We start from the raw sequence: 55,045 nt of genomic DNA on the forward strand, positions 1-55,045 counted from the left end.
ACGCGCCAGGAAGCGGCGCGCGACGAGCGGGCCCACCGCTGGGCCGGCGCCATGCTGCAAGCGTTCTTTGGCGTGGGCGGCACGGATGCGGGCGCCAACCGCGCCACGGATACGCAGCGTGATAATTTCCTTGCTGCAAATATGTTCCTGAAGGGCACGCCGTTCAGTGATTTCCCCGAGTTTTCCGACAAGAGCATCGAACTGAAGCGCTCCAGCGGCGATTTCATCGATTTCCGCGTCGTCGACGAATTGCTGGAAGACCGCCACGGCCACTTGCTGGCCGGCGTGGAAAACCGCGTCAACACCCGCATCAACGATATCCGCACGGGCTTCGACCGCAGCGAATGGCCGGCCCAGGTGCGCGACGCCATGAAGCACCTGGAACGCGACGCCGTGCGCGACCAGGATTCCACGGCCGACACGACGGAAGACCGCATCAGCAAGCGCCGCCGCGAAGTGCTGGAAGACGTCAAGAAAGTCGTGCGCGACCAGTTGTATGGTTATCTTGATAATAAAGAATTCGGCGGCCTGGAATACGTGCTGTCGCTGGTGGAACAGATCAAGGACCGCATCGAGGCGCCGGGCAGCGGCCTGACGGCGCAGATCGGCGCGAATGCCGAGCGCTACCGCGAAATCAAGGAAGCCGTGCGCTCGCGCGAATACGAGCGCCTGCTGAACAACCTGGAGCAGACGCGCAGCACCTTCGGCTTCCTCAGCAATGGCGAAAAGCAGGCGGGCGTGGTGATGGACCATTTGCGCACGGAAATGGCGAATGCGCTGAAATTCCATCTGCGGGCCAAGGCGGCGGACGAGTCCGTCATCCTGCTGGGCGAGCTGTCGCGCTGGCTGGGCAACCGGATCGGCGTCGATGCGCAAGGCCGCGCGCAGTGGAATGGCCTGGTGGGCGAGCTGCAAACGGGCCGCGAAGGCGTGCTGGCCATGCTGGCGGAACTCAAAACGGCCAATACCATCCTGCAAAAGGACCTGGACAAGGAACACGCGACCCTGATCGTCATTCCCGTCACGGAAAAAGACATTGCGCTGCCCTCGGCGGCCACCTTGCGCCAGTGGGCCGATGAAGCGTTCAAGGACATGGGCGGCTCGAAAGCCCTGTTCCCCATGTTGGCCGAACCGGCGCAACGGGGCTTGATCCTGGCCAAGGTCACGCGCATGGCGGAGAACATGATCGCCACGGCGGGCCTGGCGGAAGGGGCGACGAGCACGCCCGACCCGCTGTTCGAGGCATTGGAACAGATGGACGTGTCCGAACGCCTGGACCGCTTCCGCAAGCTGCTGGCCTGCTCCATGCCGTGGATCGACGCCAACATGGCGGGCGACTTCACGGTCGTGTCGGACCAGTTCAAGTGCGTGATCGGCGTGGCCAACGCGGCCGCCTTCAAGGCGAAGTTCGGCGCCGAGCTCGAATCGTGCGTGCCGACCCAGGTGGGCATCACGGTGAGCCAGCTGGAAATCGTCGAGACGGGCATCCGCGGGCGCGCCGTCTGCTATTGCGAACTGGCCGGCGTGCCGATGACGGTGCTGCGGGGCCTGGAAGGCTGGCGCACCAGTTACCGCAAGGAAGGCGACAACGACAAGGCGCCGACCCACACGCATATTGATCCAACGCAATTTACGCACCCGATCGCGCCGAATACCGATGAAATGAAACGTCTGGCCGAGGATTTCGGCGAGTTCCTGCAAGCGATCATGCTGGGCGTGCTGACGCGCCACACGGGCAGAGTCGTGCCGCCGGGCCAGTACCAGTTTGCCGTCGAACCGGGCGACCTGCGCCGCATCGGCAACGAACGGGCCATCCGCCAGAACGGCATGCCCGCCTCGTACGAGAAAAATATCGCCCTGCGCATCGAGGAAAAATTGACGGCGCTTGACGCCGTGCAGACGGCGGCGCTGGCGGCGCTGGCAAAATACTATGAACGCACGGTGTATGCGCCCAAGCTGGTGGCGCAGGCCGATGGCTCGCAGCTGCCGTACGTCGGCTTTGGCAGCGCCATTTCCGCCGAAGTGGGCGCACGCCTGCGCGAGTCGGCGCGCCGCAAGGGCATGGCCAGCGATGAGCTCGACCGCACGGTGCAAGCCCTGCTGGGCCGCCTGAAGGAATGGGCGAACGTCATCGGCGACTCCGACAGCGACGCCTACGACTGGGAAGTGCGCGAGCCGGAAGCGGACGGCCAGCCCCGGTTGAAATATGCGATCAAGGGGGAAATGCTGGAAGCGGGACGCCTGGAGCAATTGCTGCGCCCGGCCAGCGCGCCGGCCGCTGGCGTGGCGCCGGCCTTCGGCATGGCGCCGCCACCGCTGGGCGGCATGCCGCCGCCCCTGGTGGAATACCAGTATTTCCTGGGCATAAACGGCCAGCAGCAGGGACCGTTCACGGCCCAGCAGATCGTGCAGTACGTGCAGGCGGGGCAGGTCGTACCCGGCACCACCAAGGTGTGGCGCGCCGGTTTGCCGGCCTGGGCCGAACTGGCCCAGTTCCCCGAGCTGGCACCCTTGTTCCTCAGCGCGCCGCCACCGTTGATGCCGCCGCCCTTGGGTTGAGTGCTGGAGTGCTGGAATGACGTTGGAATGAAGGATTAGTTTTGGATATCTGCAACAAATGCAAGACGGGCCTGTGGACCGTTGTCAGCCATTGCCCGTACTGCGGGCAGGCGCAGGCAGGCGCGGCCCGTCCCGCTGCGGCCGTGCCGCCGCTGCCTGTGCCCGCGCCAGTGCCAGTGCCTGTGCAAGTGTCACCGCCAGTGGCGCCCAAGCCGCCGCCCCAGCCGGTGACACCGGCGCCTGCGCCGAAAGCGCAGCCGAAACCGCCTCCGGTGCAGGTTCCCACGCCGGCAGCGGCGCAACCGCAGGCCGTGCCGAAGCCCGTGCCGGTGCCGCCATCGGCGCCTGCACCGGCAGTCCCGCCGCCGCCGCGCAAGTGGCTGCGCTGGCTGGGCGCCGCCGCCGTGCTGGCGCTCGTCATCGTCTATATGAATGGCAAGCCGGGCGGCAAGAGTGAATCGGCGTGCAACGACGCCATCGACAGCGGCTTGAAACTGGTGGCGAACGGCAGCTTGGACGGCGCCCGCCAGAAGCTGGCGACGGCGAAGAATGTGTGCACTGGCAAGTCCAGTGCCAAGGCCGACGATTTGCAGGCGGCGATCGGCAAGGCGGGCGCCGCATCTGGCAGTTGCCAGCGCGGCGTGCGCGGCATCGAACGCGCTATTGACGGCCATCAATTGCAAAGCGCCGCCAGGGGCATTGCCGGGCTCGATATCGATTGCGCCGGCGCTGCCAGCGTGGATTCCTTGCGCAAGCAGCTGGCGCGCCTGCAGGCGGCAGCCGCGTCCGTGCTGGTCGGCGTGCGCCAGGCGCTCGATGGCAAGGATGCCACGGCAGCGCGCAATGGCATCGCCAGGCTGGAGGCGCTCGACCGCGAAGCGGTGGAATTGCCGCAGTTGAAGGCCGACGTGCAGGCGCTGTCGGTAGCCGAAGCGCCCGCGCCTGTCTCTGTACCGGCCCCCGCACCGGCAGCACTGGAACCGGCGCCCGCGCGCGCGGTCGAACGTCCAGCGGCGGCCGAACGCCGTCCTCTGGAAACGTCGCCCGTCGATAGCGGCGCGGCCATGCGCAACGAGATGGCGCAATCATTCCTGCGCGATGCCGAACGTTCATTGCTGGAAGGTAAGTTCGATGCGGCCAAGACGTATCTGGAAAGTGCGCGCCGCGTCGATCCGGGCAATGCGCGCATCGACAATCTGTCGCGCCGCATCCGCGAGCGCGAACGGCAAGTGCTGCAGACGGAAACAACAATCAATTAGTCATCTGGGAGTCACCATGCTGAATCACACCACCTTGCGCGCGACCGCCGCACTGACCATCGCGGCCATGCTGGCCGGCTGCGCCACGGCGCCGATGAACCCGAACGGCGTGCGCCAGGACAATACCTATCCGCAAGGCGGCGCCCAGGCGGCCACGGATGAGGACCCGTGCAGCGTGGGCACGTCGGCGGCGGCCGGCGCAGCCGTTGGGGCACTGCTGGGAGCGTTGGCGGGCGGCAAGAATGGCGCGCTGAAGGGCGCGGCCATCGGCGGCGGCCTGGCGGCGGCCGGTTGCCTGGCCATCAATGTCAATTCGCGCCAGACCAAGACGGCGGCGCAGGCGGACCGCGACTACATCCGCTCGCGCGGCGCCTTGCCGCGCGAGCCGCAAGTGGTGTCGTACACGCCGCAGCTGAGCGCGTCGACCGTCAAGCGCGGCCAGCCGTTCAAGGTCAATTCGGTGGTGGAGCTGGTCAACGGCAGCGCGCAAAGCGTCAACGACGTGCGCGAAGAACTGGTGGTGCTCGACCCGCAAGGCCAGCCATTCAAGTCCGGCTCGAAGGCCCTGGCCAGCAACAACAAATCGGGCGGGCGCTTTGAAAACTCGTTCGAGCTGACCTTGCCGGCCGGCGTGTCGCAAGGCGTGTACGGCGTCAAGACGAATTTATATGTCAACGGTAAGCTGGCCGCCACGCGCGACTTGCGCACGCAGCTGGTGATGCTGGATGACAATAGCGGCGCGGCGCGGCGCGGCTGGCGCTGCGCTGATCGCCGTATGCAAATGCGTAGGTCGGATTAGCGGAGTAAAGCCCCGCGTAATCCGACAACACCACTAACGCCAACAATGTTGTCGGATTACGGCCCCTTGGGCCTAATCCGACCTACGCGCCGCCCTGGTAGCCGTGCTGGCGCCAGGCCTCGTAGACAACGACGGCCACCGTATTCGATAAATTCAAACTGCGGTTGTCGGGGCGCATGGGCAGGCGGATGCGTTGCTCGGCAGGAAAACCGTCGCGCAGGGCGGGATCGAGGCCTTTTGTTTCCGAGCCGAACACGAACACGTCGCCCGGCAGGAAGGCCACGTCGCCGAACGGGCGCGAGCCGCGCGTGGTCATGGCGAACATGCGGGCCGGGTCGGGCTGGGTGTCGGCCAGGAACGCTGCCCAATTCTTGTGCACCTTCATCTTGGCGTAATCGTGGTAATCGAGGCCGGCGCGCTTCATCTTGGCATCGTCGAGCGGAAAGCCCAGCGGTTCGACCAGGTGCAGCTGCGCGCCCGTGTTCGCGCACAGGCGGATGACGTTGCCCGTATTGGGCGGGATTTCAGGTTCTACCAAAACAACGTGAAACAAAATGCTCTCCTTGGTCTATCTCTAATATATACAGCGAATTTAACGCGGCGGCGTGCGCGCCACCACCAGGATGCTGACCCTGGCCGCCCCCGCGCGCTTGCAGGCAGCCGCCAGGGCATTGACGGTATGGCCGCTGCTCATCACGTCGTCGACGATGCCGACATGGCATCCTGGCAATAACGCCGCATGGTCCGGCGCGATGGCGAACGCGTGCGCCAGGTTGGCTTGCCGTTCCTGCGGCGCCACGCCGCTTTGCGCCCGCGTTTCGCGCTCCCGCAGCGCCAGGCGGGGCTGCAAAGACACGTCCAGCAGGCGCGCCAGCGGGCGCGCAATTTCCAGCGCCTGGTTGTATCCCCGCTCGGCCAGCCGGACCGGGCCCAGCGGCACAGGGCACAGCAGTTGCGGCGCATCCCACTCTTGTTGTTGCTGAATAGCAACATGCAGCAATTCGGCCAACAGGGGCGCCAGCGCCAGGCGCGCGCCGAATTTCAGCTGCAGCAGCAACTGGTCGACGGGCGCCGCATAGTCAAACGCCGTGACGGTGGCGTCATACGCGGGCCGCTGGCGCAAACAGCGCCCGCACAGCTGCGCCACCTCAATGTCAGCGAGCGGATTGGCGCACTGGCGGCAGCGGTGGCGCAGTTGCCCGCGTCCTTGCCCCAGGTACTGCGCGCGGCAAGGCGAACACAGCACTTCCGGGCCGCCGATGCCGCACAGCGCGCATTGCGCCGGCAGCACGGCGGCCCCCAGCCACAGCCGCAGCGCCTGCCAGGTGGCATCAATGCGTTGCCGGGTGGCGGTCCGCATCGCGATGGCGTCGTTCCATGTACACTGCCGACATTATCTCACCTCACCCGATTCAACATGCCAGTTCCCACCAGTCCGCCTAAAATGAGTGCGCCCATCGATGCGGTGCAAGTACGCGATTTCTTTTCCCGTCCCGCGCGCGTCGCGCCGTCGGACTTCCTGCGCCGCGAAGTGTCGGCACGCATGCACGAGCGCCTGGAGCTGGTGAAAATCACGCCGCATCGCGTGCTTGACGCCGGCTGCGGTCCGGGCGCGGACCTGGCGCAGTTGCAAAAGGATTATCCCGCAGCGCAGATTATCGGTCTCGATGCAGCGCAAGCAATGATGCAGGCGGCGCGTGCGCCCGCGTCGAAACTGGCCAGCCTGAATCAGTTCCTCAGCAAGTTGCTGCCGGCCAAGGCGGGCGTGGATTTGTTGTGCGGCGACCTGGGCGACCTGCCGCTGGCGCAGGGCAGCATCGACCTCGTGTGGTCGAATCTGGCGCTGCACTGGCATGCTCAGCCCGACCGCGTGTTTGCCGAATGGCGGCGCGCGTTGCGCCTCGATGGCTTGCTGATGTTTTCCTGCTTCGGCCCCGATACCTTCCGCGAAGTGCGCGACGCGTTTGCCGAGGCGGATTTATACCCGCACGCCTTGCCCTTTGTCGACATGCACGACTTTGGCGACATGCTGGTCGAGACGGGCTTTTCCACGCCCGTGCTGGACATGGAAATCATCACCGTCACCTACGACACGGCGGAAAAACTGCTGGCGGACGTGCGCGCCTTCGGCGGCAACCCGCTGACCACGCGCCGGCGCGGCCTGATGGGCAAGGCGGCCTGGCGGCGCATGCTCGATGCGCTGGAAAAGATGCGCCGTCCCGACGGCAAGCTGGGCCTGAGTTTCGAGGTGATCTATGGCCATGCCTTCCGTCCTGCGCCGCGCGTGACGCGCAATGGCGAAGCGATCATCCGCTTCGATCTGCCGCGCAAGCCTAAATAAAAGGGCAAAGAAACCGACACTTGGTCGCATTCGCGCGTGATGTGGCAGCTTGGCGTTGCAAAGCGCGCGGCGGCCGGGAGAAGGGCGCGCACAAAGCCGATTATTGCTTGATGGATTCAAGTTTACTTGATTATAATCGTTGATTGTTTGTCAGCTTGTTAAGTACAAAAAACAAGGGCTGCATACAAAATAAAAAAAACAAAGCGAGACTTATTCGAAGTTACTGCATTAGTATAGTAACCATCTTCCACACGAGGCCATTTCCAGGTGGGGAAGAAAAACAGGGTTCCAGCATGGTTGCGCGCCGCCGTTTTTGCTGCGGCAGCCAGCATGGAATTCGCTGGTGCTTGACGCACATGGCCATGTTTTGGCCGTGTTGCTTTCATGGAGGAGCGGCAGCGGTCCAGTACGGAGAAATCCGCAGCCGTTTAAAATATCATTATTTTTGGGTGGTTGGGGAAAACATGACACATGCAAAGCGACTTCAATCGTTGCTGCTCGGGCTGTCTTTGACAGCGTTTGGCATCGGGCGATGGGCCACGGCGGCACCGGCTGCCAGCACCTATCCCGGCACCGGCGGTCCCGTGCCGTTCGAAATGAATCTGCAACCGCCGGCGACACAGATCGCCCATGAAATCTACGATTTGCACACCCTGATGATGATCATCTGCCTGGTGATCTTCGTGGCCGTGTTCGGCGTCATGTTCTATTCCATCTTCAAGCACCGCAAGTCCCTGGGCCACAAGCCGGCCACTTTCCACGAAAGCACCACCGTCGAGATCGCCTGGACCGTCGTGCCTTTCCTGATCGTCATCGGCATGGCCCTGCCTGCCACGCGCACCGTGGTCGGCATGAAGGACACCTCGAACGCCGACATCACCATCAAGGCCACCGGCATGCAGTGGAAATGGGGCTATGACTACCTGAAAGGCGAGGGCGAAGGCATTTCCTTCCTCTCCAACCTGGCCACGCCGCGCGCGCAAGTGGGCGCGCCAGGTGCGCCGCCGACGGAAAAACGGGGCGAAAACTATCTGATCGAAGTCGATAACGAAGTCGTCGTGCCGGTCAACAAGAAGATCCGCGTGGTGCTGACGGCCAACGACGTCATCCACGCCTGGTCCGTGCCCGCCTTTGGCGTCAAGCAAGATGCGATTCCCGGCTTCGTGCGCGACACCTGGTTCAAGGCCGACCATATCGGTACCTTCCGCGGCAATTGCGCCGAGCTGTGCGGCAAGGAACACGCATTCATGCCCATCGTCGTCAAGGTCGTCTCCGCCGACGACTACAAGGCCTGGGTTGATGTAAAACAAAAGGAAATGGCCGCATTGGCTGATGATCCAAGCAAGGTGTGGACCATCGACGAATTGAAGGTCAAGGGCGAGAAAGTGTATACGGCCAACTGCGTGGTCTGCCACCAGGCGACCGGCAAGGGCGTACCGGGGGCATTTGCGCCGCTGGACGGCTCTGCGGTGGTGAACGGCCCGAAAGCCGATCAGATCCACGTCTTGCTGAACGGGCAAAAGAGCGGCAAGTATCCCGCTGAAATGCCGGCATGGAAACAGCTGTCCGACACGGAAATTGCCGCAGTGATCACTTACACGCGCAATTCCTGGTCGAACAAGGCCGCAGAGAACATCGTTCAACCAGCCGAAGTCGTGGCTGCACGCAAGTAATTAGGAGCCGCATATGAGTACTAGCACGAGCACCTTGGACCACGCCGGTCACGATCACGACCATGCCCACGACCACCCGACCGGCTACCGCCGCTGGCTGTTTGCCACCAACCACAAGGATATCGGTACCCTGTACCTGTGGTTTTCGTTCATCATGCTGCTGTCGGGCGGCGTGCTGGCCCTGATGATCCGTACGGAACTGTTTCATCCAGGCTTGCAATTTTTTCACCCGGAATTTTTTAATCAACTGACCACCATGCACGGCCTGGTGATGGTGTTTGGCGCCATCATGCCGGCCTTCGTCGGCTACGCCAACTGGATGATCCCGCTGCAAGTGGGCGCGTCCGACATGGCGTTTGCCCGCATGAACAATTTCTCGTTCTGGCTGCTGCCGCCGGCCGCGCTGCTGCTGGCCACGTCCTTCCTCGTGCCCGGTGGCGCCACGGCTGCCGGCTGGACCCTGTACGCGCCGCTGTCGACGCAAATGGGCCCCGGCATGGACATGGCGATTTTCGCCATGCACCTGATGGGCGCCTCCTCCATCATGGGTTCGATCAACATCATCGTCACCATCCTGAACATGCGCGCCCCTGGCATGACCTTGATGAAAATGCCGATGTTCTGCTGGACCTGGCTGATTACCGCGTATCTCTTGATCGCCGTCATGCCCGTGCTGGCTGGCGCGATTACCATGACCCTGACGGACCGCCATTTCGGCACGTCCTTCTTTAACGCGGCAGGCGGCGGCGACCCCGTCATGTACCAGCACATCTTCTGGTTCTTCGGCCATCCCGAGGTCTACATCATGATTCTGCCGGCCTTCGGCATCGTCTCGCAGATCCTGCCCGCGTTTGCCCGCAAGCCCTTGTTCGGTTATGCCTCGATGGTCTACGCTACCGCTTCCATCGCGATCCTGTCCTTCATCGTCTGGGCGCACCACATGTTTACTACCGGCATGCCGGTGACGAGCCAGCTGTTCTTCATGTACGCGACCATGCTGATCGCCGTGCCGACGGGCGTGAAAGTGTTCAACTGGATCGCCACGATGTGGAAGGGTTCCATGACGTTCGAAACGCCGATGCTGTTCTCGGTGGGCTTCATCTTCGTGTTTACCATGGGCGGCTTCACGGGCCTGATCCTGGCCGTCACGCCGATCGACATCCAGCTGCAGGATACCTATTATGTGGTGGCGCACTTCCACTACGTGCTGGTGGCCGGTTCGCTGTTCGCCCTGTTCGCCGGCTTCTACTACTGGTCGCCGAAATGGACGGGCCATATGTACAACGAGACGCGCGGCAAGATCCACTTCTGGCTGTCCCTGATCACGTTCAACGTGACCTTCTTCCCGATGCACTTCCTGGGCCTGGCCGGCATGCCGCGCCGCTACGCCGATTATCCGGCGCAGTTCACGGACTTCAATATGATCGCCTCGATCGGCGGCTTCGGTTTCGGCCTGATGCAGGTGTATTTCCTGTTCTTCGTGGTCTTGCCGACCATTCGCGGCGGCAAGGCTGCGCCGGCGAAACCATGGGAAGGCGCGGAAGGCCTGGAATGGACCGTGCCGAGCCCGGCGCCTTTCCACACGTTTGAAACGCCGCCGACAGTGAAATAAGGTATCCCGGGCCGGCGTGTTGCGCGGCCCGTCTTGAATAAAGTGCCTGTCATGACCGAACGTAAAAAACCGAACAACCTGCGTACCGGGCTGATCTTGGCCGCCCTGGCGGCCTTCTTCTTCCTGTCCGTGTTCGCCAAGCGGCTGTGGCTGACGTGACGACGCCCCACCAACAGGAAACACGCGGCCTGAACCGCAAGATGCTGGGCAAGCTGCTGGTCATTGCCGTGCTGATGTTCGGCTTTGGCTATGCCCTGATTCCCGTCTACAAGCAGATTTGCGAAGTGATGGGCATCAACGTGCTGACGCAAAAAGATGGCACGGTGGCCTACGACAACAATACGCAAGTCGATAAGACGCGCAGCATCACTGTCGAGTTCGACGGCAATGCGCAGGGCCCATGGCGCTTCCGCCCGACCGTGTCGAGCATGCAGGTGCATCCGGGCGAGCTGGTGACCGTCCTGTATGAAGTGGTCAACACGCAAAACCGCGTCGTCAATGCGCAAGCCATCCCCAGCTACGCGCCGCAGAGCGCCACGCCGCATTTCAAGAAGGTCGAGTGCTTCTGCTTCAAGCAGCAGACCTTGAAGCCCCACGAAGCCCGGCAGATGCCGGTGGTGTTCTTCCTCGATCCGGCCCTGCCGCAAGAGGTGAAGACCATCACCCTGTCGTACACGTTTTTCGAGATTGCCGGTCTGAGCCAGGCTCAGACGCCGGCCGTCCAATAGGAGAGTGCCATGGGCGAATCCAAGCAGCCTGAAAAAGCGTCGTTCCTGTATTCGCTGCGCGCCGTCGTGTGGTCGTTCACGGGACTGCGCCGCAAGAGCGATTTCGACACGGATTCGGCCAAGCTCAATCCCGTGCACATCGTCATCGCCGGCTTCCTGGTGGTGGCTTGCCTGATCGGCATCCTGATTTCAATTGTTAAATTCGTCGTTTTATAAATTATAAAAAACCACCCTACAAGTTTTTGAGGAGATGATGATGAGTTCCAACCACGCCGCCGTACCCTATTATTTCGTGCCCGGCCCGTCGCGCTGGCCCATGCTGGGCGGCGCCAGCCTGCTGCTGACCATGGTCGGCGCCTCGGCCTGGGTCAACGACGTCTCCTGGGGCCCGTACGTGAACTACCTGGGCATCGCCGGCATCCTGCTGGTGCTGTATTTCTGGTTCGGCGACGCCATCAGCGAATCGGAGCAGGGCCTGTACAGCGAGCGCATCGACCACTCCTTCCGCTGGAGCATGAGCTGGTTCATCTTTTCGGAAGTCATGTTCTTCGCCGCCTTCTTCGGCGCCCTGTTCTATGCGCGCAGCATTTCCATGCCATGGCTCGCCGACCTCGACCACAAGGTGATCTGGCCCGATTTCGCCGCCCACTGGGGCAACACGGGCCCGGCCGGCACGGTGCAGGAATTCACCACCATGACGCCGTTCTGGATTCCGACCATCAATACGGCCCTGCTGCTGACGTCGGGCGTCACCCTGACCATTTCCCACCACGCGCTGCGCGCCGGCCACCGCGCCATGACGGCCTTGTTCCTGTTCGCCACCATCGTGCTGGGCGCCATCTTCATGGGCTTCCAGGTCTACGAATACATCCACGCCTACAGCGAACTGAACTTGAAATTGACGTCCGGCATCTATGGCGCCACCTTCTTCATGCTGACGGGCTTCCACGGCTTCCACGTGACCCTGGGCGCCATCATGCTGTCCGTCATCCTGTACCGCGTGCTGAAAGGCCACTTCACGCCCGATCACCACTTCGGCTTCGAAGGCGCCGCCTGGTACTGGCACTTTGTCGACGTCGTCTGGCTGGGCCTGTACGTGGTCGTGTATTGGTTATAATGGCGGGGCAGGGCGCGCGTTGCTAAAGCGTGCGCCGGCACCATAAAAAAAAGCCGTACCGGGACATCCTGGGTACGGCTTTTTTCTTAGCGTGAAGAATTTGCCAATCAGGCAAGAAGAAGCTTAATGTATGCCCGTCGGCTGGATGTAACCCAGATGATGCGCCAGCAGGATCAGCAAAAACAGGGTGATCGACAGGCCCACGCGCAGGGCCAGCGCCTGCACGGTGCGGTTGCTCTTGCCCTTGTCGCGCATGAGGAAGAACAGGGCCGAGCCCAGGCTGCCCAGGATCAGGATGAAGGCGATGGCAACGAGGATTTTCATGGATGGTAGCGCCCGGCTTGAGGAGGTTTCATTGTAATGCGTATCCGCTTCCATTTTAGATGGATTCCATTTGTTGTAATGCTGCTACTGGTGGCCCTGGGGGTGTCGCTGGCGCAATGGCAGCAGCGCCGTGGCGATGAAAAAGTCGCCCGCGCCGCCAAACTCGAGGCGGGCAACCAGGCCGCGCCGCTGGCCTTGACGGCCGCGCCCCTGCTGCCGGACGATGCGCAAGCGATCGAATACCGCCGCGTTACCGTCACCGGCCATTTCGTGCCCGCCTGGACGCTCTACCTGGACAACCGCCCCTACAAGGGGCAGGCCGGTTTCCACGTGCTCACGCCATTTCAAATTGACGGTTCCCCCATGCACGTGCTGGTGGCGCAGGGCTGGTTGCCGCGCAACAATGCCGAGCGCACGCGCATTCCCGATTACGCCACGCCGGCCGGCACCGTCACCATTACGGGCATCGCGCGCCTGAACGCGGGCCATGTGATGGAACTGGGCACGGCGCCGGCCCTGGCGCCGCACGCCATCGTGCAAAATGCCGATATCGGCCAGCTGGCGCAGGCCAGCGGCCTGGCCTTGCAGCCATTTATCCTCGAACAAACAGTCGACCCAGCAGCGGCGCCAGCGGCCAGCCAGCTTCCCGTGCGCGACTGGCCGGCGCCTGACCTGGGCGCCGACAAGCACCGCGGCTATGCTTTCCAGTGGTACGCACTGGCACTGATGGCTTTTTTATTTTTTGTCTTTACAGGATTTCGACGTGCAAACAAACAGCCCTGAAGCAACGCAAGACAACAGCAACAAGCAGCTGCAAAATACGGGACGGTGGAAACTATTGGCCGTGGTGGCCGTGTGCGCGTTTCCCATCATCGCCTCGTATTTCACGTATTACATCATCAAGCCCACGGGCCGCAACAACTACGGCGCCCTGATCGACCCCCGCTTGCACCCGATACCGGAAGCGCAGCTGCAGGTGACGGAACTGGACGGCAAGGCGTCGCCGCTGGCCCAGTTCAAGGGCAAGTGGGTGCTGCTGCAGACGGGCCCGTCCGATTGCCAGGAAGCGTGCAAGAAGCAATTGTTTGACATGCAACAACTGCGTTTGATGCAAGGCAAGGAACGCGAACGCCTGGAACGGGTCTGGCTGGTGACGGATGCGCAGCCGCTCGACACCCTCGTGATGCGCGAATTCGACGGCACCAGCATGCTGCGCGTGAATAATGACGCCCTGAAGGCCTGGCTGCCCGTGGAGCCGGGCGGCAAGACCAGCGACCACTTGTATTTGATCGATCCGCTGGGCAACCTGATGATGCGCTTCCCGAAAGACGCGGACCCGAACAAGATCAAGAAAGACATCGCCAAGCTGCTCAAAGCTTCGGCGATCGGTTGAGGAGTCTGCATGCCGACGATGCATCTCTCCGCGCTGGCCCAGCTGGGCTTGACGGGTCTGCTGGTGGCGCTGCTGCCGCTGACCATGGTCTGGGTGTCCGCGGACGCCAATAAATACCGCAAGCTCGTGTGGATCGCCGTCTTTTTGACGGTCGACCTGATCATGTTCGGCGGTTTTACGCGCCTGTCCGATTCCGGCCTGGGCTGCCCGGACTGGCCTGGTTGTTATGGTTCTGCCAATCCTTTCCTCGCGCACGAACACATCGTGGCGGCGGAAACCCTGATGCCGACGGGCCCCGTGACGGTGGTGAAAGCCTGGATCGAAATGACGCACCGCTACCTGGCCATGGCCATCGGCGTGCTGATCGTGGCGATGATGGTGCAGGCGTGGCGCCAGTGGAAGAAAAACAAACGCGAGGAATTCGCCCCGGCGCTGCCGACGGCGCTGTTCCTGTTCGTCTGCCTGCAGGGCGCGTTCGGCGCCTGGACGGTGACATTAAAACTGCAACCGGTGATCGTCACCATCCACTTGTTGCTGGGCATGGGGCTGCTGGCCATGCTGACGTGGCTGGGCGGGCGCCAGGATTATGCCGTGCAACCCTTGCTGCGCGCCGATGCGGACGCTGCCGTGCTGCGCCCCGTGCGCGCGCTGGCCGTCATGTCGCTCGTGCTGCTGACGGTGCAGATCGCGCTGGGCGGCTGGGTGAGCACCAACTACGCCACGCTGGCCTGCACGGATTTCCCCCTGTGCGGCGGCAAGGTCATCCCGGAGATGGATTTCGAGCATGGTTTCCACCTGTGGCGCGAACTGGGCAAGACGGCCGCCGGCCACTATCTGCCGTTTTCCGCGCTGACGGCCATCCACTGGGTGCACCGCAACTTCGCCTTCATCGTGCTGGCCGGCATCGGCTATACCGTGTGGCGCGCGTGGAAACTGCCATCCCTGCGCGGCACGGCCCGCTGGGTAGCGCTGGTGCTGGCCTTGCAGGCGGCCACGGGCCTGGCGACCATCTACCTGAGCTGGCCATTGTCGATTGCCGTCCTGCATAACGGCGGGGCGGCGCTGCTCGTGTTGTTGCTGACCATGTTAAACTACAAGGCTAAATTCCAACTCGATGTAGCGCGCAATGTTCAGCGCGCTTGCGCCGCCGCGCCAGTGCCCTCGGCACCAGCCAGTTCTTCCCGTACCGCATAAATGACTACTCAGACCATCAGCCGTAAACCATCTCCCCGCATCGCCCAGTACTGGGCGCTGACCAAGCCCCGCGTGACGCAACTGGCCGTATTTTGCGCCGTCATCGGCATGTTCCTGGCCAGCGAGGAGTTGCCTGACTGGCACGCGGTGGTGTTCGGCACCATCGGCATCTGGCTGCTGGCCGGCGCCGCGTTTGCCGTCAATTGCCTGGCCGAGCGCGAAATCGATGCGCGCATGGCCCGCACGGCGCGCCGCCCGATGGCCATGGGCGACATCACGGTGAAACAGACGGTGGTGTTCGCGCTCGTGATCGGCGGCCTGGGCATGGCGATTTTGTATCACCTCGTCAATCCGCTGACCATGTGGCTGACTTTCGTCACGTTTGTCGGCTATGCCTTGATCTACACCATGGTGCTGAAACCCGCCACGCCGCAAAATATCGTCATCGGCGGCCTGTCCGGCGCCATGCCGCCCGCGCTGGGCTGGGCCGCCGTCGCCAACGACGTGCCGATGCAGGCGTGGCTGCTGGTCCTGATCATTTTCGTCTGGACGCCGCCGCATTTCTGGGCGCTGGCCATGTACCGCCGCGACGATTACGCGCGCTCGGGCTTGCCCATGCTGCCCGTCACGCACGGCATGCAATTTACGCAATTCCACGTCTGGCTGTACTCGATCGCGCTGGCCGCCACCACCTTGCTGCCGTACGCCGTGCGCATGAGCGGCCTGATCTACCTGGCTGCGGCCGTGGTGCTGAATGCCGGCTTCCTGTATTACGCATGGAAGATGTATCGCCATTACACGGACTTGATCGCGCGCAAAGCGTTTACGTTTTCCATCATCTACCTGGCATTGCTGTTCGCGGCCTTGCTGGTCGATCACTATATTCCCCTCGGCACATGAAAAAATACCTGACCTTGTTGTTGGCGGCCGCCCTGGTCGCCGTTCTCGCCGGCTGCGGCAAGCCTGCCGCACCCAAGCTGGCATTCAAGAACACGGACGTGACGGGCCTGGGCTACGCGCGCGAATTCGCGCTGACGGACCACACGGGCCACCCGCGCACGCTGGCCGACTACAAGGGCAAGCTGGTGCTGATGTTCTTCGGCTATACGCAATGCCCGGACGTGTGCCCCACCACCATGGCCGACATGGCGCAGGTGATGCAGGAAATGGGCCCGCAGGCGGACCAGGTGCAGGTGCTGTTCGTCACCGTCGACCCCGAGCGCGACACGCAGCAATTGCTGGCGCAGTACGTGCCCGCCTTCGACAAGCGCTTCGTGGGCCTGTATGGCAGCCTGGAAGCGACGGCCAGGGTGGCCAAGGAATTCAAGGTGTATTACGCCAAGGTCGAGGGCGAAACGGACAGCAGCTATACGGTCGACCATACGGCCGGTACCTATGTCTTCGACCGCGAAGGCAAGATCCGCCTGTTCGTGCGGCACGGCGAAAAGCCTGCCGCCATCGCGCACGATCTTAAACTTCTGCTATCCTGACCCGGTCGCGCCCCCCCGGGCGCCATCTTCAGGATACGCAGTACATGGACAAACGTTTCGAGCCCCACGCCCGCCTGGCAGCCATCATCTTCCTGTTGATCGGCTGCTTTTTCGTCTTGCGGCCCTTCCTCGCCGCCATGCTGTTTGCCGCCTGCGTGGGCATTTCCAGCTGGCCCCTGTACCTGCTCCTGCTCGAGCGCCTGAAGGGCCGGCGCAACTGGGCGGCCGCCATCATGACGCTGTCCCTGATCCTCGTCATCGTGCTGCCGCTGGCCCTCGTCACCTACAACCTGGCCGACAATGTCTCGCGCATCTACGAGCAGATCCGCGCCGCGCTGGAAGCGGGCGGCCTGCATCCGCCCGCCTGGCTGGCCAGCATTCCCGTGGTGGGCGAAACCATCGCCGGCTACGTGGAGCGCCTGCTCGCCGACCGCGAGGAATTATTGAATTTGGGCAAGACCATGCTGGAGCCGGCGCGCCATTTCCTCGCTTCCGGCGGCATCCTGCTGGGCACGGGCCTGGCGCAGACCAGCCTGGCCGTGTTCGTCAGCTTCTTCCTCTACCGCGACGGCCAGCAGCTGAGCCGTGCCTTGATGACGGGCGCCGGCCGCATCATCGGCGACAGCGCGCCGGGCGTGGGCCTGACCATCAGCCGCACCGTGCGCGGCGTCATGTACGGCTTGCTGGGCACGGCGCTGGCGCAGGCGCTGGTGGCCGTGATCGGCTTCCTGATCGCCGGCGTGCCGGCCGTCGCGCTGCTGGGCGTGGCCACCTTTATCTTTTCGCTGATCCCCGTCGGTCCGCCCCTGATCTGGGGCGGCGCCGCCATCTGGCTGTTTTCAGATGGCCAGACGGGCTGGGGTATTTTCATGCTGGTGTGGGGCGCCTTGCTGATCAGCGGCGTGGATAACGTGGTCAAACCCATGCTGATCAGCCGCGGCAGCAGCCTGCCGTTCCTGCTGGTGCTGCTGGGCGTGCTGGGCGGCGTGCTGGCCTTCGGCTTCGTCGGCATCTTTATCGGCCCGACCCTGCTGGCGGTGCTGTACAGCCTGCTGCAAACGTGGACGGTGGGGGAAACCACCGTGCCGCAGGGCAAGGATACGCTTACCTTGAAAAAAGACTAATCACGTAGATCGGCATCGAGATCCCGTTCCTGCTTGGGAATCACCTTGATCAGCACGATACGCGGGCCGTTCATCTTCTTGACGACGATGTCGAAGTCGACAAAGGTGATGCGCTGGCCCTGCTTCGGGATGTCTCCCAGCTTGACCATGATCAAGCCGCCCACCGATTCCACGTCGTCCAGCCCCAGCTCCTCGTTTTCGATATCGATGCCGAGGATGCGTTCGAGCGAGAAGATGGGCAGGCTGGCCTTGCCGATCAGGGTGCCGTCGCTTTGCTTGAGCCAGTCGTTTTCATTGCGGCGGAATTCGTCGCGGATTTCGCCCACCATGGCACCGAGCAAGTTATCGAGCGTGATGAAACCCAGCGGGCGCTTGCCCTTTTCGCCGATCAGGGCGAAGTGCGGCGCGCCGTCGCGGAAGCGGCGGAACAGTTCCAGTGCCGGCGTGCGCGCGGAAATGATGTCGACGGGACGCAGGAATGGCGTGAGCGAGGTGATCGGTTTACCCGCCTGCTGGGCAAAGAACAGGTCCTTCAGGTGTACCACGCCCAGCACGTCGTCTTCATTCGTGTCGAAATACGGGTAGCGGCTGAAGCGGTTGCGCAGCACCGTGTCGAGGTTTTCTTCCAAGGTGCTCGAGGCGTGCAGGGCGATTACTTCATTGATCGGGCGCATCAGGTCCGACACCGTCATTTGTTCGAAATCAAGCGACTGCGCCAGGATGTTGCGCTCGTCGCGCGTAAATTTCTCGCCCGGCTGGCTGGTGCGCAGGATCAGCTTGAGTTCTTCGGACGAGTAATGGGCATCGTGGCCGCCCTTGCCGGACAGGCCCGCCAGGCGCAGCACCCAGTTGGCGCTGGCGTTGAGCAGGTAGATGGCCGGGTACATGGTCCAGTAGAAGCCGTACAGGGGAATCGCGCTCCACAGGCCGACGGCTTCCGGGTTGCGGATGGCCATCGATTTGGGCGCCAGTTCGCCCACGACGATGTGCAGGAAGGAAATCACGCTGAAGGCGAGGACGAAGGAGATGCCGTGGATCAGCTCTTGCGAGGTGACGCCGATGGCGCCGAACAGCGGCTCCAGCAAGCCGGCAAACGCCGGTTCGCCGACCCAGCCCAGGCCCAGCGAGGCCAGCGTGATGCCCAGCTGGCAGGCCGACAGGTAGGCGTCCAGCTGGCCATGCACCTTGGCCAGGATGCGGCCCCGCAGCCCTTGCGTCTTGGCGATGGCGCGGATGCGCGTGCGCCGCAAGGTGACGATGCCAAACTCGGCGGCAACAAAAAAACCGTTCAGCGCGACCAGGAAGAGGGCGAGCAGGACTAGCAAGACATTGTGCATGGGGGCGCTGAAGATGGGCTGTAAAAACGTCATCTTAAACGACGAAGGCCGGCATAGCCTAATTTAGCCGCGCGCCCCGCCCGTGCAGGCGGGCGCGCGCGGCCGGTCTTGCACGCTTGTTCAGCCTTTGGCCGCCGTTTGCGGCCCGCCGCGCATGGCAAACACCATGACGGCCGAGACGATGGCGGGAATGGCGACGACGAGGAAGATCGTGCTGTTGGGCCAGTTCAGGCGGATCAGCTCGCCGCCGAGCACGGGGCCGATGATGGAGCCGATGCGGCCCACGCCCAGGCTCCAGCCGATGCCCGTCGAGCGCAAGGTGGTCGGGTAGTAGCTGGCCGCCAGGGCGTTGACGGCAGGCTGGCCGCCCACCACGCAGAAACCGGCGATGAAGATGGTGATGAAGAGGAAAGCCAGCGACACGTCCGGACGGCCGATCAGGGCAATGGCGACTGCAGCGACCAGGAAGCAGGGCAGCAGGATGCGGCGGAAGCTGGAGCGGTCGATCAGCTGGCCCATGACGAGGGTGCCGATGGTGCCGCCCACTTGCAGGGCCGTGCCCGCCAGCACGGCGTTGGCCGTCGACAGGCCCGCTTCCTTGGCGATGGTCGGCAGCCAGTTGGACAGGAAATACAAGTTCAGCAAGTTCATGAAGTTGATGACCCACAACAAAATCGTCATCTTGGCGCGGCCGCCCGTAAACAATTGCAGCACGGGCGCTCCCTTGTGTTCCTTTTCATGCACGACGTATTGCGTGTCGGCCGTGATGTTGACGGTGGGATCGATGCGTTTGAGCCACTTGGCGACTTTATCCAGCTTGCGTTTCTTCAATACCAGAAATTGCATCGATTCCGGCAGCAGGAAGAACATCAGCACGCCGATCACCAGCGGCACCACGCCGCCCACGTAAAACACGGATTGCCAGCCGAAGGCGGGAATCAGCGCGGCCGACAGCAAGCCACCGAGCACGGCGCCCAGGGTAAAGCCGCACGAGACCAGCATCATCAAGGTGACTTTCTTGCGCAGGGGGCTGTATTCGCCGGCCAGCGCCATGGCGTTCGGCATCACGGCGCCCAGGCCCAGTCCCGTGATAAAACGGATCAGCTGCAATTGTTCGATGTTCGTCGCCAGCGGCGTGACCAGCATGCACAGCGAAAAGAAGATGGTCGAGCCGATCAGCACGGGACGGCGGCCGAACTTGTCGGCCGTGATGCTGAAGACGAGCGAGCCGACCAGCATGCCCAGCAGGCCCGCGCCAAACACGGGGCCGAGGTTGGCCTTGCTGACATGCCAGTCGGCAATGATGGCGGGCGCCACATAGCCCATCGCCTGCACGTCGAAGCCATCCATGATGACGCACAGCCCGCACAGGATCAGCATGCCGATCTGGAAGGAGCCGATCCTGTTGTTATTGATGAGATCGGGAATATCGATCGTCTTGCCTGCCGTGGACATGGTGCCGCTCCTGTTTTTTATGGTAATCGCGCCCTGCCGGCGAGGGATGGGCGCGTGTTTGTCTCAGGCTTTATTACAATCGCTTTTGATTGATTATTCAAACGTTATTTTCGAATGGATTTATCAGGTTTCCTTGTGAATCTTCGGGTGGCCCTGGATGGCGGCCAAAATGACATCGAGCGCCGGATGCATGATCTTGCGTTCGTTCGAAATCACATAAAACTGTTCGCGCAGGGAGGAGGCGTCACCGACCAGCACGGCGCCGAATTGTTCCTCGATATCGGCCGCCAGGCTGGCCGGGGCAAAGAACAGGCCCAGGCCCTTGCGGCCAAAGGCGTTGAGCATGGCGTTGTCCTCGAATTCGCCGACCACGTCGGGGCGCACGCCTTGCTGCACCATCCATTCATCGATGCGCCCGCGCAGGGCGTTATTGCGCGCCGGCAGCAGAAACGGCGCGCCGTGCAGGCTGTGCGGGAAATTGCCGCGGTACTGTTCCGCCAGCGCGGGGATGGCGAACAGTTTCATGGCGCTTTCGCCCCACAGGTGGCTGGACACGCGCAGGCTGGCGCCGGCCGGCACGGCACGGTCCGTCAAGACCAGGTCCAGCTTGTGCAGGGCCAGGTCGGCCAGCAAGGATTCGAATTCGTCTTCCAGGCACACGAGCTTGACGGGCTGGTCCAGGCTGCGCGTGGCGTCGAGCATGCGGTAGGCCATCAGTTTCGGCAGGGAATCGGAAATGCCCACCGTCAGGCGCATCTTTTCCGCGTCGGTGTCGGCCAGCGCATCCTGCATCTGCTCGCCCAGCAAAAAAATCTGGTCCGCGTAGCCGAGCGCCAGGCGGCCCGCTTCCGTCGGCACCAGGCGGCGCCCCTGCGGCTGCAGCAGGGAGCGGCCCAGCTCCTTTTCCAGCAGGGCCAGCTGGGTGCCGATGGTTTGCACGGCCAGTCCCAGCCGTTCGGCCGCGCGCGTCACGCCGCCTTCCTTGGCGACCACCCAAAAGAAGTACAAATGGCGGTAATTGAAGCCCGTGGTTTTCATCGCTGCATCCTCTATCTTCTGTTTTTACGAAGTAATACTTCCATTATCTTCTATTTTTAAATGTGTCACACGTCCCTATACTACGTCCCATTGAATGTAGATAAAGGGGAACTATCGATGAAACATTTCAGAGTGTCATTTTTAGTGACATTTATCTGCCTGGGCATTTCCGCCTGGTGGGGTTACACGCACGGTGGCGTGCAGACGATGCTGGCGGCGCTCGGTATCGCGGTGATCCTGGGCGTGATGGAAGTCTCGCTGTCGTTCGACAACGCGGTGGTCAACGCTTCGGTGCTGAAGAACTGGGACAAGTTCTGGCAGAACCTGTTCCTGGGCGTGGGCATCATCATCGCCGTCTTCGGCATGCGTCTGCTGTTCCCGCTGGTCATCGTGGCGCAAGCGGCGGACCTGGGCTTGATGGAAGTATGGAATCTGGCACTGAGCAATCCGGAGCAGTATTCGATGCACCTGACGAATCACCACGCGGAAGTGGCGGCTTTCGGCGGCATTTTCCTGCTGCTGGTGTTCCTGAACTTCCTGCTGGACTCGGAGAAAGAAACGCACTGGCTGGGCCGTATTGAAGAAAAACTGGGCGCGCTGGGCAAAATTTCGTCGATTTCCGTGATGATCGCCCTGGGCACGCTGATGGTCAGCCTGTCGATGATCGAAGAAGGCCAGAAACTGGTGGTCCTGACGGCCGGCCTGTGGGGTATTTTGACCTACGTGGGCGTCGATGTGATCAGCGGCTTGCTGGAAGGCGATAACGGCGACGGCAACATGGGCGACATCATCAAGCGCGGCGGTATTGGCGGCTTCCTGTACCTGGAAGTGCTCGACGCCTCGTTCAGCTTTGACGGCGTGATCGGCGCGTTCGCCATCACCAAGGATGTCGTGATCATCATGCTGGGCCTGGCAATCGGCGCGATGTTCGTGCGCTCGATGACGGTGTTTCTGGTGCGCAAGGGCACGCTTGACGAGTTCGTTTATCTGGAACACGGCGCGCACTATGCGATCGGTATCCTGGCCGTGATCATGTTGGTCAGCATGAAGTTCCACATTCCCGAGATTTTCACGGGTCTGATCGGGGTGGCCTTCATTCTCGCCTCGCTGTGGTCGTCAATCCGCCACAAGCGCAGGATGGCCCTCGAAGAAGGCCAGACGGAAGCGCTGGAAGCGGTCAAGGCAGTGTAAAGAATGCGCGGCAAACGACTACACCCGTTTGTCGGCAAGTTGCAGCAAGCGTCGCCGCCGGCCTGGGGAGTCAGGCCGGTGGAGGACGCCAGGTGTTTGGTCATACACAACCCACATAGGAGAAATACATCATGGCAATCAGTCTGCAAAAAGGCGGCAACGTCAACCTGAGCAAGGAAGCCCCTGGCATTTCGAAGATGATCATCGGCCTGGGCTGGGATGCCCGCGCCACCGACGGCGCCGCGTTCGATATCGACGGTTCCGTGTTCCTGCTGAAGGCCGACGGCAAGGTTCGCGCCGACGTCGACATGATTTTCTACAACAACCTGAAGTCGAGCGACGGTTCCGTCACCCACTCGGGCGACAACACCACGGGCGCCGGCGATGGCGACGATGAAACCGTCGTCGTCGACCTGGCCACCGTGCCGGCCGAGATCGACAAGATCGCCGTCTGCGTCACGATTCACGATGCCGAAGCGCGCAAGCAAAACTTTGGTATGGTATCGAAGGCGTACGTGCGTTGCGTGAATGCCAACGGCAACACGGAAATCGCCCGTTTCGACCTGTCGGAAGACGGCTCGGCGGAAACGGCGATGGTCTTCGGCGAAATCTACCGCAATGGCGGCGATTGGAAATTCAAGGCCATCGGCCAGGGTTACAAGGGCGGCCTGGGTCCACTCGCAGCATCGTTCGGCGTCGGCGTATAAGTTGTAAATAATCAAGGCGGTCCGCAGCGCGGGCCGCCGCCATCACCATCATCGTTGAGGAAGGAACAGTTGAATGCCGGTTTTTAATGTAACAGGGGACGTCGACCCGTTCCTGCATGTGTCGCTGGCCAAGGGTGAGAAGATTTATTGCGAATCCGATGCGATGGTGATGATGGAAACCAATCTTGAGCTGAAAGGCAAGATGACGGGCGGCATAGGCGCTGCGCTGATGCGCACCTTTGCCAACGGGGAATCGTTCTTTCAGCAGCATATCGAGGCCATGCGGGGCGACGGCGACTGTCTGCTGTCGCCCACCTTGCCCGGCGCGATGCGGGTGCTCGAGGTTGGCAGCCAGCAATACATGATCAGCGACGGCGCCTTCGTGGCGGCCAGTGCTGGCGTGGAATTGAAGGTGCGCACGCAAAGCCTTGGCAATGCGCTGTTTGCCCAGAGCGGTGGCTTTTTCATCACCGAGACGGCAGGCAGCGGCCAGTTGGCGGTGTCCGGTTTTGGCGCGATGTCGGAACTGGAAGTGACGCCTGGCAAGGACGTGGTGATCGATAACTCGCACGTCGTATGCTGGGACAACCGCCTGCAGTACGAAATTTCCATCACGACCGGCAGCAGCGGCGGCTTTCTGGGTAATTTGATCAATAGCCAGACCAGCGGCGAAGGCATGGTGCTGAAATTTTCAGGCACGGGAAAAATCCTCGTGTGCTCGCGCAACCGCGCGGCCTTCCTCGCCTGGACGCAAAGCAAGCCGGCGTAACTAATATTTGATGTAACCAAGCAAACAGGAGCTATGCGTATGTCTGTCAATTTGAGCAAGGGCCAGAAGATTTCTCTGGACAAAGAAGCTGGTACCACCCTGACCCGTATCACCATGGGCCTGGGCTGGGATGCGGCCAAGACCAAGGGTTTCCTCGGTTTCGGTTCGAAGACGGAAGCCGTCGACCTGGACGCGTCGTGCGTCATGTTCGACGAGAACAAGGGCACGTCCGACATCGTCTGGTTCCGCCAGCTGAAAAGCAAGGACGGCAGCATTGTCCACACGGGCGACAACCGCACGGGCGCGGGCGATGGCGACGACGAACAGATCAATGTCGATCTGTCGAAGGTGCCGGCGCACGTGAAAAGCCTGGTCTTCACCGTCAACAGCTTTACTGGCCAGAACTTCTCGCAGGTGGAAAACGCCTATTGCCGCATCTTGAATGCGAGCAATAACCAGGAAGTCGCGCGTTTCAACCTGTCTGTGCAAGGTTCCCACACCGCACAGATCATGGCCAAGCTGTACCGCCATAACGGCGAATGGAAGATGCACGCCATCGGAGAAAACGGCAACGGTCGGACGTTTGACGACTTGATGCCCCAAATCTCAGTGCATCTATAAGGAGCAGTACGCAGCGGGCGGGGGACGGACCGGATACCGGCCCTTGTCCGCTGCTCTATTTTGAAGGAGAGTATGTCGTGATGCGATTGCTGATAGCCTTGCTACTTCCGTGTCTCACGTTTTTCATGCTGGGGCGCCCGCTGGCCGGTGCCGCCGCCTTGATCTTGCAGTGCACTGTGATCGGCTGGGCGCCGGCGGCCCTGTGGGCCCTGTACACGGTGAACCAGCATAAGACGGAGCAGGAACTGGAAGGTGCGTTAAGCCGCAGCTACATGCGCAGGCGTAGTCGCTTGATTTAAGGTCGATTGATCTAAATCAACCGGGCGCCAGGAATCCTTGCGCTAAAGCCCGCACGAGTGATCGTGCGGGCTTTTTTGTGCGCGCTCACTTCTTGCAGCGGATCGGCACGTTCACGGAGTTGCCATCCGAACTCAGGTTGCGGTACTGCAAATCTTCGCTTTCGATGGCGAAGCGGGGCACGGCGTGCACGTAGCGCTGCTTGCAGACGGTGTCGTCATTGATCAGCTGGCCCGCCAGCATGTAGTCGCACAGGGCGAAGCGCGATTCCTCGTCGTCGAGGATCAGCACGCGCGCGGCGCTGTACAGGGCCGATTGCAGGACGTCCGGGCTGCAGTTTTCCGGACCCGTCAGCTTCAGATGGGTTTTCGTCTGCGTGGCCAGGCGCTGCAGCTTGACGAGGGCGGCGCGTTCTTCCTTGCGCGCGCCGTCGACTTGTGCATCGCCGCTGGACAGGCGCAGCGCCAGCGAGGCGATCTGGTCGATGGAAATATGCCAGGCAAAGCCTTCCAGCCGCGTGCGGATCTGGCCCGGCAGGGGATCGGCCGCATCGACTTCGCAGCGGTACTGGCCCAGGTGGGGGCGGCACAGCACGGGGATGGCAAAGGCCGAGGTGCGCTTGCCCTTGACGAATTTCTGGCTCAGGTCGCCAAAGTTTTCGTGCGTGATGGTATCGAAGCGGGCTTGCCCAAAGCCCATCTTGACGAGGTTTTCCTTGCGCTGGCGTGAAAACAGGGCGTCGACGGCATCGTAGATATTCTTGTTGAAGATGCGGTCCAGGGGCTGGCGTTCGTCCGACATCTTTTCGAAGACGGCGCTGGAATTGGGCGCGTTGGCATCGATGGAAATGAGGATGAAGGGCTTGCTGTTCAGGCGCGGCGGCACGACGGCCATGTCGTTGCCATACAGCTGCGTCAGGGCCACGTCCCACAGGGTTTCCACGCCCAGGTTGTCGGCCGCGCCGCCGTCGAACAGGTGTACATAGGACGGCGATTCGCGCGACTCGGAACCGAGTTCCGGCACGAAACTGTTTTTCGGACGGAAACGCTCGAAGGTGACGGAATCGAACACGCCGGGAAAGGCGGCCGAAGTGGCCACGGCCGTGGCCAGGCGGATATCCTGGATCGGCGAATGCAGGGTACCGTAAAAATACTCATAGGAAAACACCACGCGCTTGCCGCCATCGGTGGCGTCCGTCGCGTTGGCCAGGAAGATGGGGCCGTCGTGCGGCAAGTCCTGGTAGGTTTTCTTGTCGTACAGCACATCGTCGAACACGTCGGACAGGAAGGAGGTGCGCGTCTTGTTCGTGAGCAACATCGTCGTCAGGTTGGCGGGTTTCAAAATGGTCTGGCCGAAGAAATCCGTTTTCAGCTTGCTGCGCAGCAAGGGCCAATCCGTCTGCTTGCCATGCAGCGCGTAGTAGCCGCCCGCGATGGCGCCGCCCGAGACGCCGGAGATGGCCGAGGCGCCGCTGACGAGGCCGAACTGCTCCAGCTGTTCCAGTGATGCCGCCGAGAAATTGGCCGCGCGGCTGCCCCCGCCGGACAGGGCGATGCCGATGAAGTGGTCGTTGGGCATGGGCTGCTGGATGCGCGCCTTGGGCGCGTCGATGCGCAGGCGCGGCGTTTCCTGCACGGTGAACGTGCGGTTTTCCACGCCGCTGTTGGGGCGCAGGGCGAGTACCGTGCAGCCGCTCAGCAGCGCAACGAGGATAAATGGTGCAAACAAGCGTGGATTCATGCGTGATCTGTGCGTAGTCATTGGTTGGGATACGGACGGAAACGTGTGCGATTCTAGCAAACTTGCCGGTGATTAAGCATGCAGCTGATATGCGAGGAAGGCGGCGTTGTAGCCGGCGTGTACCAGCATGGGCGCCAGCAGCGCGCCGCTGCGCTCGTACGCGAGGCCCGCACACAGGCCCAGCACGAAGGCGGGCAGCATGGCGGCGGGCGGATGCATCATGGCAAACAGCGCGGCGGCGATGCCGATCGCCTGCCAGGCGGGCAGCGAGCGGCGCAAGCCGCCCTGCAGCAAGCCGCGGAAGAGGAATTCCTCGCACAGGGGCGCGGCCAGCAGCGTCAGTCCCGCCAGCCACAGTCCGTTGCCATTGATATGCATCAATGGCGAAGCGGCCGGCGGCAACAGGGCCGCGCAGCCGATGCCGGACAGCGCAGCGATACAGGCGCCCGCGCCTCCCCAGCGCCACGGCTGGCGGCCCGCTCCGATGCGCGGCACGCCCGCCGTCCCGGCGCGCCAATACACGAGGCGCAGCAGCACATACGTGAGCACGCCGGCCACCTGGTCCTTGAGCAGGATCAACAGCAGGGTTTGCAGAATGAAAAACAGCATGGCGGCGATCAGGCCATCGGCCGCCGCTATTCTGGGCGGCGGCGAGGCGGCGGGATCGAGCAGGTAGGGCAGCGCATCGCGTGCTTTTTGCCACAGGGCCAGGGCCAGCGCGACCGTGAGCACGATAAACACCAGTTGCTGCACGGCGCTGCCGGCCGCCAGCGCGGCGATGTACAGGCCGGTCAGCAACAGGTACAGGTACATATATGTGGGGCGTATTTTCGCCGTCGTTTCCGTGGCCAGCGGGTCGCTGGCAAACACGCCCAGCGCCACGGCGATCATCGAATACAGGGGGATGCCGGCCAGGGCCAGCAGCATCAAACCCGCCATGTCCCACCGCCAGGCGTCTTGCCAGGCCAGCGCCGCGCCGAACAGGATGACTGGATACAGCAGGGCCAGCACGGCCCACAGCTGCGCCTTTTGCCGTAGCGCCTGCTCGACGGAGACGGGAAACGTGTACAGCAGCCACAGCGCGCCGCCTTCCTTGTTGATGGTCTGGAAGGCCGACATCATCAGCACATAGCTGCCGAGGAAAAAGCCCGTCGATGCCAGCAGGGCGGGGCTGGCCAGCAGCGCGTGCAGGTCGCGCGCCTGGCCCGAGAATACGGCCTGGCCGCCGAGGATGAGCAGCGGCAGCAGCAGGGTTTGCACCATGAAGTTACGGTCGCGCATCAGCAGGGTCAGTTCGCGGCGCTGGATCACCGTGCCGATGCGGGCGCGCCACCGGCCAGCGGGCGCCGCGGGCGAACGCTTGCGGCTGGCTTCGCGCTGGCCCGCGCCCACGACGCCATGGCGCAATTGGCGCCGCAGCATCGCCATGCCCAGCCACATCAGCAGCAGCACTTGCGCCAGCAGCACGATGGCTGGCAGCGGCAGGGCCGCCACGTCAGGGGCATTGAGCAGCCGTACCAGCAGGCCCGGCGGCGTCCAGCCGCTCCAGGCGGGCATGGCTGCGGCCCAGCCATGGGCAAAGCCGCCCGCGCCCATGCCGAAAGACATGCCCATATACATGGGAAATACCCCGGCCACCGAGAGCAGCGCCTGCAGGTTGCCCAGCCGTGCGGGACTGAGCGACAGGCGCAGGCCCGTATCGACCAGTGTGCGCAGCATGGCGGCCAGGGCCAGCAGGAGCAGGCTGGCCGCCAGCCCGGACAGTGGAGAAAGCCAGCCCTGGTCCGAGTACCAGGCGATCATGGTGGTGCTGGGCCACAGGGCCAGCAGGCCGGCCGGATTGACGACCGTGCGTTCGAGCACGCGCGCCCACAGCAGCGTGGCTTTGTCGACCGGCAAGGTGACCAGCCATTCCAGGTCCCAGTCCGGTTTCGACAACTCTCCCATGCCCAGCGGAAACAAGACGCTGACCAGCCACAGCAGCATCAATTGCAGGGTCAGGCCGCCTGCCAGCGCCGTACTGAACGGGTGCCCGATCAATTCGGCGATGACGGGCGCCAGCAGGCGTTCACCTGCCTGCATGCTGCCTTGCGCTTGGCAGGCCGCCACCTGGTCGAGCAGGCAATGCATGTTCAGTACGCCATGGCGCGCGATGGTGCCGAAGGAAAACAACATCGGCAGGAACAGCAGCACGCCCGGCAGCCAGCGGCCCCGTTTCTTGCCCGGCGTGGCGGGGCGGCCCTGCCGGGCCTTCCTGAAGGCGAAGCCCCGGCCGCTGACGTTGAGCAGGCGCTGCAGGCGCAAGCGTGTCAGCAGCCAGATGGCGCGCCAGGCGGTGAGCGGCACCGGCGTCATGCGGTTTCGTCGGTGAGTTGCAAGAACAGGTCTTCCAGGCTGCCGTCGCTGGACAGTTGCTGGCGGATATCGTCCAGGCTGCCCGTGGCCACCAGGGCACCCCGATGGATGATGGCGACCCGGCTGCACAGCTTTTGCGCCATGTCCAGCAAATGCGTGGATACAAAGATGGTGGTGCCGGCGGCGGCGCGGCGCAACAGGCGTTCCTGCACGTCGCGCGAGGCGCGCGGGTCGAGGCCGTTGATCGGTTCATCGAGGATCAGCACGGCCGGATCGTGGATCAGCGCGCATGCCAGGCCCAGCTTTTTCTTCATGCCCAGCGAGTAATTCACGGCGAAATCCTCGGCCGCTTCGTCCAGGCCGAATTCCGTCAACAGCCGCGCGGCGCGGGCAAGCGCTTCCGCGCGCGTAAAACCATGCATTTCCGCCACGAATTGCAGGATTTCACGGCCCCGCAAATAATCGTAAAAGATGGGGGTGTCGGGCAGGTAGCCCACCTTGCGCTTGACGGCGGCGCCGTCGCGGTGGCAATCGAGGCCATCGACCAGCACGCGGCCGGCGCTGGGCACGAGGATGCCCATCAGCATGCGGATGGTGGTGGTCTTGCCGGCCCCGTTCGGGCCCAGGAAGCCGAACACTTCTCCTTTGCCTACCTGCAAGGTCAGCGGCTTGACGGCCTCGAACGTGCCGTAGTGTTTGGACAAGCCTTCGAAGGCGATCATCATGCATCCCAAAAAACATAGCGTGCAGGATGATAGCCCGATACGGCGCCGCCGGAGCGCTACTTAGTTTCGCAATTTAATGTCGCAACATCACGCCGATGGCGATGCAGGCCACGATCGCCAGGCTCATGGCGAGGACGTAGGCTGCCATCAATAACAGCCAGCGGCAGACGGTAGCGAGCTTGCCGCTTGGATACACGCGCCACATGGCCCAGGGCAGATAGGCCAGCAGCCAGGCGCCCAGCGCGAGGCGGACAAGGTCGACGGGGATCAAGGTCATCAGGGCCATCGTGATGAAGGCGAAGGCGTTCGTATGCAGGGCGAACAGGAAATGCTCGCCATAGCGCCGTCCGCTGCCCAGGTAGAGGATTTTCAGGAACAGGGCGAACAGCGGCATGAGGCAAAACATGGCGTACGGCGCGTAATGGAAAAAGCTTTCCACCACGAGTTTTTGTTTCTCGGCCGTGGGCAGCTGCACAAAGTCTTGCCATTGGCGCGGCAGGGTCGGTGTCTGGCCCAGAATGCTGACCTGCATGCGCGATGTATTGTTTTCCGAAACTTGATCGGGGCCGTGGCCGCTCACCTGGGCTTGCTGATCGTGGACGGTGAGGAATACGTCTGGGCTGCTGAACTTGAGGATGGCAAAGAACAGGATGCTGAAGGTCAGGTAGACGCGCAGCGGCTCCACGTAACGCACGCGGCGCCCTGTAATGTACTCGTTCGTCAGTGCGCCCGGGCGAAACAGCAGCAGGGCCAGGGTACGCCAGAGCTTGCCTTCGAGCGCCACGTAATGCGCGACAAATTCATGCAGGAATTCACGCGCGCTGGGCATGTGCAGCGTCGTCGCCTGGCCGCAGGCGCTGCAGAAGTTGCCTGGCGCAGCGGTATTGCAGTTATGGCAGGTACTGGCGGGATTCGTGCTGGATGACACTGTTTTCAAGATGGACTCTTTCTATCGCCGAAAGGGAAAAATGCGCGCTGAAGGGCGCAGCATATGATGAATGAAAACAATGATAAAAGCGCATTTTTTCTTTCGATAGTTGCTTCCGAGATACAAATTCCCGCGCCGTTCAGCGGCCACCGAAGGCGGCCAGCAGGCGCCGTTCGCCATCGGGCGTGAGGCGCAGGGCGCGGCTGTCGAGTTCGCGCTCGGCCCAGCGCTGGCGCAGGGCCAGTTGCAGCAGGGCGGCACCCAGCGCGCCACCCAGGTGGGCGCGCCGTTCGCTCCAGTCCAGGCAGGCACAGGCGAAGCGGCGGCGCTGGCGCTGCAATTGCGGTACGTCAATGCCCAAGGCCGTCATGCCGGCCGCGCCCGCTTCCGACAGGCGATATTCGCCTTCGCCTTCGCCGCCATCGTCCAGCAGCCAGCCTTGCGCGTGCAACTGGTCGTGCACGGCGACGGCGACCGTGCCGGCCATGTGGTCGTAACAGGTGCGCGCGCGGCGCAAGCGGTCCGGCGTGGTAGGGGTAAAGGGTCTTGCCGCCACGCCGGCCACCACCAGCAGCGCTTCCAGCGCCCGCGCCACCTCCACGCTGGCCAGGCGGTAATAGCGGTGCTTGCCCTGCGCCAGCATCGACAGCAAGCCGTCTTCGCGCAGGCGGCTCAGATGGGCGCTGGCCGTCGAGGCGCCCACCTCGGCCAAGGTAGCCAGTTCCGTGGCCGTGCGCGCATGGCCATCGAGCAGGCTGCACAGCATGCGCGCGCGCGCCGGTTCGGCGATGGCGCCGGCCAGTTGCGCCAGGCCCATGTCGGCCGAGGGAAGTTTGTCATTCATGATTCGTCCGTGGGCGAAGTGTTGTGGTGGAAGGACCAGCATACTCGTGTCCCCACTTCACTGCAATGGAATGCGCATGCCGCTCGCCGACCCTTTTTCCGCCGTCACCCACGCGGCGCCGTATGACTACTATCGCCGACTGGCGGACGGCCCGCCGCTGCGTTTCGAGGCGCCGCTCGATTGCTGGCTGGCAACGGGCGCGGCCGGCGTGCGGGCCGTGCTCGAGCATCCCGCCTGCCGTGTGCGCCCGGCCGGCCAGCCGGTACCGGATACGCTGGCGGGCACGCCGTGCGGCGCGATTTTTGCCGAACTGATGCGCATGAACGAGGGCGAACGGCATGCGGTGCCGAAACAGGTGCTGGCGCGTGCGCTGGGCCAGGTGGACCTGGCGCGCCTGCATGGACGGGTGATGCAGATTGCCGGCGACCGCGTTCCCGGCAGCGCCGCGCAGCTGAACGAAGCGATTTTTGAGCTGCCCCTGTTCGCCATGGCGGACTTGCTGGGCTTTGCGCCAGCGCAATGGCCGGCGCTGGCCGCCTGGACACGTGACTTTGTCGCCTGTTTGTCGCCGCTCAGCAATGGAGAACAACTAGCCGGCGCGCAGCAAGCGGCCGATGCCTTGCTGCAAGGTTTCACCGTGTTGCTGCGCCAGGGGCAGGCGTTGCCCGGCAGCTTGCTGCACGACATCGTGGCCGGGGCGGATGCCATGGGGGGCGGCATGCTGGCCAACCTTGTGGGCTTGCTGTCGCAGACGTGCGACGCCACGGCCGGTCTGCTGGGCAATGCCGTCGTGGCCTTGCGCGCGCAGCCGGATTTATCCGCGCAATTGCGCGCTGCGCCCGAGCGCTGGCCGGCCATGATGCGCGAGGTGGCTCGGCATGATCCCGCCATCCACAACACGCGCCGCTACACGGCCGATGCCGTGGAATTGCTTGGCGTGCGCATACCGGCCGGGCAGATGATCGTCGTCGTGCTGGCCAGCGCTGGCCATGCGGAGTCGGGCTTTGGGCATGGCCGCCACGCCTGTCCGGGCCAGTCCATCGCGCAGAGCATCGCCACGGCTTGTTTGCAGGCGTGGGCCGACGGGCTGGAAGGCATGCCGCTGGCGTGGAGTTATTTGCCTTCGCTGAACGCCCGCATCCCCGTCTTCAGCACGGGAGAAACAGCATGATTGCCGTGATTTTTGAAGTGTGGCCCAGCGCCGATGGCCGCCAGCAGTACCTGGACCTGGCGGCGTCGCTGCGGCCCTTGCTCGACGAGGTCGATGGTTTCATTTCCATCGAACGCTTCAGCAGCCTGAGCGAGCCAGGCAAACTGCTGTCGCTGTCTTTCTTTCGCGACGAAGCGGCGCTGGCGCAGTGGCGGCAGCTGGAAGCGCACCGGGCGGCGCAGTCGGCCGGCCGGCACGGCGTGTTCGACGATTACCGCTTGCGCATCGCTGGCGTGGTGCGCGATTACGGCATGCTGGAGCGGCAACAGGCGCCGGCCGACAGCCAGCGCCGCCACGCTATTTAGCGGGGCAGCGCGCCCTGCGTAATCTTGACCTTGACGCGGTAGGTGGGTTCGGCCGCGTTGAGGGCGGGCGGCGTGGCCGGGTCGACGTCGAGCAGGGTGAACGTCAGGTGGTTGACGGTCACGGAACTGGCAGCGCCGGGCATGGACTCGGACAAGACGATGTCGGTGGCGCCCGCGCTGTTGAGTAAACTGAAACTGTAGCTGACGTAACCTTTCCACACGCACACGGCACCCTTGCGGCAGCGGCTGTCGTTGACGCGTTCGAGTTTCAGGGTGTCGGTGGCCGTGATGGCCACCTGTTCGCCCGGCGAGAGCACGTGGGTGACGCTGCGTGGCGTGTTTTCCGCGTCGCCGGCGCTGCCGGCCGCGCCGCAGCCCGCCAGCACGGCCAGGCAGGCGATGAAGATGGGTAAAAGCAAGCGACGATAGGAGTCATGGAGGTAATGCATGTTTTTTCCTTTCAGGTAGAGCGTCCCCGGCGTGGCATCCACGCATGGGATAAAAATGATAATAACAAAATGATATTTTCCCGGCGCACCATTGGCGCGCTGCGGATGAATTGACGCGCCGGCCACGCGGCGCGCCGATTACTGCGTAGAATGGCTGTTTTGAAAATCAGGAAACAACCATGAAAAAAACCGACCTGGCCAAAAGCGATGCCAAGAAACTGATGGGAAAGATGAATGTTCCCGGCGCCGGTGCATTCGGTAAGGAAGCGGTGGTCGTCGACCGCCGCGAGCAGCGCAAGCGCGATCAGGCCCTGGGCCTGGTGCCGTTCGCCGTCAAGCTGAACAGCGATCTGGTGTTGCAATTGCAGACCCTGGCCAAGGAACGCGGCGCGGATCTGAATGAATTGGTCGCCGAGCTGATCACCAAGGGCTTGGCTGCAGCATAAGGGCTGACAATGTTTATCTGTTGATAAATATCATTTATAAAACTAAAAGGCGCCTTGCGGCGCCTTTTGCATTGTGGCATTGCTTTCGATTACACGTAGGCCGCCAGGGCGCCCTTCATTTTTTTCAGCGCCGCCACTTCGATCTGGCGGATGCGCTCGGCCGATACGCCGAACTCTTCCGCCAAGGCGTGCAGGGTGGCGCCGGAACCGTCGTCGTTGGCCAGCCAGCGCGCTTCGATGATGCGGCGCGAACGGGCGTCCAGCTTGGACAAGGCCGTTTCCAGGCCTTCCGATTGCAGGCGCGTCACTTGTTCCGCTTCCAGCACCTTGGTCGGCTCGCTTTGCTCCGACGACAGGTAGGCGATCGGCGAAAACTTGTCGTCTTCATCGTCGGTCGGCGATTCCAGGGCGATGTCGCGGCCGCTCAAGCGCGTTTCCATTTCGATCACTTCTTCGCGCTTCACGTCGAGCAGCTTGGCCAGCGCATCGATCTGCTTCGGCGTCATCGCGTCCAGGCCCGTCTTGTGGCTGCGCAGGTTGAAGAACAGCTTGCGCTGCGCCTTCGTCGTCGCGACCTTGACCAGGCGCCAGTTTTTCAGGATGTACTCATGCATCTCGGCTTTCACCCAGTGCATGGCGTACGACACCAGGCGCACGCCCTGGTCCGGATCGAAGCGTTTCACGGCTTTCATCAAGCCGATATTGCCTTCCTGAATCAGGTCGGCGTGCGGCAAGCCATAGCCCAGATAGCCGCGGGCAATCGAGACCACCAGGCGCAGGTGCGACAGCACCAGTTCTTGCGCGGCGGCCAGGTCATTTTTTTCACGCAGGCGTTTCGCCAGCGAAATTTCTTCGTCGTGGGTCAACATGGGCAGACGGTTCACGGCCGAAATATAGGCGTCGATATTGCCCAGATTGCCAGTGAACCCGAGGCCCAGCGCATTACTTTTGGTCGGAACCAATGCGGATGTTGCGGACATCATAGTCATGTTTTCTCCCTCGTAGTCTTGCTGTGTTCCAGTTGGCCACGTCACGCGACGTGGCCCGATTGTCTGTTCTGTTTTGTGTATTCGGTCTTGCACTTTGCAGATCGCGGCACCATCTTCATCTGGCGTCCATGGCAGTTCTGCTGTTGGTATGTCCCTATATTAGCACTCTCTGCTTGAGAGTGCCAATCAGCACATTTAATCGTCCTGATAGCCTAAATGCTATGGCGAATGAATGCTTGATAAATATGTCTGAACAGCGATCTGAACAGCACTGCAGGCCGCTTCACGACAACATGGCTAGTCTACGGCCTCTGGCTGAAGCGAACCTTAAGAATACTTGCTTAATATCAAGATAACAGCAGATGGGGAGGGCGAGGCGCATGGCGGCGCCAGGAGCGCCGCCATGGAAAGGAAGGTCAGTTCAGGCGCGCCAGGTGGCGCTGCACGCAGAGGAAGGCGCCGATCAGGCCCAGGCTGGCGCTGACGGCCAGCAAGCCTGCCATCGGCAGCGGCGCCAGCGGCACCAGCTGGAATTCGGACGCATACAGGCGGGCAAACTCGGCAATCGCGGTATTCAGCGGCTGCAAGGCCAGCGCCACGGCGCCCAGGGCCAGCGCGCCCGCGCACAGGCCCAGCAGGGCGCCCGTGTAATAGAAGGGGCGGTGGATGAAGGTGTCGGTGGCGCCGATCAGCTTCGAGATGCTGATTTCATCGCGCTGCTGCATCACCTGCAGGCGGATGGTGTTGAAGACCACGGCGATGACGGCCACGCCCAGGGTGATCGCCAGCAGCAGCAGCACCAGGCGCAGCACGCCCAGCAGGGCCGCCAGGCGCTTGACCCAGGCCGAATCGACTTGCGCCGATTCCACGCCGGGCAGATGGCGCAACTGTTCCGCCACGGCATCGACATCCTGCGCCTCGCTGGCGCTGCTGAAGGCGTCCAGTTTCAGCACATAGCTGTCGGGCAGGGGATTGTCGCCCAGGGTGCTGAGCACGTCGGCCAGGCCGTTCTTGTTTCTCAGCGTGTCGAGCGCCTGTTCGCGCGGGATGAAGACGATCTTCGCCTTTTGCTCGCCGACGATCTTGCGCATGGCGCTGGCCAGGGCCACGGCTTGCTCGCGCGGCGTGTCGATCTTCAGGAAAACGCTGATTTCCGGGTCGACCGACATCTGTTCCGACATGGGGCGCACATTGTCGAGCATGGTCAAGCCGGCGAACGGCAGCGACAGGGCGATGGCGACGACGAGCACGTTCAAGAGAAAGCCGCCCGGCGACTTGCGCAAATGAATCAGCGCCGAACCGAGCGCGAAGCGGTGTTGACGGAACCAGCCTCTCATGCCTGTTCTCCCTGCACGTCGTCCGCATCGGGTGAGGGCGCAAAATCGGGATCGGGCGGCGCGAAGACGGGCGCCTGCGTGGCCTTGTCGATGGCGACCAGCTGGCCGTTTTTCAGGTGGATCACGCGGGCGGCGGCGTCGAGCATCTGTTCGTCATGGCTGGAAATGAGGCAGGTCACGCCCACCGAATGGAATGCCTTGAGGGCGTCGAGCACCTTGTTGGCGCTGGCGCGGTCCAGGTTGGCCGTCGGTTCGTCGGCCAGGATGATCTGCGGCCGGTTGACGATGGCGCGCGCGATGGAGACGCGCTGCTGTTCGCCGCCCGACAGCGACAGCGGGCGCGCCATGGCGCGGTCCAGCAGTCCTACCTTGTCGAGTGCGGCGCGCGCGCGCTGCTCGGCGGCAACTTTATGCGCGCCGACGACGAGCAGCGGCAGCATGACGTTGGCCAGGATGGAGCGGTCGTTCAGCAATTTTTGCTGCTGGAAGATCAGGCCCATGTTACGGCGCAGAAAGGGCACGCCGGCCGGCTTGATCTTTGCCATGTCCTGGCCATTGACGATCAGCTTGCCCGACGTGGGGCGTTCCATGGCGGCGATCATCTTCAGCAAGGTGGACTTGCCGGCGCCGGACGGGCCGGCCAGGAAGACCAGCTCGCCTTTGGCAATATTGAGCGAAATGTCGCTGAGCGCCACGGCGTCGGCGGAGTATTGCTTGGAGACGTGCTGAAATTCAATCATGTATAGGCTTATCCGAGCAGCGCTTCGACAAATTCGGCAGCCACGAAGGGCTGCAAGTCTTCGATTTTCTCACCGATGCCGATGAAATACACGGGCACGGGGCGTACGCGGGCAATCGCCGCCAGCACGCCGCCCTTGGCGGTACCGTCCAGTTTGGTGATCACCAGGCCGCTCAACTGCAGGGCATCGTCGAATGCCTTGACCTGCGTCAAGGCATTCTGGCCCGTGTTGCCGTCGATGACGAGCAGGGTTTCATGCGGCGCGCCATCCATGCCCTTGCCGATCACGCGCTTGATTTTCTTCAATTCTTCCATCAGGTGCAACTGCGTCGGCAAGCGTCCTGCCGTGTCGACCATCACCACGTCGATGCCGCGCGCCTTCGCCGATTGCACGGAGTCGTAGGCCACGGCGGCCGGATCGCCCGATTCCTGCGAAATCACGGTGACGTTGTTGCGCTCGCCCCAGACCATCAGCTGCTCGCGCGCGGCGGCGCGGAAGGTGTCGCCTGCGGCCAGCAGCACGGACTGGTTGTTCGACTGCATGTGCTTGGCCAGCTTGCCGATGGTGGTGGTCTTGCCGGCGCCATTCACGCCGGAAATCATCATCACCAGCGGCTTGTGGCGGCCCAGCTCGAAGCGCTTTTCCAGCGGGCTCAGGAGCTCGATCAGCAGCACCTTCAGCGCGGCCTTGACGGCGGCCGCGTCGAGCAGCTTGTCTTCCTTGACCTTTTTCTTCAATTCCGTGAGCAGGAATTCGGTGGCGTCGATGCCCGCGTCGGACATCAGCAGCGCCGCTTCCAGCTCTTCGTACAGGGCGTCGTCGATCTTCGCGCCGACGAACAGCACGGACAAGGTGTTCGAGGTTTTCGACAGGCCCGCCTTCAGGCGCGTCATCCACGATTTTTTCTCGGGTTCGGCGGCCACGATCACGGGCACGAGCTCGGCCGGCGCGCCGCTCAGGGGCGTAGCGGCAGGCTGCGGTGCGGGCGGCGTGGCGGGAAGGACGAGGGGCTCGGCTGGTGCGGCCTCGGGAGCGATGGGTTTTTTCTTGAAGAAACTAAACATGGATGTGTGGTGGCGGGTGCTGACCTAAGGCCCGGCGGCGCCGGACACTGTGTTACGGGCTATTCTACCAGAGCGCGCCCGGCCCTTCATGCTTTACTGTTCGATTGGCAACATTGCGCGCCTATCCACGGAGATCGCCGCAGTTGCCGCGCTTTCCAGCCGGATCAATGGGTTTGCAGGGCCAGCGCCTGGCGGCGGCGGCGCCAGTCGGCGATGCTTTCGTCGACTTGCCGCAAGTCCAGCACATGCAGGAAGGAGGGCGGCTGCTTGTAGAGCACGGGACTGCGTCCGCCGGCCCACAATTCCATCCCTGGTGGCAAGCTCGCGTGCAGCTGCTGCAGGCTGTCGCGCGTCTGCCGCTGCTTGCTGGAACTGGAAAACGACAGCGCCACGATGTCGGCCCGCTGCGCGCGGGCGGCCGCGACGATGTCCGTCAGCGGCGTTTCCACCCCCAGCGACATGCAATGGGCGCCCGCCGCCGCGCACAGCGCCTCGGCCATCAGCAGCCCCAGGCCATGCCGCTCCTGCGGCAAGGTGCTGAGGACGATGCGCGGCGTGCGCGTGGACGGGCTGCTTGCTTGCGGCAGGGAAAAAATGGCGTGGCGCATTACCGTCTGCAAGGTTTCGCTATATAGATGCTCTTCATACACGGCCAGTTCGCCGCAAGCCCACGCTTCGCCCACCAGGCCCGTCAGGGGCGCGATCACGTCGATGGTGAAGCTTTTCAAGCCCAGCACGGCCAGCGCCTGGCGCAGGGCATCGCCCAGTTCCGCCATCTGGTGGCCGCGGCACAGGGCCAGGTAGTGTTCGAGCTGCGGTGCCGGCGCGGGCGACGGCGTGCAGCCCGCACTGGCCAGCTGCTGCAGTTGCACAGTGCTGTGCTGCATGATTTTACCCGGACGAAAGCCGAGGTCCAGCAGGCGCTTGACCATGCGCAATTTTTGCACTTGCTCGGCTGGATAGCTGCGTTCGCCAAAGGCGTCGCGCTGGGGCTGGGGGAAGGCGTAGCGGCGCTCCCAGACACGCAAGGTTTCCTTGGCCAGTCCCGTATCGCGCTCGACGTCGCTGATGCTGAAGGCGGTAGGGGGGGGCAGTGCTTGCAGGTCAGTATCCATACAGGGGCTTGCTCGCTTGCGGAAGAACGTGGGTGCATTCTACGCCTTCCGCCGCCCCAGACCAAATAGCTGAATCCGATTGAAAATTGCCTGCGTATAAGGTTGTGAGCGGTTCACGCTCTCATTGACATAGATCAATATTTAATTGATTATTTGTTTTGTCCTGGACAAACTTGATACGGATACAGTCATGAAAATCGCCGTTGTCGGAGCGGGAATTGCAGGATTGTCGTGTGCCTATCGCCTGGCGCAAGCGGGCCAGGACGTGACCTTGTATGAGGCGGGCGATTATTTTGGCGGCCACAGCCACACGGTCGATGTCACGCTCGATGGCGTCACGCATGGCGTCGACACGGGTTTTCTCGTGTTTAACCACGCCACCTATCCGAACCTGGTGCAACTATTTGACGAACTCGGTGTCGTGGCGGCCGACAGCGATATGTCGTTTTCCGTGAAGATGCCCCTGGGTACCGCCCCCGATGCCCGCGTGCTGGAGTGGGCGGGCGCCAATCTGGACACCGTGTTTGCCCAGCGCAGCAATCTGCTGCGCCCCGCCTTTTTGCGCATGCTGCGCGATATCGTGCGCTTCAACCGCCAGGCCAGCGCCCTGGCCACGGCCAGTTTGCCGGCGCCGGCCCTGTCGCTGGGGGAATTTCTCGACCTGCACGGCTATGGCGGGGAATTCCGCCACTGGTATCTGCTGCCCATGGCCGCCTGCATCTGGTCGTGTCCGGCGCGCCAGATGCTGGCCTTTCCGCTGGCTACCTTCATCCGTTTCTGCCACAACCACGGCTTGCTGCAAGTCAATGACCGGCTGCAATGGCGCACGGTGCGGGGCGGCGCGCGCGTGTACGTGGAAAAGCTGCTGGCGGGCATTCCGCAGCAGCGCCTGGCCTGCCCCGTGCTGGCCGTGCGTCGCCAGCCGCACGGCGGCGCGCGCATGATCGAGCTGCACACGGCCGCCGGTGTCGAGCATGCCGATCACGTGGTGCTCGCTTGCCACAGCGACCAGTCGCTGGCCCTGCTGGCGGATATCCGCGACGACGAGCGCTCCATGCTCGCAGCCGTGCGCTACCAGCCGAACCGTGCCGTGCTGCATACGGATGCATCCTGCCTGCCGCAGCGCCGGCGTGCCTGGTCGGCCTGGAATTACCAGGGCAGGCCGGCCGCGGAAGGCGAGGCGCCGCAAGTGTGCGTGCATTATTTGCTGAACCGGCTGCAGCCCCTGCCCTTTGCCACGCCCGTCATCGTTTCGCTCAATCCGTTCGACGAACCCGCGCCAGCCAGCATCATCGACGAGTTTTCGTATGCCCACCCCGTGTTCGATGGCGCGGCCATTGCCGCCCAGGCGCGCCTGGTCGCTTTCCAGGGGGCGCAGCATACGTGGTTCGCGGGCGCCTGGACGGGTTACGGCTTCCATGAAGACGGCTTGAAGTCGGGCCTGGCCGTGGCCGAAGCTTTGAACGGCATGGCGTCGGCGGAGCTTGGCCATGCCGCGTGATCCCACGCAGCCGGCCCAGCCGCAGCCCCAGCTGTGCCTGGGGCTGGTGCGCCATGCGCGGTTGCTCCCGCGCGCGCATGCCTTTGCTTACGGCATGTTTTATCTGCGCCTGCCCTTGCGCAGCATGGGGATGCGGGATTTCCCGGCACGCTTGATCTCGCGCAATGGCGCCAATGTGCTGTCCTTCCGCGACAGCGACCATGGCGATGGCGCGACACCGCTGCTGGACTGGATCGATGGCTTGTTGCGCCAGCACGGCGTGCTGGACGCGGGCGGCGAAATCTGGCTGCAAACCATGCCGCGCCTGTTCGGCTACGTCTTCAATCCCGTCAGCTTCTGGTTTTGCCACCGTCCGGATGGCGCCTTGCGCGCCGTGGTCTGCGACGTGCGCAATACCTTCGGCGAGCGCCACTTGTATTTGCTCGAGCAGGGCGGCCCCATCGCCTATGGCAGCGAATTGCAGGCCAGCAAAATTTTCCATGTCTCGCCATTTTGCAAGGTGGAAGGGCATTACCGCTTCCGTTTCCTGCGCAACAGCGAACACGATGGCGAGCGCCACCTGGCCCGGGTCGATTATGACGACCTCGACGGTCCGATTCTGCAGACGAGCTTGTCCGGCACGGCGCAGCCGCTGCGCGATGGCGTCATCGCCTGGGCCCTGCTGCGCTACCCATTGATGACGTTTGGCGTGATGGCGCGCATCCATTGGCAAGCCTTGCGCCTGTGGCTGCGCCGCGTGCCGTTTTTCAGCAAACCCCACCCTCCACAAGAAAAGGTGTCCCGATGAGCTCCGATTCCCTGCCGACCGGCCTGCATGCGCGCAGCAGTTCCACCCATTTGCATGGGCATGCGCATCTGGATATGCCCGCTTCCGCGCGCATGATCGTGCGCCTGCTGCAAAAATTGCAATATGGCGCCCTGCGCCTGCGCACGCCGGATGGCAGTATCTTGCTGTATGGCGACGGCAGTCATCCCGTCACCCTGGACTTGCACAACTGGCGCCTGTGTGCGGCTGTGTTGCGCTCGGGCGATATTGGCTTTGCGGAAACGTTTATCGCCGGCGACTGGCGCACGGACAATTTGCCGGGCTTGATCGAATTGATGATACGCAACCGCGCGCAGATCGAGTCCTTGATCTATGGCAACTGGTGGGGCAACCTGGCCTATAAGCTGCGGCATTTTCTCAACCGCAATTCGCGCGCCGGCAGCAAGAAGAATATCCACGCCCATTACGACATCGGCAACGCCTTTTACCAGCTGTGGCTGGACCCGTCGATGACGTATTCGAGCGCCCTGTTCACCGAGGGCGCCAGCCTGGAACAGGCGCAAGGGGCGAAATACGCGCGCATCGCGGACCAGCTGCAACTGCAGCCTGGGGCGCGCGTGCTGGAAATCGGCTGCGGCTGGGGCGGTTTCGCGGAAACGGCGGCACGCGATTACGGCGCCCACGTGACGGGGCTGACCTTGTCGACCGAGCAGCTGGCGTATGCGCGCCAGCGCCTGCAGGATGCGGGCCTGGCTCAGCAGGCCGACCTGCAGCTGTGCGATTACCGCGACAGCGCCGGCCAGTACGACGCCATCGCCTCGATCGAGATGTTCGAAGCCGTGGGGCAAAGCTATTGGCCCGGCTATTTTGAATGCGTGGCGCGCAACCTGAAGCCGGGCGGACGGGCCTGCATCCAGACCATCGTCATCGCCGACGACTTGTTCGAGCGCTACAGCAAGAGCACGGATTTCATTCAACAGTACATCTTCCCGGGCGGCATGCTGCCGTCGCCGGCCGAGTTCCGCCGCGCCGCCGAGGCGCAGGGCTTGCGCGTGGTGGACGCCTTCCGCTTTGGCCTCGATTACGCGCAAACCTTGCGCCAGTGGCGCGCCAGCTTCCTGGCCCAGCGCACGGCGCTGGAAAAGCAGGGTTTCGATGGCCAATTCCTGCTGACCTGGGAGTTTTACCTCGCGTATTGCGAGGCCGCCTTCCAGGCGCACAACACGGATGTGATGCAATTTACCCTGGTGAAGGACTGACCATGCGCCGCTGGCTTGCCATTATCGTGTTGTCGTTGAGCATATCCAGTGCCATGGCCGCGCCGCCCGCCTTCGTCGCCGCCGACGTGCCCGAGGCCCGGCTGGCGGGGGAGGGCGAATACACGTGGTTCGGCATGCGTATTTATCGGGCGCAATTGTGGGTGGGCGCGAACGGTTATCAGGGCGCGGCGTCGGCAACGGCGCCTTTCGTCCTGGAATTGCGCTACGCGCGTTCGCTCGATGGCAAGAAGATCGCCGAGGCCAGCTATGAACAGATGCAGAAAATCGGCGCCGGCACGCCGGAGCAGCGCCTGGCGTGGCTGGCCGCCATGCAGCGCATCTTCCCGGATGTGAAGGAAGGCCAGCGCATCGCGGGCGCCTACCGGGCCGGCATCGCGCCCGGCGTGCGCTTTTATCTCGACGGCAAGATGCTGGCCGACGTGAGCGATGGCGACTTTGCGCGCGCCTTCTTCGCCATCTGGCTGTCGCCCGAATCGACGGCGCCGAAGCTGCGCGCGGCCTTGCTGCAGAGTGCGGCGCCGCTGCCATGAACGCCGGGGCCAGCGCGTTGAGCTTGCCGGCCCTGTTCAGCTATGGCCTGTTCGGCTTGCCGCTGGCCATGCTGGCGCTGCCCATCTATATCTATGTGGCGCCGTTTTATGCGCAGCGCAGCAGTCTTGATCTGGCGCAAATCGGCGCCGTGCTGCTGGCGGCCCGCATCGCCGCCGCCTTCATTGACCCTGCCCTGGGCGCCTGGATGGCGCGCGGCGGGCGCAGCTATGCCGTGTATGTCGGCGTCGCGCTGCCCTTGCTGCTACTGGGCTTTGGCGCCCTGTTCCACCCGCCGTCCCTGCCGCACGGGGCCACCTTGGCCTGGTTCCTCGCCGCCTTGCTGCTCGTCTACACGGCCTATGGCCTGGCCGGCATCGCGCACCAGAGCTGGGGCGCGGCGCTCACCCAGGCGCCCACGCAGCGGGCGCGGGTGGCGGCCGTGCGCGAAGGCTGCGGCTTGCTGGGCGTGATCCTGGCGGCGGGGCTGACTTCCGTGCTCGGCTATGAAGGCTTGTCGCTGGCCTTTGCCGCCTGCCTGCTGGCGGCGGGCGCGTTGCTGCTGGCGCGTGCGCCCCGTCCCGTTGTGCGCAGCGCCGGGGAAGCGTTTTCCGGCAATGGCTGGAAGCTGCCGTTTCGCCAGTGCGCGTTCCGCTGGCTGTTTGCCGTTCTGCTTGTCAATGGCGTGGCCGCCGCCATTCCCGCCACCCTGTTCCTGTTCTTTGCCGGCGATTATCTGCGCCTGGGCCATTACGCGGGGCCGTTCCTGATCGTCTATTTTTGCGCGGCGGCCGCCTCGATGCCCGTGTGGGTGGCGCTGGCGCGCCGTTTTGGCGAGGCGCGCGCCTGGGGCGGCGCCATGCTGCTGGCCGCGAGCGTGTTTGTCTGGGCGTATGGCCTGGGCGCGGGCGCCGCCTGGGGCTTTGCCGCCATCTGCCTGCTGTCGGGCCTGGCGCTGGGTGCCGACCTGGCCTTGCCGCCGGCCTTGCTGGCAGGGTTGATCGGCGCGGCAGGCCATGCCGGGCGGCATGAAGCGGCGTATTTCGGCTGGTGGAACTGGGGCGTGCAAATGAGCCTGGCGCTGGCGGCCGGCATCGCCTTGCAACTGCTGGGCTGGCTTGGCTATGTGCCGGGCAGCGGCAAAGGCTTGCCGGCCTTGTCTGCCGCGTACGCCTTGCTGCCCTGCGCCCTGAAACTGCTGGCGGCGCTGCTGCTGTGGCGGGCGCCCTTGCAACATATATATAGCGAACATCGGGAGAACCACGCATGCGCCTCATGACATTGTATACACGCGGCATGGCGGCCGCCTTGCTACTGGCGCTGGCCGCCTGCTCCACGCCGCCCCTGCCTGCCATGTACGCGCAGGAAGTGCCGAAACTGGACCTGCAGCAGTATTTCAACGGCACGCTGGACGCCCACGGCATCTTCCAGGACCGCTCCGGCAAGGTCGTGAAACGCTTCACCGTGGTGATGCGGGCCAGCTGGGCCGGTGACACGGGCACCCTGGACGAGGATTTCACGTATTCCGACGGCAGCCGGCAGCGGCGCGTGTGGACCCTGCGCAAGACGGCGCCCGGGCGCTTCATCGGCACGGCGCCTGACGTGATCGGGGAAGCCGTCGGCGAAGTGGCCGGCAATGCGCTGCGCTGGCAGTACGTGCTGGCCTTGCCCGTCGACGGCACGCTCTACCACGTCGACTTCGAGGACTGGATGTTCCTGATGGATGAGAAGGTCATGCTCAACCGCGCCGCCATGAGCAAGTTCGGCTTCAGCCTGGGCGCCGTCACCCTGTCTTTCAGCAAGCGTCCACAGGCGGTCCCATGAATCGCAAGATCACCAGCTGGGCCGGCAAGCGCGTGTGGATCATCGGTGCTTCCAGCGGCATCGGCGCCGCCTGCGCCACCTTGCTGCTGGAGCAGGGCGCCTGCGTGGCCCTGTCGGCCCGCCACCGCGCCAGCCTCGAGCAGTTATGCGAGGGACAGCCGCTGGCGCAGGCCTTGCCGCTCGATATCACCCAGCATGCGCAGCTGCGGGCCGTCTGCGTGCAGTTGCAGCAACAGTGGACGCATATCGACCTGATCCTGGTCGTGGCTGGCGGCTATCAGGCCATGCGTGCCGATAGTTTCGACCTGGAGGCGGCGCAAGGCTTGCTGGCCCTGAATGTGGGCGGGGTCTTCAATTGCCTGGAGCAGGCCTTGCCGTGGCTGTTGCGTCAGGGCAGCGGCGGCATCGGCATCGTCGGCTCGGTGGCCGGCTATGGCGGCTTGCCCAAGGCGCTCGCATATGGCGCCAGCAAGGCGGCGCTGATCAACCTGACGGAATCGCTGTATCTGGATTTGCATGGGTGCGGGATTGACGTGTATCAAATCAACCCTGGTTTTGTCGCCACGCCACTGACGGCGGGCAACGATTTCACCATGCCGGCCCTGATGACGGCGCAGGATGCGGCCGCCGCCATGCTCGACGGCATCGAGCGGGGTCAATTCCACATCCACTTTCCCAGGCGCTTCACGAATGCCATGCGCCTGGCGCGGCTGTTGCCGTACCGCGCCTATTTCTGGCTGATCCGCAAGGTGACGGGCCTATGAACATGAACACTGGAGTGCCGGACACGGCAGACATGCAGGAAGCGCTGGCGCGCCTGGTGGCGTTTTATGAGCACCTGAGCCTGGAAAGCCTGGCCCAGCTGGGCGCCGTGTACGCGCCGGATGCCCGCTTCAAGGACCCGTTCAACGAGGTGGCGGGCCATGCCGCCATCCTGGCCATCTTCGAGCACATGTTCGTGCAAGTCGATGCGCCCCGGTTTGTCGTGCTGGAAAGCCTGGGGCAGGGGGAGCAAGCGTTCCTGACGTGGGAGTTTCGTTTCCGCATGAAACGCTTGGTATCTGGCGAACAGTGTATTCGTGGCGCAACGCATGTGCGCTTCGATGCGCAGGGACGGGTGTTCATGCACCGCGATTATTGGGATGCGGCGGAAGAATTGTATGAAAAACTGCCGTTGCTGGGCCCTTTCATGCGCCTGCTCCGGCGCGCAAGCCGGCGCTAGCATTGTTTCTTGATGCTTTTAAGCAAAAAATGCGAAAAAGAAAAAGTAAATTGTGTGGAATGGGGCCGGCGAAAACTTGATTTCAATCAAAGTGTCGTTTTTTGGACACAAATATCGCAAAATATTGAGAAGGCAACATTGTAAGAAATTGTTTCAACTGATGCGCAATTTGCAAGCAAGAGTCGTCCTCATCCGTTCCAACCGGAGCGTTGCGGCGTTGGCTGGAAAACATGGAAAACATTTCTATGTGAGCAATTTAAATTACCGGAAAGTCAGTAATTGTGTTGTCACTCTGCCTATTTTCCCAGCGCGCGCGCCGACGTCGAAAATGACGCCTACGCCCCTGAATAATGCGGCAACGCACCAAAATCGGGCGCATGAATTCCCGTTTTTGGGCGTTCGGCAGCAAACATTGGCGATGCCGTGTATGCTTCGTCCCGTTTATCCATTATCGCCTGACAAATTGTGCGCTTTATCGCGTAAATCTTCGAGGGCAAATGACGGGTAAAGCATGTTGACGTTTTAATCACTCGCCTGATACTGTTGCACTAATACAACGGGTGCCAGCATGCCATGCGCTATGATGGAATGGTCAATCAGGCCAATGCATTGGTTGGCAAGGGGCACTGGCTCTGTCGCGTAGTACGGTTGGCGATGGTCGGGATGCCTGAAAAAGCCCCCGGCCTGGTACCGGAAGTAACATGTTGGAACTTGATGGAATGTGAAACGGTCGTTATAGTGCCGCTTCCGGTGCCCTTTGAGCACCGAACCGGCGCACGAATGACGGTCGTTATGCAGCCTTCAAGCTTATCGGTGCAATAGCGTGCCGATACCGATATGAATGTTCCCCTGACCGGAACAGCAATGTGGCAGGTGGAGACCTTGCCCTCACTCATAAAAAGCGCTCTGCTAGAGCGCAGCTCGAGATGCATAGGCTGTATTACTTTTTGCTTCAAAAATTAAAGGAAATCGCAATGAAAAAAACTCTGATCACCCTGGCAGTTCTGGCAGCAGCCACTGGCGTAGCCCAAGCTCAATCGAGCGTTGTTATCTACGGTACCGTTGACGCTGGTTTCGTCAGCGAGCGCGGCGGTGTTAACGGCAACGTTAACAAACTGGACAGCGGCATTGCTTCGGCTTCCCGTATCGGCTTCAAAGGCACCGAAGATCTGGGCAGCGGTCTGTCGGCTCTGTTCGTTCTGGAATCGGGCTTCGGCGTTGACAACGGTCAACAAGACGTTGCAGGTACCTTGTTCAATCGTCAAGCTTACGTTGGTCTGAGCAGCAAAACGACCGGTACCCTGACCCTGGGTCGTCAATACACCCCTTGGTACAACACCCTGTCGAAAGTTGCTGATCCATTCGCAGCTGGCTACGCTGGTTCCGCTAAAAACTTGTTCCCAGCGAACACCCGCACCAGCAACACCGTGCTGTACACCTCGCCAAACTTCAACGGCTTTGACGCTGACGTGGCTTACACCTTCGGCGAGCAAGCTGAGTCGAACAAAATCGGCCGCAAAATCGGCGCGTCGGCTGGCTACTCGAACGGTCCTCTGAACGCTCGTATCGCTTACAACAACACCAGCAACGACACCGCTCTGACCGAAACCGGCAGCGGCCGTAACTACCTGGCTGCAGCTAACTACGACTTCGCAGTTGCTAAAGCTTACGTCGCTTACGGCGTGAACAAAGGCAACAACAGCGCCATCCGCAACAACGGTAACGTTAACGCGTTCAACTACACTTCGGCTGGCTACAGCACCGACAGCAACAACATCCTGGTCGGCGCAACCGTACCTGTTGGCCCAGCTGGCACCGTAATGGCTTCGTTCATCCGCACGAACGACAAGACCAACGCCAATGCTGACGCTGATCAATGGGCACTGGGCTACTCGTACGCTCTGTCGAAGCGCACCAGCACCTACGCTTCGTACGCTAAAATCAAGAACAAAAACAACGCTGGCTACACCGTTGGTAACAACAGCAATGTTGGTACGGGCGACAAAGCCTTCAACGTTGGCGTTCGTCACTCGTTCTAATATTCGCGCAAGCGAAGCTTAGTACCGCTGCCGGCATCCCTTCGGGGATGCCGATAAGCAAGGAAACGCGTCTCCAGGCTAGTCCTGGCGGCGCGTTTTTGCATTGGCGGCGCCAGTTATAATGGCGCCGTTACTCAAGTAAAGGAATGCCATGTATTCATTCACCTCGCCGCGCCTGGCCGCCATGCTGGCCGCGCTGCTGCTCGCCGGCGCCACGGGCGCCGCTGTCGCTGCCGTCAAGGGCAAGAAACCGGCCGGACTGGAGCGCTACGGCGTGGCCGTCTACTCCGACCTGTGCCTGCAGAAGGATAGCGGCGAAATCGGCGGCCAGCGCGTCACCCTGCACCGCTTTGCCGAGGCCGATTCCGTCATCTATGAATTCACGGCAGGCGCACTGAGCTGGCCCATCGTGGCCAACGACGTCAACCTGGATGCCGCCACGGGCGCCTTCGACTTCACCATCGCCGGCGCCGACAGCGAAGAGCGCACCATCGTTGGCAAGTTCTCCAGGGATGGCCAGACCCTGACCCTGGAAGGCGATTACTGCGGCGGCAACGTGCGCATGCCCATGAAACTGAGCCGCGTGCGCGATTTCGGCCGTCCCCTGAAAAACTGCACGCCATGCCCGCCGATGCCGGCAGCGCCGGCCGAAGCAGAGCCGGCCCAGGAAAGCGCGCCAGTGCCCGCCGCCTGAGCGATTGGCGTTATCAAAAAGAAAAAGGCCCGGTATCGACCGGGCCTTTGTTATTTCTCGCTTGGCAAGAGGCTTAGTTGGCCGCCTGCGCCTTTTCCGCATTCGCGCGGATGGTGGCGAGCGTCGCATTCGGCGTGATCAGGTTGCCGTCGTAGCGCAGCTCGATCAGGGCCGGCAAATTGTTGGCCCTGGCATGCGCCAGCGCGCGTCGCAGGGCAGGGGCGAACTCTTCCGTCGTATTCACCACTTCGCCATGCGCGCCGTACGCTTGCGCCAGCGCCGCAAAATCCGGGTTGTGCAGGGTCGTGCCCGAGACGCGGCCCGGGTAGTCGCGTTCCTGGTGCATGCGGATGGTGCCGAACATCTGGTTATTGAAGACGATGATGACCACGCCCGCCTGGTATTGCACGGCTGTGGCCAGTTCCTGGCCATTCATCATGTATTCGCCGTCGCCCGCAAAGGTGATGACGGTGCGCTGCGGATGCACGATCTTCGCCGCCACGCCCGACGGCACGCCGTAGCCCATGGCGCCATTCGTCGGCGCCAGTTGCGTGCGCATGCCGCCGTAGCGATAAAAACGGTGCGCCCACGAAGCGTAATTGCCGGCGCCGTTCGTCAGGATGGTATCAAGGGGTGCCTGCGCCATGATTTCCTGCGTGACTTGCCACAGGTCCAGCGGCGCCTGGCCATCCTGGAAGATGGGCGGCTGCTCCTGGTAGGCGGCCAGTTCGGCCTTCGCTTGTGCCGGCGTATGTTTCCACGCGGAAGCATCGACGGGGGACATGGCGGCCAGCATGGCGCACACCTGCGGCATGCCGCTGTTGATCATCAGCTCGGCCTGGTAGACGCTGCCCAGCTCCTCGGCATCCGTATGGATGTGCACCAGGCGCTGGCGCGGCACGGGCGAGTCGAACAGGGTGTAGCCGCCCGTGGTCATTTCGCCCAGGCGCGGGCCGATGGCGATGACCAGGTCGGCATTTTTCACGCGCGCGGCCAGTTTCGGGTTGATGCCGATGCCGACGTCGCCGATGTAGTTCGGGTGGGCATTGTCGAGCAAGTCCTGGAAGCGGAAGGCGCAGGCGACGGGCAGATGGTTGCTTTCCGCGAACTGTTGCAGGTCGGCGCACGCTTGCGGCGTCCAGGTCGTGCCCCCGAGCAAGACCAGAGGCTGTTTCGCCGTCGCCAGCATGCTGCGCAGCTGCTGCAGCTGGGCGTCGGATGGCGCCGCCTGCACGGCTTGGTAGGCGCGCGTGTCGGCGACAGTCGCCATGGAGATCAGCATGTCTTCCGGCAAGGCCAGCACGACGGGGCCGGGACGCCCGCTGGTGGCGACCTGGAAGGCGCGCGCCAGGTATTCGGGGATGCGCTCGGCGCGGTCGATCTGCGCCACCCACTTGGCCATCTGGCCGTACATGCGGCGGTAGTCGATTTCCTGGAACGCTTCGCGGTCGACGAAATCATTGCCCACCTGGCCGATGAACAGGATCATCGGGGTGGAGTCCTGGTAAGCCGTGTGCACGCCGATCGAGGCGTTGGTGGCGCCCGGTCCCCGCGTGACGAAACAGATGCCCGGCTTGCCCGTCAGCTTGCCGTAGGCTTCGGCCATGAAGGCCGCGCCGCCTTCCTGGCGGTTGATGATGAAACGGATGCCCGAGTCGTGCAGGGCGTCGAGCACATCGAGGTAGCTTTCGCCAGGCACGCCAAAGGCGGTGTCGACACCGTGGATCTGCAGGGCATCGACCAGGATCTGGCCGCCGGTACGGGGTTGTTGCGTCATGTTCGGCTCTTTATATTCTAGTGGGTGGCAAAGAAGTGGGGCAAGCGGTGCGCATGCGCCTGCATGCAAGCAGCTTGCCCCATTCTATGTGAGCCGATTTGGCCCGGCTTTTGAAATGGCGACACCGAATTACACAATCCCCCGGCTGGCGTGGCGCGCTTTTGCAGAAACATGCTGCGGCGCGGTACAATGGCGGGTGAAGCAGGCCAGACAGTCGCTGGCCGGCGCAGCAATGCGCTGGCGGGAGGAAGGTCCGGACTCCATAGAGCGGGGTGACGGTTAACGGCCGTCCGTCGAAAGCCGCAAGGTATAAGGCGAGGAATAGGGCCACAGAGACGAGCGTATTAAGTTACGGTGAAACGCGGTAACCTCCACCTGGTGCAATTTCAAATAGGCACGCGATGATGCTGCTCGCGGAGCGTGCGGGTAGAAAGCTTGAGCGCCCGAGTAATCTGGCGCCTAGAGGAATGACTGTCATAGCGCCGACCTGCAAGGGAAGGCGCCGTAACAAAATCCGGCCTACCGGCCTGCTTCACTGGAATTTCTGCCCCCTGGCTTGTCAGGGAGCATCTCGGCCGCAGCGGTTTTCACGCTGCACGCCGCGCCAAAAGCCCCCGCAACGGGGCTTTTTTTGTTTCTAAAAATATAGTGCTTGAGATAAAGTTGTATATACAACTAAAGATGGACAATTGGTTAAAGTTTCTTCTTTTTAATTAATTGCTGCATTGCAAAAATAGTTTTCCCGCGGCAGGCCAGCCCCGGAAAACAGGGCCAGTACGCGCCATGGACGATTATTTTTTGCTTTAAACCAAGTCTTTCGCTGCGGCTGATTGCTGTTGTGCCTGGATGACGAAAGTATTGTCATGTGTCAACTAACTGTAAAAAATTCAATTTTTCGATTTCGTTTTTTTCGATGTTTACGGTAGGAAAACACATGTGTGCAGATGAGGTAGCACATTCACTATCTTTCATAAGTATCTAATTTATCGATATATTTTTATTTGAGACTCCTTCAACGATATGCGCTAAGTCCTTAATTTCATTAATAAAATTCCTGTTTTACCAATCGGAAACCGCTTGACCACTATCTTTGCTTCCTCTAAAGTGGGCAACTGTGTGAAAAAGTGTGTTTTTGTGGGAAATTTTCCCTTTTCATCGCGATGCGCAAGCGTCGCAACCCAAGCTCAAAAAAGGTCTTCCGTGTTTCAAGGCGCGTCCGCAATCAATCTCGATGCCAAAGGCAGGATGTCTATCCCTGCCAAGCACCGTGACGCGCTGGCGATCCAATGCGAAGGCCGTTTGACCCTGACCAAACACCCTGATGGCTGCCTGCTGTTTTTCCCCCGTCCCGTGTGGGAAAGCCACCGCCAGCAAATCGCCGCCTGGCCCATGTCGGCGCGCGCCTGGCAGCGCATCTTCCTCGGCAACGCCGTCGACGTCGAGCTGGACTCGGCGGGCCGCGTGCTGATCTCTCCCGAATTGCGCAACGCCGTCGGGCTGGCGCGCGAAGTCATGATGATCGGCATGGGCAGTCACTTTGAAATATGGGATGCCGCCAAGTTGGCCGACAAAGAACAGCAGGCGATCGATGCCGGCACCCCCGATGTACTTTCCAATTTTTCTTTCTAAGGCTCCGTAATGACACAACTCACGGTGCCGGAATTTCAGCATCGCACGGTGCTGCTCGATGAAGCGGTCGATGCGCTCGACCTGACGGGCGACCGCGCGCACGGCATTTACGTCGATGGCACGTTTGGCCGCGGCGGCCATAGCCGCTTGATCCTGTCGCGCCTGGCGTCCGACGCGCGCCTGATCGGCTTCGACAAGGACTTGCAAGCCATCGCCACGGCCGAACAGATCGGCGACCCTCGCTTTGAAATCGTCCATGACAGCTTTGCCACCATGACGGCCAGCCTGGCCGAACGGGGCGTGCAGCAGGTGGACGGCATCCTGCTCGACCTGGGCATTTCGTCGCCGCAGGTCGACGACGCGGCGCGCGGTTTCAGCTTCCGTAACGACGGACCGCTGGACATGCGCATGGATACCACGCGCGGCATTTCCGCGGCCGAGTGGCTGGCGGTGGAAACCGAGCAGAATTTAGAGAAAGTGATACGCGATTATGGGGAAGAACGGTTTGCTTTTCAGATTGCAAAGGCGATTGTTGCTGGCCGGGCAGTCCAGCCAATTTCAAGCACACGACAGCTTGCCGGCATCGTGGCAGGCGCCGTCAAGACCCGCGAGAAGGGTAAGGACCCCGCTACCCGCACCTTTCAGGCAATCCGCATTTTCATTAACAAAGAGCTCGAGGATCTCGAGATCGGTCTGAACCAGGCATATGCCTGTCTGGCGCCCGGCGCGCGCATGGCCGTGATCAGTTTTCATTCGCTGGAAGACCGCATGGTCAAGCGTTTCTTCGCCTCGAAGGCGAACGTGGAGCAGCCTGACCGCCGCCTGCCGATCCGCGCGGTGGACTTGCCGCAGCCGGAAATGAAGCTGATTTCGAAGATGAAGCCGTCCGATGCCGAGATCGAGGGCAATCCCCGTTCGCGTTCGGCCGTGATGCGCGTGGCGCAGCGCCTGCCGCTGGCCGCCCCTGCAAACGGCGGCGCCCGATGACTGGCAAGCTGTGTGTCCTGCTGTCGGCCCTGCTGGTGTGCTGCGGCCTGTCGCTGGTGAACGCGCAGTACCAGTCGCGCCACCTGCTGATCGACCTGGAACGCGCGCAAGCGCTGTCGCGCCAGCTCGACATCGATTGGGCGCAACTGCAGCTGGACCAGTCCACTTTGGGCAAGCATGAGCGTATCGAATCGATCGCGCGGCGCGACCTGAGCATGACGCCGCTGACGGCGGCGCGTACGCAATACCTGACGGAGGGCGAATAATGAAGTTGGGCGGTAATAGCAACGGCCGGGTGGCGGCATCGAAAGGCGTGCCATTCTCGAAGAACCCCGTACTGGCGGTGCGTCTGCCCGTCTGGCGTTCGCGCGTCGTGCTGTTCCTGCTGTTCTTCGCTTTCGCCGGCCTGGGGGCGCGCGCCCTGTGGCTGCAGGGCGTGTCGACGCAGTTCCTGCAAAAGCAGGGTAAGGCGCGCTATGAGCGCACGCTGGAATTGCCGGCCACGCGCGGCAAGATCACCGACCGCAATGGCCAGGTGCTCGCTTCGTCCGTCCCCGTGAAAGCCATCTGGGCCATTCCCGACGACGTGCTGCAGGCGTCGCCAGAGAAAATCAATGCGCTGGCCGGCCTGCTGGAAATGAACGTCAACGAATTGCGCAAGAAGCTCGATTCGGACCGCAGCTTCGTTTACCTGAAACGCCAGGTCGAGATGGACGTGGCCGACAAGATTTCCAAGCTGGGCATCGACGGCATCGACGAGCGCAAGGAGTACAAGCGCTTCTATCCGCAGGGCGAAGTGATGACCCACGTGGTGGGCTTTACCAACGTGGAAGACGTGGGCCAGGAAAGCATGGAGCTGGCGCAGCAGAAAACCCTCGTCGGCACCACCGGCAGCCGCCGCGTGATCAAGGACCGCCTGGGCCACATCGTCGAAGACATCGGCTTCATCCATGAACCGCATGACGGCAAGGACCTGACCCTGTCCGTCGACAGCAAGATCCAGTACATCGCCTTCACGCAGCTGAAGGAAGCTGTGGAAAAATTCAACGCCAAGGCCGGCGGCGCCGTGGTGCTCGACGTGCATACGGGCGAAGTGCTGGCCCTGGCCAATTACCCCAGCTACGACCCGAACGACCGCCGCAAGCTCACGGGCCAGCAGCTGCGCAACCGCGTCATGACCGATACCTTCGAACCCGGTTCGACCCTGAAGCCGATCACGGTGTCGCTGGCGCTCGACACGGGCCGGGTCAAGCCGGGTACGCTGATCGACACGGGCCCGGGCCGCTACACGATCGCCGACCGCACGATTACCGACACCAAGCCGCACGGCGTGATCAACGTCTCCGAAATCATCGAGATGTCGTCGAACATCGGCACCTCGAAAATCGCGCTGGGCATGCCGTCGCAGGAAATGTGGGAAATGTTTACCAAGGTGGGCTTCGGCCAGCAGCCGAAATGGGGCTTCCCCGGCGCCGTGGCCGGCCGCGTGCGTCCGTATAAATCGTGGCGCCCGGTGGAACAGG

At 62.6% G+C, this 55,045-nt stretch carries 57 protein-coding genes and 1 other RNA gene (2 of these 58 cut by a window edge); 39 read left to right on the plus strand and 19 right to left on the minus strand.

All coding sequences use genetic code 11. The features are described from left to right. The 3 genes in view from AC1RJW_RS25600 to AC1RJW_RS25610 are tightly spaced (at most 41 nt apart) and all read left to right on the plus strand, a layout consistent with a single transcriptional unit that may run on beyond the window. Positions 1–2,559, plus strand: partial view of a tubulin-like doman-containing protein gene (locus AC1RJW_RS25600; protein ID WP_493047417.1) — the 3' portion only. The gene continues 1,143 nt to the left of window position 1, outside the view; the window shows 2,559 of its 3,702 coding nt (coding positions 1,144–3,702); its start codon lies beyond the left edge, outside the window; the stop codon is at positions 2,557–2,559. A gap of 41 nt (positions 2,560–2,600) precedes the next feature. Continuing rightward, positions 2,601–3,818, plus strand: coding sequence for a hypothetical protein (locus AC1RJW_RS25605; RefSeq protein ID WP_493047418.1), 1,218 nt, complete (start codon positions 2,601–2,603; stop codon positions 3,816–3,818). Positions 3,819–3,834: 16 nt separating this feature from the next. Beyond that, a complete protein-coding gene (locus AC1RJW_RS25610) occupies positions 3,835–4,617 on the plus strand; it encodes a hypothetical protein (RefSeq protein ID WP_493047419.1) in 783 nt (260 codons plus the stop codon). Positions 4,618–4,699: 82 nt separating this feature from the next. On the opposite strand, the gene trmL is transcribed toward AC1RJW_RS25610, so the two are convergent. Both trmL and AC1RJW_RS25620 read right to left on the minus strand, forming a co-directional pair. Next, positions 4,700–5,170: a tRNA (uridine(34)/cytosine(34)/5-carboxymethylaminomethyluridine(34)-2'-O)-methyltransferase TrmL gene (gene trmL, locus AC1RJW_RS25615; protein ID WP_034784868.1), complete on the minus strand. Its 471-nt coding sequence runs from the start codon at positions 5,168–5,170 to the stop codon at positions 4,700–4,702. Between the two features lie 39 nt (positions 5,171–5,209). Continuing rightward, positions 5,210–5,977 carry a phosphoribosyltransferase family protein gene (locus AC1RJW_RS25620; protein WP_493047420.1) on the minus strand — a complete coding sequence of 256 codons (768 nt, stop codon included), beginning with the start codon at positions 5,975–5,977 and terminating at the stop codon, positions 5,210–5,212. An 84-nt stretch (positions 5,978–6,061) separates the two neighbouring features. On the opposite strand from AC1RJW_RS25620, the gene AC1RJW_RS25625 reads away from it, so the two are divergent. After that, entirely contained in the window at positions 6,062–6,958 is an 897-nt protein-coding gene (locus AC1RJW_RS25625; protein WP_493047421.1) for a methyltransferase domain-containing protein, read from the plus strand. Positions 6,959–7,116: 158 nt separating this feature from the next. On the opposite strand, the gene AC1RJW_RS25630 is transcribed toward AC1RJW_RS25625, so the two are convergent. After that, on the minus strand, positions 7,117–7,344 hold the full coding sequence (locus AC1RJW_RS25630; protein ID WP_475414680.1) for a hypothetical protein: 228 nt from the start codon (positions 7,342–7,344) through the stop codon (positions 7,117–7,119). A gap of 78 nt (positions 7,345–7,422) precedes the next feature. Between AC1RJW_RS25630 and coxB the strand changes: the two genes are divergently transcribed. From coxB to AC1RJW_RS25660, 6 genes are read left to right on the plus strand one after another with little or no spacing between them, the layout of a single operon-like run. Then, positions 7,423–8,631, plus strand: coding sequence for a cytochrome c oxidase subunit II (coxB, locus tag AC1RJW_RS25635; RefSeq protein ID WP_493047422.1), 1,209 nt, complete (start codon positions 7,423–7,425; stop codon positions 8,629–8,631). Positions 8,632–8,644: 13 nt separating this feature from the next. After that, the gene (ctaD, locus tag AC1RJW_RS25640) at positions 8,645–10,243 is read left to right on the plus strand and encodes a cytochrome c oxidase subunit I (protein ID WP_034749009.1); all 1,599 of its coding nucleotides are present in this window, start codon (positions 8,645–8,647) and stop codon (positions 10,241–10,243) included. 51 nt (positions 10,244–10,294) lie between these two features. Beyond that, the gene (locus AC1RJW_RS25645; RefSeq protein WP_216354567.1) at positions 10,295–10,402 is read left to right on the plus strand and encodes a cytochrome oxidase small assembly protein; all 108 of its coding nucleotides are present in this window, start codon (positions 10,295–10,297) and stop codon (positions 10,400–10,402) included. Beyond that, positions 10,399–10,971, plus strand: coding sequence for a cytochrome c oxidase assembly protein (locus tag AC1RJW_RS25650; RefSeq protein ID WP_493047423.1), 573 nt, complete (start codon positions 10,399–10,401; stop codon positions 10,969–10,971). Before AC1RJW_RS25645 ends, AC1RJW_RS25650 begins: the two co-directional genes overlap by 4 nt. Before the next feature lie 9 nt (positions 10,972–10,980). Next, the gene (locus tag AC1RJW_RS25655; protein WP_034749002.1) at positions 10,981–11,187 is read left to right on the plus strand and encodes a DUF2970 domain-containing protein; all 207 of its coding nucleotides are present in this window, start codon (positions 10,981–10,983) and stop codon (positions 11,185–11,187) included. A gap of 40 nt (positions 11,188–11,227) precedes the next feature. Next, positions 11,228–12,088 (plus strand): cytochrome c oxidase subunit 3, encoded by an 861-nt coding sequence (locus AC1RJW_RS25660; protein ID WP_493047424.1) that lies wholly within the window; start codon positions 11,228–11,230, stop codon positions 12,086–12,088. Between the two features lie 123 nt (positions 12,089–12,211). Here the strand turns inward: AC1RJW_RS25660 and AC1RJW_RS25665 are convergent, their stop codons facing one another. Next, entirely contained in the window at positions 12,212–12,412 is a 201-nt protein-coding gene (locus tag AC1RJW_RS25665; protein ID WP_046683386.1) for a twin transmembrane helix small protein, read from the minus strand. Between the two features lie 36 nt (positions 12,413–12,448). Here AC1RJW_RS25665 and AC1RJW_RS25670 point away from each other — a divergent pair, with 36 nt between their 5' ends. From AC1RJW_RS25670 to AC1RJW_RS25695, 6 genes are read left to right on the plus strand one after another with little or no spacing between them, the layout of a single operon-like run. Beyond that, a complete protein-coding gene (locus tag AC1RJW_RS25670) occupies positions 12,449–13,195 on the plus strand; it encodes an SURF1 family protein (RefSeq protein WP_493047425.1) in 747 nt (248 codons plus the stop codon). After that, the gene (locus AC1RJW_RS25675; RefSeq protein ID WP_493047426.1) at positions 13,176–13,805 is read left to right on the plus strand and encodes an SCO family protein; all 630 of its coding nucleotides are present in this window, start codon (positions 13,176–13,178) and stop codon (positions 13,803–13,805) included. The genes AC1RJW_RS25670 and AC1RJW_RS25675 overlap by 20 nt, the downstream gene beginning before the upstream one ends. Before the next feature lie 18 nt (positions 13,806–13,823). Further along, complete coding sequence (locus tag AC1RJW_RS25680; protein WP_493047498.1) at positions 13,824–14,999, plus strand: COX15/CtaA family protein; 1,176 nt, start codon at positions 13,824–13,826, stop codon at positions 14,997–14,999. After that, positions 15,000–15,899 carry a heme o synthase gene (gene cyoE / locus AC1RJW_RS25685; RefSeq protein ID WP_070222556.1) on the plus strand — a complete coding sequence of 300 codons (900 nt, stop codon included), beginning with the start codon at positions 15,000–15,002 and terminating at the stop codon, positions 15,897–15,899. It abuts the gene before it with no gap. Next, complete coding sequence (locus tag AC1RJW_RS25690) at positions 15,896–16,489, plus strand: SCO family protein (protein ID WP_493047427.1); 594 nt, start codon at positions 15,896–15,898, stop codon at positions 16,487–16,489. The genes cyoE and AC1RJW_RS25690 overlap by 4 nt, the downstream gene beginning before the upstream one ends. 44 nt (positions 16,490–16,533) lie before the next feature. Further along, on the plus strand, positions 16,534–17,613 hold the full coding sequence (locus AC1RJW_RS25695; protein WP_493047428.1) for an AI-2E family transporter: 1,080 nt from the start codon (positions 16,534–16,536) through the stop codon (positions 17,611–17,613). On the opposite strand, the gene AC1RJW_RS25700 is transcribed toward AC1RJW_RS25695, so the two are convergent. The 3 genes from AC1RJW_RS25700 to nhaR all read right to left on the minus strand — a co-directional run bounded on the left by AC1RJW_RS25700 (position 17,610) and on the right by nhaR (position 21,443). After that, on the minus strand, positions 17,610–18,950 hold the full coding sequence (locus AC1RJW_RS25700; RefSeq protein WP_070222551.1) for a hemolysin family protein: 1,341 nt from the start codon (positions 18,948–18,950) through the stop codon (positions 17,610–17,612). The two genes, AC1RJW_RS25695 and AC1RJW_RS25700, sit on opposite strands and share 4 nt — an antisense overlap. Before the next feature lie 120 nt (positions 18,951–19,070). Further along, the gene (locus tag AC1RJW_RS25705; RefSeq protein ID WP_070222549.1) at positions 19,071–20,405 is read right to left on the minus strand and encodes an MFS transporter; all 1,335 of its coding nucleotides are present in this window, start codon (positions 20,403–20,405) and stop codon (positions 19,071–19,073) included. A 123-nt stretch (positions 20,406–20,528) separates the two neighbouring features. Continuing rightward, the gene (gene nhaR / locus AC1RJW_RS25710; protein ID WP_493047429.1) at positions 20,529–21,443 is read right to left on the minus strand and encodes a transcriptional activator NhaR; all 915 of its coding nucleotides are present in this window, start codon (positions 21,441–21,443) and stop codon (positions 20,529–20,531) included. 117 nt (positions 21,444–21,560) lie between these two features. Between nhaR and AC1RJW_RS25715 the strand changes: the two genes are divergently transcribed. The 5 genes from AC1RJW_RS25715 (at position 21,561) to AC1RJW_RS25735 (ending at position 25,030) form a co-directional block, all read left to right on the plus strand. Next, positions 21,561–22,634, plus strand: coding sequence for a DUF475 domain-containing protein (locus tag AC1RJW_RS25715; RefSeq protein WP_493047430.1), 1,074 nt, complete (start codon positions 21,561–21,563; stop codon positions 22,632–22,634). A 131-nt stretch (positions 22,635–22,765) separates the two neighbouring features. Next, positions 22,766–23,341: a TerD family protein gene (locus AC1RJW_RS25720; protein WP_070222543.1), complete on the plus strand. Its 576-nt coding sequence runs from the start codon at positions 22,766–22,768 to the stop codon at positions 23,339–23,341. A gap of 73 nt (positions 23,342–23,414) precedes the next feature. Next, a complete protein-coding gene (locus AC1RJW_RS25725; protein ID WP_493047431.1) occupies positions 23,415–24,110 on the plus strand; it encodes a TIGR00266 family protein in 696 nt (231 codons plus the stop codon). 39 nt (positions 24,111–24,149) lie between these two features. Next, on the plus strand, positions 24,150–24,731 hold the full coding sequence (locus AC1RJW_RS25730) for a TerD family protein (protein WP_070290121.1): 582 nt from the start codon (positions 24,150–24,152) through the stop codon (positions 24,729–24,731). 80 nt (positions 24,732–24,811) lie between these two features. Continuing rightward, positions 24,812–25,030, plus strand: a complete 219-nt coding sequence (locus AC1RJW_RS25735; protein WP_034784905.1) for a hypothetical protein — start codon at positions 24,812–24,814, stop codon at positions 25,028–25,030. Between the two features lie 85 nt (positions 25,031–25,115). Here the strand turns inward: AC1RJW_RS25735 and AC1RJW_RS25740 are convergent, their stop codons facing one another. The 5 genes from AC1RJW_RS25740 to AC1RJW_RS25760 form a co-directional block, all read right to left on the minus strand. Continuing rightward, positions 25,116–26,756 carry a patatin-like phospholipase family protein gene (locus AC1RJW_RS25740; protein ID WP_493047432.1) on the minus strand — a complete coding sequence of 547 codons (1,641 nt, stop codon included), beginning with the start codon at positions 26,754–26,756 and terminating at the stop codon, positions 25,116–25,118. An 84-nt stretch (positions 26,757–26,840) separates the two neighbouring features. Next, on the minus strand, positions 26,841–29,123 hold the full coding sequence (locus AC1RJW_RS25745) for a CPBP family intramembrane glutamic endopeptidase (RefSeq protein WP_493047433.1): 2,283 nt from the start codon (positions 29,121–29,123) through the stop codon (positions 26,841–26,843). After that, positions 29,120–29,848 carry an ABC transporter ATP-binding protein gene (locus tag AC1RJW_RS25750; RefSeq protein ID WP_493047434.1) on the minus strand — a complete coding sequence of 243 codons (729 nt, stop codon included), beginning with the start codon at positions 29,846–29,848 and terminating at the stop codon, positions 29,120–29,122. The genes AC1RJW_RS25745 and AC1RJW_RS25750 overlap by 4 nt, the downstream gene beginning before the upstream one ends. A 73-nt stretch (positions 29,849–29,921) precedes the next feature. Then, entirely contained in the window at positions 29,922–30,776 is an 855-nt protein-coding gene (locus tag AC1RJW_RS25755; protein ID WP_493047499.1) for a DUF3667 domain-containing protein, read from the minus strand. 139 nt (positions 30,777–30,915) lie between these two features. Beyond that, complete coding sequence (locus tag AC1RJW_RS25760) at positions 30,916–31,620, minus strand: ArsR/SmtB family transcription factor (protein ID WP_493047435.1); 705 nt, start codon at positions 31,618–31,620, stop codon at positions 30,916–30,918. 76 nt (positions 31,621–31,696) lie between these two features. On the opposite strand from AC1RJW_RS25760, the gene AC1RJW_RS25765 reads away from it, so the two are divergent. After that, the gene (locus AC1RJW_RS25765) at positions 31,697–32,791 is read left to right on the plus strand and encodes a cytochrome P450 (protein WP_493047436.1); all 1,095 of its coding nucleotides are present in this window, start codon (positions 31,697–31,699) and stop codon (positions 32,789–32,791) included. After that, positions 32,788–33,135: an antibiotic biosynthesis monooxygenase family protein gene (locus AC1RJW_RS25770; RefSeq protein WP_493047437.1), complete on the plus strand. Its 348-nt coding sequence runs from the start codon at positions 32,788–32,790 to the stop codon at positions 33,133–33,135. Before AC1RJW_RS25765 ends, AC1RJW_RS25770 begins: the two co-directional genes overlap by 4 nt. Here the strand turns inward: AC1RJW_RS25770 and AC1RJW_RS25775 are convergent. After that, positions 33,132–33,584 carry a hypothetical protein gene (locus AC1RJW_RS25775; protein ID WP_493047438.1) on the minus strand — a complete coding sequence of 151 codons (453 nt, stop codon included), beginning with the start codon at positions 33,582–33,584 and terminating at the stop codon, positions 33,132–33,134. The genes AC1RJW_RS25770 and AC1RJW_RS25775 overlap by 4 nt on opposite strands. Before the next feature lie 179 nt (positions 33,585–33,763). Here AC1RJW_RS25775 and AC1RJW_RS25780 point away from each other — a divergent pair, with 179 nt between their 5' ends. Further along, on the plus strand, positions 33,764–34,030 hold the full coding sequence (locus tag AC1RJW_RS25780; protein ID WP_070290134.1) for a hypothetical protein: 267 nt from the start codon (positions 33,764–33,766) through the stop codon (positions 34,028–34,030). Between the two features lie 89 nt (positions 34,031–34,119). Here the strand turns inward: AC1RJW_RS25780 and rpoH are convergent, their stop codons facing one another. The 5 genes from rpoH to AC1RJW_RS25805 all read right to left on the minus strand — a co-directional run bounded on the left by rpoH (position 34,120) and on the right by AC1RJW_RS25805 (position 39,275). Further along, complete coding sequence (gene rpoH, locus AC1RJW_RS25785; protein ID WP_070222520.1) at positions 34,120–35,013, minus strand: RNA polymerase sigma factor RpoH; 894 nt, start codon at positions 35,011–35,013, stop codon at positions 34,120–34,122. Positions 35,014–35,435: 422 nt separating this feature from the next. Continuing rightward, positions 35,436–36,356: a permease-like cell division protein FtsX gene (gene ftsX, locus AC1RJW_RS25790; RefSeq protein WP_493047439.1), complete on the minus strand. Its 921-nt coding sequence runs from the start codon at positions 36,354–36,356 to the stop codon at positions 35,436–35,438. Continuing rightward, positions 36,353–37,096, minus strand: coding sequence for a cell division ATP-binding protein FtsE (locus tag AC1RJW_RS25795; protein ID WP_493047440.1), 744 nt, complete (start codon positions 37,094–37,096; stop codon positions 36,353–36,355). The genes ftsX and AC1RJW_RS25795 overlap by 4 nt, the downstream gene beginning before the upstream one ends. 8 nt (positions 37,097–37,104) lie before the next feature. Further along, on the minus strand, positions 37,105–38,160 hold the full coding sequence (gene ftsY, locus AC1RJW_RS25800) for a signal recognition particle-docking protein FtsY (protein ID WP_493047441.1): 1,056 nt from the start codon (positions 38,158–38,160) through the stop codon (positions 37,105–37,107). A gap of 164 nt (positions 38,161–38,324) precedes the next feature. Further along, positions 38,325–39,275 carry a MerR family transcriptional regulator gene (locus AC1RJW_RS25805; RefSeq protein ID WP_493047442.1) on the minus strand — a complete coding sequence of 317 codons (951 nt, stop codon included), beginning with the start codon at positions 39,273–39,275 and terminating at the stop codon, positions 38,325–38,327. A 190-nt stretch (positions 39,276–39,465) separates the two neighbouring features. On the opposite strand from AC1RJW_RS25805, the gene AC1RJW_RS25810 reads away from it, so the two are divergent. The 10 genes from AC1RJW_RS25810 (at position 39,466) to AC1RJW_RS25855 (ending at position 49,129) form a co-directional block, all read left to right on the plus strand. Then, positions 39,466–40,776, plus strand: coding sequence for an NAD(P)/FAD-dependent oxidoreductase (locus AC1RJW_RS25810; RefSeq protein WP_493047443.1), 1,311 nt, complete (start codon positions 39,466–39,468; stop codon positions 40,774–40,776). After that, positions 40,766–41,563, plus strand: coding sequence for a DUF1365 domain-containing protein (locus AC1RJW_RS25815; protein WP_493047444.1), 798 nt, complete (start codon positions 40,766–40,768; stop codon positions 41,561–41,563). The genes AC1RJW_RS25810 and AC1RJW_RS25815 overlap by 11 nt, the downstream gene beginning before the upstream one ends. Beyond that, positions 41,560–42,801 (plus strand): class I SAM-dependent methyltransferase, encoded by a 1,242-nt coding sequence (locus tag AC1RJW_RS25820; RefSeq protein ID WP_493047445.1) that lies wholly within the window; start codon positions 41,560–41,562, stop codon positions 42,799–42,801. Before AC1RJW_RS25815 ends, AC1RJW_RS25820 begins: the two co-directional genes overlap by 4 nt. 2 nt (positions 42,802–42,803) lie before the next feature. Further along, positions 42,804–43,352, plus strand: a complete 549-nt coding sequence (locus AC1RJW_RS25825) for a chalcone isomerase family protein (protein ID WP_493047446.1) — start codon at positions 42,804–42,806, stop codon at positions 43,350–43,352. After that, positions 43,349–44,629 carry an MFS transporter gene (locus tag AC1RJW_RS25830; protein WP_493047447.1) on the plus strand — a complete coding sequence of 427 codons (1,281 nt, stop codon included), beginning with the start codon at positions 43,349–43,351 and terminating at the stop codon, positions 44,627–44,629. The genes AC1RJW_RS25825 and AC1RJW_RS25830 overlap by 4 nt, the downstream gene beginning before the upstream one ends. Beyond that, complete coding sequence (locus tag AC1RJW_RS25835) at positions 44,617–45,174, plus strand: DUF3833 domain-containing protein (protein ID WP_493047448.1); 558 nt, start codon at positions 44,617–44,619, stop codon at positions 45,172–45,174. The genes AC1RJW_RS25830 and AC1RJW_RS25835 overlap by 13 nt, the downstream gene beginning before the upstream one ends. Next, positions 45,171–45,938 carry an SDR family NAD(P)-dependent oxidoreductase gene (locus AC1RJW_RS25840; RefSeq protein WP_493047449.1) on the plus strand — a complete coding sequence of 256 codons (768 nt, stop codon included), beginning with the start codon at positions 45,171–45,173 and terminating at the stop codon, positions 45,936–45,938. The genes AC1RJW_RS25835 and AC1RJW_RS25840 overlap by 4 nt, the downstream gene beginning before the upstream one ends. Then, entirely contained in the window at positions 45,935–46,396 is a 462-nt protein-coding gene (locus AC1RJW_RS25845; protein WP_493047450.1) for a nuclear transport factor 2 family protein, read from the plus strand. The genes AC1RJW_RS25840 and AC1RJW_RS25845 overlap by 4 nt, the downstream gene beginning before the upstream one ends. Before the next feature lie 974 nt (positions 46,397–47,370). Next, a complete protein-coding gene (locus AC1RJW_RS25850; protein WP_493047451.1) occupies positions 47,371–48,435 on the plus strand; it encodes a porin in 1,065 nt (354 codons plus the stop codon). Between the two features lie 151 nt (positions 48,436–48,586). After that, a complete protein-coding gene (locus tag AC1RJW_RS25855; RefSeq protein WP_493047452.1) occupies positions 48,587–49,129 on the plus strand; it encodes a hypothetical protein in 543 nt (180 codons plus the stop codon). A 73-nt stretch (positions 49,130–49,202) separates the two neighbouring features. On the opposite strand, the gene AC1RJW_RS25860 is transcribed toward AC1RJW_RS25855, so the two are convergent. After that, entirely contained in the window at positions 49,203–50,906 is a 1,704-nt protein-coding gene (locus AC1RJW_RS25860; RefSeq protein WP_493047453.1) for a thiamine pyrophosphate-binding protein, read from the minus strand. A gap of 198 nt (positions 50,907–51,104) precedes the next feature. Here AC1RJW_RS25860 and rnpB point away from each other — a divergent pair. The 5 genes from rnpB to AC1RJW_RS25885 all read left to right on the plus strand — a co-directional run. Further along, positions 51,105–51,444: RNase P RNA component class A (rnpB, locus tag AC1RJW_RS25865), an RNA gene on the plus strand. Between the two features lie 662 nt (positions 51,445–52,106). Next, positions 52,107–52,535, plus strand: a complete 429-nt coding sequence (gene mraZ, locus AC1RJW_RS25870) for a division/cell wall cluster transcriptional repressor MraZ (protein ID WP_034748899.1) — start codon at positions 52,107–52,109, stop codon at positions 52,533–52,535. A 9-nt stretch (positions 52,536–52,544) separates the two neighbouring features. Next, positions 52,545–53,522: a 16S rRNA (cytosine(1402)-N(4))-methyltransferase RsmH gene (rsmH, locus tag AC1RJW_RS25875; RefSeq protein WP_493047454.1), complete on the plus strand. Its 978-nt coding sequence runs from the start codon at positions 52,545–52,547 to the stop codon at positions 53,520–53,522. Further along, a complete protein-coding gene (ftsL, locus tag AC1RJW_RS25880) occupies positions 53,519–53,788 on the plus strand; it encodes a cell division protein FtsL (RefSeq protein WP_326458273.1) in 270 nt (89 codons plus the stop codon). Before rsmH ends, ftsL begins: the two co-directional genes overlap by 4 nt. Next, a protein-coding gene (locus AC1RJW_RS25885) for a peptidoglycan D,D-transpeptidase FtsI family protein (protein ID WP_034748891.1) crosses the window boundary here: on the plus strand, positions 53,788–55,045 show its 5' portion. 521 nt of this gene lie beyond the right edge of the window; the window shows 1,258 of its 1,779 coding nt (coding positions 1–1,258); its start codon is at positions 53,788–53,790; the stop codon falls past the right edge of the window. The genes ftsL and AC1RJW_RS25885 overlap by 1 nt, the downstream gene beginning before the upstream one ends.

It is taken from the genome of Janthinobacterium sp. GW822-FHT07A03, from assembly GCF_058798815.1.

What these genes read in the sequence shown, in the direction of transcription:
- AC1RJW_RS25665 (WP_046683386.1), bottom strand. Translation starts at nt 12,412, where the DNA reads ATGAAAATCCTCGTTGCCATCGCCTTCATCCTGATCCTGGGCAGCCTG.
- AC1RJW_RS25705 (WP_070222549.1), bottom strand. Translation starts at nt 20,405, where the DNA reads ATGTCCACGGCAGGCAAGACGATCGATATTCCCGATCTCATCAATAAC.
- ctaD (WP_034749009.1), top strand. Translation starts at nt 8,645, where the DNA reads ATGAGTACTAGCACGAGCACCTTGGACCACGCCGGTCACGATCACGAC.
- AC1RJW_RS25825 (WP_493047446.1), top strand. Translation starts at nt 42,804, where the DNA reads ATGCGCCGCTGGCTTGCCATTATCGTGTTGTCGTTGAGCATATCCAGT.
- AC1RJW_RS25810 (WP_493047443.1), top strand. Translation starts at nt 39,466, where the DNA reads ATGAAAATCGCCGTTGTCGGAGCGGGAATTGCAGGATTGTCGTGTGCC.
- AC1RJW_RS25655 (WP_034749002.1), top strand. Translation starts at nt 10,981, where the DNA reads ATGGGCGAATCCAAGCAGCCTGAAAAAGCGTCGTTCCTGTATTCGCTG.
- AC1RJW_RS25850 (WP_493047451.1), top strand. Translation starts at nt 47,371, where the DNA reads ATGAAAAAAACTCTGATCACCCTGGCAGTTCTGGCAGCAGCCACTGGC.
- AC1RJW_RS25630 (WP_475414680.1), bottom strand. Translation starts at nt 7,344, where the DNA reads ATGAAAGCAACACGGCCAAAACATGGCCATGTGCGTCAAGCACCAGCG.
- AC1RJW_RS25845 (WP_493047450.1), top strand. Translation starts at nt 45,935, where the DNA reads ATGAACATGAACACTGGAGTGCCGGACACGGCAGACATGCAGGAAGCG.
- AC1RJW_RS25795 (WP_493047440.1), bottom strand. Translation starts at nt 37,096, where the DNA reads ATGATTGAATTTCAGCACGTCTCCAAGCAATACTCCGCCGACGCCGTG.
- AC1RJW_RS25725 (WP_493047431.1), top strand. Translation starts at nt 23,415, where the DNA reads ATGCCGGTTTTTAATGTAACAGGGGACGTCGACCCGTTCCTGCATGTG.
- AC1RJW_RS25730 (WP_070290121.1), top strand. Translation starts at nt 24,150, where the DNA reads ATGTCTGTCAATTTGAGCAAGGGCCAGAAGATTTCTCTGGACAAAGAA.
- rpoH (WP_070222520.1), bottom strand. Translation starts at nt 35,013, where the DNA reads ATGATGTCCGCAACATCCGCATTGGTTCCGACCAAAAGTAATGCGCTG.
- ftsL (WP_326458273.1), top strand. Translation starts at nt 53,519, where the DNA reads ATGACTGGCAAGCTGTGTGTCCTGCTGTCGGCCCTGCTGGTGTGCTGC.
- AC1RJW_RS25855 (WP_493047452.1), top strand. Translation starts at nt 48,587, where the DNA reads ATGTATTCATTCACCTCGCCGCGCCTGGCCGCCATGCTGGCCGCGCTG.
- AC1RJW_RS25700 (WP_070222551.1), bottom strand. Translation starts at nt 18,950, where the DNA reads ATGCACAATGTCTTGCTAGTCCTGCTCGCCCTCTTCCTGGTCGCGCTG.
- AC1RJW_RS25625 (WP_493047421.1), top strand. Translation starts at nt 6,062, where the DNA reads ATGAGTGCGCCCATCGATGCGGTGCAAGTACGCGATTTCTTTTCCCGT.
- AC1RJW_RS25820 (WP_493047445.1), top strand. Translation starts at nt 41,560, where the DNA reads ATGAGCTCCGATTCCCTGCCGACCGGCCTGCATGCGCGCAGCAGTTCC.
- AC1RJW_RS25660 (WP_493047424.1), top strand. Translation starts at nt 11,228, where the DNA reads ATGAGTTCCAACCACGCCGCCGTACCCTATTATTTCGTGCCCGGCCCG.
- rsmH (WP_493047454.1), top strand. Translation starts at nt 52,545, where the DNA reads ATGACACAACTCACGGTGCCGGAATTTCAGCATCGCACGGTGCTGCTC.
- AC1RJW_RS25815 (WP_493047444.1), top strand. Translation starts at nt 40,766, where the DNA reads ATGCCGCGTGATCCCACGCAGCCGGCCCAGCCGCAGCCCCAGCTGTGC.
- AC1RJW_RS25670 (WP_493047425.1), top strand. Translation starts at nt 12,449, where the DNA reads ATGCGTATCCGCTTCCATTTTAGATGGATTCCATTTGTTGTAATGCTG.
- AC1RJW_RS25690 (WP_493047427.1), top strand. Translation starts at nt 15,896, where the DNA reads ATGAAAAAATACCTGACCTTGTTGTTGGCGGCCGCCCTGGTCGCCGTT.
- AC1RJW_RS25775 (WP_493047438.1), bottom strand. Translation starts at nt 33,584, where the DNA reads ATGCATTACCTCCATGACTCCTATCGTCGCTTGCTTTTACCCATCTTC.
- AC1RJW_RS25760 (WP_493047435.1), bottom strand. Translation starts at nt 31,620, where the DNA reads ATGAATGACAAACTTCCCTCGGCCGACATGGGCCTGGCGCAACTGGCC.
- coxB (WP_493047422.1), top strand. Translation starts at nt 7,423, where the DNA reads ATGACACATGCAAAGCGACTTCAATCGTTGCTGCTCGGGCTGTCTTTG.
- AC1RJW_RS25860 (WP_493047453.1), bottom strand. Translation starts at nt 50,906, where the DNA reads ATGACGCAACAACCCCGTACCGGCGGCCAGATCCTGGTCGATGCCCTG.
- AC1RJW_RS25750 (WP_493047434.1), bottom strand. Translation starts at nt 29,848, where the DNA reads ATGATGATCGCCTTCGAAGGCTTGTCCAAACACTACGGCACGTTCGAG.
- AC1RJW_RS25610 (WP_493047419.1), top strand. Translation starts at nt 3,835, where the DNA reads ATGCTGAATCACACCACCTTGCGCGCGACCGCCGCACTGACCATCGCG.
- AC1RJW_RS25780 (WP_070290134.1), top strand. Translation starts at nt 33,764, where the DNA reads ATGAAAAAAACCGACCTGGCCAAAAGCGATGCCAAGAAACTGATGGGA.
- AC1RJW_RS25770 (WP_493047437.1), top strand. Translation starts at nt 32,788, where the DNA reads ATGATTGCCGTGATTTTTGAAGTGTGGCCCAGCGCCGATGGCCGCCAG.
- AC1RJW_RS25805 (WP_493047442.1), bottom strand. Translation starts at nt 39,275, where the DNA reads ATGGATACTGACCTGCAAGCACTGCCCCCCCCTACCGCCTTCAGCATC.
- ftsX (WP_493047439.1), bottom strand. Translation starts at nt 36,356, where the DNA reads ATGAGAGGCTGGTTCCGTCAACACCGCTTCGCGCTCGGTTCGGCGCTG.
- AC1RJW_RS25745 (WP_493047433.1), bottom strand. Translation starts at nt 29,123, where the DNA reads ATGACGCCGGTGCCGCTCACCGCCTGGCGCGCCATCTGGCTGCTGACA.
- AC1RJW_RS25835 (WP_493047448.1), top strand. Translation starts at nt 44,617, where the DNA reads ATGCGCCTCATGACATTGTATACACGCGGCATGGCGGCCGCCTTGCTA.
- nhaR (WP_493047429.1), bottom strand. Translation starts at nt 21,443, where the DNA reads ATGAAAACCACGGGCTTCAATTACCGCCATTTGTACTTCTTTTGGGTG.
- AC1RJW_RS25720 (WP_070222543.1), top strand. Translation starts at nt 22,766, where the DNA reads ATGGCAATCAGTCTGCAAAAAGGCGGCAACGTCAACCTGAGCAAGGAA.
- ftsY (WP_493047441.1), bottom strand. Translation starts at nt 38,160, where the DNA reads ATGTTTAGTTTCTTCAAGAAAAAACCCATCGCTCCCGAGGCCGCACCA.
- AC1RJW_RS25715 (WP_493047430.1), top strand. Translation starts at nt 21,561, where the DNA reads ATGAAACATTTCAGAGTGTCATTTTTAGTGACATTTATCTGCCTGGGC.
- AC1RJW_RS25680 (WP_493047498.1), top strand. Translation starts at nt 13,824, where the DNA reads ATGCATCTCTCCGCGCTGGCCCAGCTGGGCTTGACGGGTCTGCTGGTG.
- AC1RJW_RS25840 (WP_493047449.1), top strand. Translation starts at nt 45,171, where the DNA reads ATGAATCGCAAGATCACCAGCTGGGCCGGCAAGCGCGTGTGGATCATC.
- AC1RJW_RS25645 (WP_216354567.1), top strand. Translation starts at nt 10,295, where the DNA reads ATGACCGAACGTAAAAAACCGAACAACCTGCGTACCGGGCTGATCTTG.
- cyoE (WP_070222556.1), top strand. Translation starts at nt 15,000, where the DNA reads ATGACTACTCAGACCATCAGCCGTAAACCATCTCCCCGCATCGCCCAG.
- AC1RJW_RS25695 (WP_493047428.1), top strand. Translation starts at nt 16,534, where the DNA reads ATGGACAAACGTTTCGAGCCCCACGCCCGCCTGGCAGCCATCATCTTC.
- AC1RJW_RS25735 (WP_034784905.1), top strand. Translation starts at nt 24,812, where the DNA reads ATGCGATTGCTGATAGCCTTGCTACTTCCGTGTCTCACGTTTTTCATG.
- AC1RJW_RS25765 (WP_493047436.1), top strand. Translation starts at nt 31,697, where the DNA reads ATGCCGCTCGCCGACCCTTTTTCCGCCGTCACCCACGCGGCGCCGTAT.
- AC1RJW_RS25830 (WP_493047447.1), top strand. Translation starts at nt 43,349, where the DNA reads ATGAACGCCGGGGCCAGCGCGTTGAGCTTGCCGGCCCTGTTCAGCTAT.
- AC1RJW_RS25620 (WP_493047420.1), bottom strand. Translation starts at nt 5,977, where the DNA reads ATGCGGACCGCCACCCGGCAACGCATTGATGCCACCTGGCAGGCGCTG.